The sequence below is a fragment of the Phaeobacter porticola genome (assembly GCF_001888185.1).
Classification (GTDB): domain Bacteria; phylum Pseudomonadota; class Alphaproteobacteria; order Rhodobacterales; family Rhodobacteraceae; genus Phaeobacter; species Phaeobacter porticola.
In genome coordinates, this window is record NZ_CP016364.1 from 1,694,924 (window position 1) to 1,752,594 (window position 57,671).

Consider the following 57,671-nt stretch of genomic DNA (forward strand, 5'->3'; position numbering starts at 1 on the left):
GAAACGGCTGTTGCCAGCGCCATTGTCTTGAGGGTCTTCATTTGGTCCATCTCCCTGATCTGTCTGAGCAATGAGGGCCGTTTCGAATGACGGCCCTTCGTTGCATAGTTTTTCCGATTGGACCGCGTTACGCCAGCTTTTTGCCGATCTTATCCCGGAACGACTGATAGCCTGTTGTCCGCATGTCCAGCCAGCGAGACCGATCCTCCAATTCGGAGAATGCGGCATAGACTGTATCATGAGGCAACAACGGCGCGATCACCAAGATACGCTGTGTCCAAAGGTCGTTTCATCGACCGCCTGGAACGAGCCTAGGCCGAAGTTGCCATTTATTTCAAGATTAAAATATCTAACCTTAAAATTTGTAAGCCTTGTTCGCGCGGCCTTGGCAACGCTTGGGACAAATGGATGGAATGAAAGATTGCGTCCGCGAGACGATACGTCGGGCGCAAGATGTTCGTTCCGATGGAGGACATGCAACCGGCCTCAAGACATTCCTACAGGCAAAGCGTGACAGAGCGTATGGCGTCAATTTCAGATCGCCCCAACACAACCAGTGCGCGTATTTACTTTTCTCTGGAAATCATTCTGAAAAAACTAGCGAAAGCCGCATATGGAAGCCATGTAAATAACTATTCGCGACTTAGAGCACCCACGGACCACAAGCGGATCAATGGCCGATCAGGGCATTTGATGACGCTCAGCAGGACGTAAGCTTGCGCACCCGCTGCTCGGCAACTTCGGTAGATTGATTGCCCCCGCGCTGTCGCTCCAGCCCATCTGTGTAACGTTTGACGAGTTCAATCTGAAAGCGGATCTCATGCACCCGATCCGCCAATTGCTGACTCAGCGCCCCTATTGCGCTCTCTGCGTCGACCAAGCCTGCCTCAGTTGCAGAGAGGACATTCAGCAATGGCAACGCGAGATCCGTTAGCACCTGCGCGCTCACTTCGCGCGTCATATCTTCAAGTCCTGCGCCAAAACCGACATCGGGGCGGAAAGCATGACCGATCCCACCCAGGCTCGTGCGGAACCGTATGATGATCGACTGCGTGCCATCTTCGTTAGCGGTAGCAAGGATATGTGCACCTGCCAGCACCAAACCCGGCACCTCCAGGATCAATGATGGCAGCGAAATCACCTGGGTCTCGCCAGACAACATATTAACGCAATCCTTCAGCCCATCCGCGATGGAATCGCAAAAGACCTCATGCATTGGTAAAGTGTTCACAAACGACGTTCGATTGCGGAACGTTCGGCTAACCACCTCACAAGACCGGACAAACGGTACAGCGCCTTCCTCGGCGATCAGGTTCACGATGAACCGGCGCTGCTCTTCTCCAGTCTCAGTATTGTCAGTCATGGCCACCACGTTCATTACACCCAACCCGTATCTCTGGAGATGTTTTAATATGTAGTTAGGAGTAGTTTACAAAACGTTGATAAAGCGTAGTTTGACATTGCAATCCGCGTCAAGATTTATACAACCTTTGCTTGCAATCATCTTCGCGCCCTCTTTCAACCAGATCAGATACGCAGCATCTCAGTTGCGATGCAAATGCTACATTTCCGCTATTAGCCATGGACCTCGCGGCGATCAAGGCGATAATAGATTTAAATACGCTAGACGATAGGCACCCTTATGACAACGCAAATTACTACAGACCTGACCATCGTCGGGATCGGGTCGTCCGCAGGCGGACTGGAGGCAATTCGTGAGTTGGTGGCAACGCTTCCGGTGGACGCGTTAGCGGCTTATGTTGTGGTGCAACATATGTCCCCCCACCACAAGAGCCTGATGACCGAGCTGGTTGCACGACAAACCCAGCTTAAGGTCGGCACCATCGAAGATGGCACCACCCCAGAGGCCAATGTTGTCTATATCACCCCCCCAAAGAGCGATGTGGTCTACACCGATGGGCGTCTTCGCCTGCTGCAAAATCCGGATGCCGAACCCGGCACCCCCCGACCGTCAGTTGACCGCTTTCTTGTCAGCCTGGCTGAACAGAACGGCGAGAACTCCATGGCCATTATCCTGTCGGGCACCGGCAGCGATGGGGCGTATGGTGTGCAGGCCATTCGCGAGGCGGGCGGGATCACAATTGCCCAAGACGCCGAGAGCGCGAAATACGACGGTATGCCTGTCGCTGCCGTTCAAACCGGCTGTGTCGATCTGGTGTTGCGCCCGCAGGATATTGGCACCAACCTGCAAAAAATCCTGTCGTCGCCCCGAGATTTCAGCTCGTTCCGTAACGAAAACAATCTGCGCGACTCTCCGGTCTCAGATCTGTTGCAAATCCTTTTGGCCCGCACCCGAGTGGATTTCCGCGACTATAAGCAGACCACCATCAGTCGCCGCATTGAGCGACGCATGATCGCGCTTGGGATCGAAACCCAAGAAGAATACACCCAGTTCTGTCGCAATAACCCTCATGCGGTCGATGCGCTGTTCAAGGATCTTCTGATCTCGGTCACACGGTTCTTCCGTGACAAGGAAGAATTCGAGCTTTTGAAAAATCTGCTGCCACAGCTGATCAAGGAGCGCGGCCCCGGTCCGCTGCGGATCTGGGTGGCAGGCTGTGCCACCGGCGAAGAGGCGTACTCAATCGCGATGGTAGTATCAGAGGCTCTCGGCAACCCCACCAATCAACTGAAATCAAGGGTTCAGATCTTTGCGACGGATATCGACAAGGACGCGCTGAAAACCGCCCGTCGCGGGGTTTACAGTCTGGCGGCGCTGAATGACATTCCGACGGAATTAGCCGACAAGTACCTGATCCGTCAGGCCGATGGAGTGCGAGTCGTCGACAACCTGCGCAATGCGGTGCTGTTTTCCGATCACAATGTCTGTCAGGATCCGCCGTTTCAGAAGGTCGATCTGATCTGCTGCCGTAACCTGTTGATATATTTCGGCAACCCCTTGCAGCAAAAGGTCATGTCGCGGTTCCACTATGCGATGTCGCCACACGGGCTGCTGTTTCTTGGCACCGCCGAAAGCGTAGCAGGCTCAGATGAGCTGTTCGTGCAAGACCGCGCTGCCACCCATGTTTATCGCAAGCGTTCGCTGCGCGCCAATCAATCACCGCAGCCCTATAACATGCCATCCGTGCCTATGGTGGTGCAGCGCCCGTCCATTAAACCGCCGTCCCAGCAGGGGCCATCGACGGATCGTCAGCTTTTTGAAGCACTGGCACAATCATTAGGTAAAAACTCGCTCCTCGTGACCGAAGATTTTTCCATCGCTCGGGTTTATGGAAATGTAAGCCAGTTCATTGAGGTAAGTGAAACCAGCTCACTGCGCATGCATCTCGACCTGTTGCGCAGTCCGCTGCGTGAAGAAGCCCGTAGCCTGATCACCATTGCCTTGAAAAACGGATCCCACAAAGGGGGCGTGCGCCATTTGCTGGCCGAAACTGACGACGAGGAAATCCGTCTCGACGTCTATCCGATCATCGCCAAGGACATCAGCGAACGCGCCGCGTTGGTGGTGTTCACCCCCGTGACGGTGGATCGTGCTAAATTGAGCAGAACCCCGATTGTCGGTGAAGAGGGTGACGCCGCATTTGAGCGGATCCGCAATCTGGAAAACGAGGTCGCAACAACCCGCGAGGCTTTGCAGCAGACGATTGAGGAGCTGGAGACCTCGAACGAGGAATTGCAGTCGCTCAATGAGGAATTGCAATCCACCAACGAGGAGCTGCAAGCCACCAACGAGGAGCTGGAAACCTCGAACGAGGAACTGCAGTCCACCAACGAAGAGCTGATCACCGTCAACGAAGAGCTTCAGGTCACCGCGTCCGAGCTCAGCGGTCGAACCGGTGAGCTGATCTCGGTATTGGAAAGCACGCCACTGGCCATCCTGGTGGCCGACAGCGCGTTGCAGATCACTCAGGCGACTCTGGCGGCAACCCAGATGTTCAATATTCGGCGTCCGATTTCCAGTCCGCACATCAGCCAATGCGCCCTGCCCGACGGTTTCCCGATCCTTGCACCGATTTGCAGCGAGGCCTTGCGTTTAGGACAAACCGTTACCGAGGAATTCACCTCCTACGGCACTCGGATCCGGCTCACTTGCTCGCCGTATTTCGACGTCAATGGCCAGATCCTAGGTGTCACGATGGTGGTATCAGAGTTCCCCGGTATGGCGCATGAGATGGAGATGATCCTCGACAACTCCAACCTGTTCCTGCTGAACCGCGCCCGCTCCGGCGAAATCCTGCGGATCAGCTCTGCCTATGCCGGGCTGCTTGGCCTCAGCCGAGACAAGGCCCTTAACAAGAGCGTCTTTTCACTCGGCGTTGAATGCAACGTCAGCAAAGACGTCTTCAAAGAGGATACTAAGGTTCTCGACAGCGATGAGGGTTTTGACAGCGCGCTGTTGCAGGTCGATACGCACGACGGCAAAGGCAAACGCTGGATCAGCATGGATCGCCACCGATTCCCGCATCACATTACCGAAGAACCGACTGTTTTTACCATCGGAACAGATATCACGGAAACCGTCGAGGCGCGCGAACGGGCTGAAGAGTTGCTGACGCAGGCTGAATTGGTTCAGGATATGGTCGGGATCGGCTTTTGGTCCATCGATGCCGATGGCCAGACGCCCTACTGGTCGCCCAAGGTCTATGAGATCCATGGTGTAGAGCCAGAGGAGTATAGTCCGGATATCGCCAGCGCGATTGCCTTCTTCCACCCTGATGACCGTGAGGATGTGCAGCGTCTTGTCTCCGAATCCATCGAAGCGGGAACTGGCTTCACATTCATCAAACGTTTGATCCGTCCCGATGGCGTCGAGGTCAGCGTGGAGAGCCAGGGGATGGCTATTCGCGACGATAATGGTGATGTGACGCGACTGGTCGGGATCTTCCGCGAGGCGCAGGAGTCTGACAACTGATCGCCTTCGCATCAGGCAATCACATTTCAAAAAAGGCGCAGGTGACTGCGCCTTTTTCACGTTCAACATCTGTAGTCGTTGACCTGTCTCAGAAGAGGAAAGACGTTACACCACCTTCAGCTGTCGCCCGGCCGTCAGCCCGTCAGCGGCTGCGGTGATGGCTTGCGCGTCGATGCCGAAATGGCGGTAGAGATCACCGATGGTGCCGGTCTGACCAAAATGTTCAACGCCAAGCGGAATAGACTGATGCCCCTGAACGCTCCCCAGCCAGCTCAGGGTTGCGGGGTGCCCGTCAATCACTGTGATCAGCTTGCAATGGCTGGGCAGCTGGGCCAGCAACGCCTCGATATGGCTTTGTGCCTGCGGCAGACCACGTGCCCGCGCCCGCTGCGCTGCAGTCCATCCCGCATTCAACCGGTCGGCTGAGGTGACGGCCAGCACGCCCACGTCACGGCGACCTTCGCCAATGGCGGCTGCGGCTTTAATGGCTTCCGGCGCGACGGCCCCCTGATAGGCGATCACCACATCACAGTTCGGCCCCGGTTTTTTCAGCCAGTAAGCGCCATCAATGGCCCCCTGCCGGAAATCATCGTCAACACGTTTGCCGGGCTGTTCAATCGGGTTGGTGGTCAGCCGCAGATAGATCGAGCCGCCGGTCTCATCACGCAACCATGTGCGCTCGTCCGGATCGCCCTCGCCGTCGCGCTGGAGATAATCAAACGCCCATTCCATAATCACCGCCAGCTCATCCACGAAGGCAGGTTCAAACGCGGCCAGCCCGTCCTGGCTCATCCCGATCAGTGGCGAGCCGATGGATTGATGTGCGCCCCCTTCCGGTGCCAACGTCACGCCAGACGGCGTGCCAACGATCATGAATCGGGCATCCTGATAGCAGGCATAATTGAGCGCATCTAGGCCGCGCGCGACGAAGGGATCATAGACAGTGCCAATCGGGATCAGCCGCTTGCCAAACAGCGATTGAGACAGGCCGGCAGCCCCCAGCAGCAGGAACAGGTTCATCTCCGCAATGCCCAACTCGATATGCTGGCCGTCCGGTGTAAACTCCCATTTGGCGGTCGACGGGATCTTATGCTCAATGAACGCATCCGCCTGAGCCGTGCGGGCAAACAGTTTGCGCCGGTTCACCCAAGGACCAAGGTTGGTGGTGCCAGTTACGTCCGGGGACATGGTGACAATCCGCGTTGCCAGATCGCTGTCGCCTTTGGAGAGGTCATCAAGGATCTTGCCAAATCCCATCTGTGTCGACATCTCGCGGTCGGTCTTCACCTCCACCGCCGGCACAGGCAAGCGCGCGTCCTGATAGCGCCGCGCGCCCTTGGCAAAAAACGGGGCCTGATCCAGAAACCCTTGCAGCGCAGTCGCATCTTCGATCGTTGCAAATGGCTCCCATTCCTCCCCTTCAGCGACGCCCATATAGCGCTGCCATTCCGCCATCTGGGTTTTGTTCATAAGGCCGCCGTGGTTGTCCTTGTGGCCCGCGATGGGCGTGCCCCACCCCTTCACCGTATAGGCCAGGAAACAAACCGGGCGGTCATGGTCGATGGCGGCAAAGGTATCGGCCATGGTGGCCACGCAATTGCCGCCGAGATTTTCCATCAGCGCCGCCAGCTCCGCATCCGAACGTCGCTCGATCAGCGCGGTCACATCTCCCTGATCGCCCAGATCCTCCATCAGATGCTGGCGCCAGACCGCTCCGCCCATGAAGGTCAGCGCTGAATAGGTCTGGTTGGGGCAGTCATCAATCCACTGACGCAGCTTGTCGCCGCCCGGCTCCTCAAACGCGGCGCGTTGCAGGGCGCCATATTTTACCTTCACCACATCCCAGCCAAAGGCGTCAAAGATCTTCTCGATCCGCTGAAACAGCCCTTCGCGCACGATCCCGTCAAGGGACTGGCGGTTATAATCAATGATCCACCAGGTGTTGCGCAGATCGTTCTTCCAACCCTCCTGAAGGCATTCGTACACATTGCCCTCATCCAGCTCGGCATCCCCCACCAGCGCCACCATGCGTCCCTGTGGCGCGTCCGCACCCCAGGATTTCGCGGTGATATAGTCCTGAACCATGGAGGCAAAGGAGGTGATCGCCACCCCAAGACCCACAGATCCGGTGGAGAAATCCACATCATCAATATCCTTGGTCCGGCTGGGATAGCTCTGCACCCCGCCAAAACCGCGGAAATTCTCCATCTTCTCACGGGTCTGGTTGCCCATCAGATACTGGATCGCATGAAAGATCGGCGAGGCATGGGGTTTTACCGCCACCCGGTCCTCGGGCCGCAGCGCGCTGAAATAGAGCGCGGTCATGATCGACACCATGGAGGCAGAGCTGGCCTGATGGCCGCCGATCTTGATGCCATCTTCCTTAGCGCGCAGGTGGTTGGCGTTGTGAATCATCCAATGTGACAGCCACAGCAACCGCTGCTCAATCGTCTTCAGCATTTCAGGAGAGGGTGGCGGCGCGGCGGTTGTCGGGGTCATGGTCAAACTCGTTGGCATAAATCGAAGATACCCCTCCCGCCGGGGTGCGGAGGGGGCCTTTTACATAGGGCGGCCTGAAGGGCACGGCGGTTCAATAAGGCGCCCAAAGGGACGCGCCGGGCACAGCCGAAGTCAGGCAGCGGCGTAGGCGTTATGCGAGGACAGCGCCTGCATCAGATCGTCGATGATATCGTCGACACCTTCAAGCCCTACCGACATCCGCACCAGACCTTCAGCGATACCATGTTCGGCGCGCTCTTCAGGGGTGTAGGTGGAATGGGTCATGCTGGCCGGGTGCTGGATCAGCGTTTCCGCATCACCTAGGCTGACCGCACGCTGGATCATCGCCAGCCGGTTCATCATGGCGATACCGCCCGCCTTGCCGCCGACAACCTCAAACGGGATCATGCCACCAAAGCCCGACATCTGCCGCCGTGCAAGATCGCCCTGAGCAAAATCATCAAGGCCGGGATAGTAGACCCGCTCCACTGCTGGATGAGATTGCAGTGCCTGCGCCACTTTCATCGCAGATTTGCAGTGACGCTCCATGCGCAGCTCAAGCGTTTTCAGCCCGCGCATCAACAGCATGGCACTGAAGGGCGACATCACCGCACCGGTCATATCCTTGAGGCCAACCAAGCGGATTTGTGTGATATCCTCCTTTGAGCCAACGACCAGACCTGCAATAACATCGCCATGGCCACTGATGAATTTAGTTGCGGAATGCACCACGATATCTGCGCCCAGTTCAATCGGGCGGGTCAGAACAGGGGTCGCAAAGGTATTATCGACCACCACCTTGGCACCCACCTGATGCGCAATCTCGGAAATCGCAGCGATATCAATCAGCCGGTTGTTGGGATTGGCTGGGGTTTCGAAATACACCAGCTTAGTCTTCGGGCTGATCGCCTCTGCCAGATTGGTCGGATCTGTCATATCCACCAGGCGCACATTGACACCAAACCGTGGCAACCCATGGGTCATAAAGGAAAAGGTGCAGCCATAAAGCGTCTTGTCGAGGATGATCTCGTCACCTGCTGCAAGGAATGACCACAGCGTCGAGGTGATCGCACCCATACCCGAGGCCGTTGCCAAACCGGCCTCGCCGCCCTCCAGATTGGCGATGCGCTGCTCCAGATGGTCCAGCGTCGGGTTGGAGATCCGGCTGTAGAAATGACCTTCCCGCTCACCAGTGAACATCTCTCCCCCGGCTTCGGCGGAATCAAAGGTAAAAGTTGAGGTGAGATAAATCGGCGGGTTCAACGCGCCCTGCTGCGACTGCGTGTCATAGCCGTGATGAATCGCACGTGTGGAAAAGCTGGAGCCGGATTTGGTCATGGAAATCACCCTGTTGTGTTTCCAGCATCTTAAGGTGGTCTCGGAGGAGATTAGTTGCTAATTTACCCTCAAACAATATGGAGATTGGCATATTATGCCAGAAAAACCACAACTGGATGCGACTGACCGACGCATTATCCGGGCCCTGCAACGCAATGGGCGGATGACGAATCTTGATCTTGCTGCCGAGGTCAACCTGTCGCCCTCGCCCTGCCTGCGGCGGTTGCGGATTTTGGAGACCACCAATGTAATCAGGGGCTACAGCATTGATGTGGATGCCAAGGTATATGGCCTTCCCGTCACCGTTTTTGTGCGCGTCAGCCTGGAGAACCACACTGAAGCCGTTGTAGCCAATTTTGAACGGCAGATCCGCGACACTCCCGAAGTTTTGGATTGTTTTGTGATGACTGGATTAGCCGATTATTTATTGCGCGTGGTGGTTGCGGACCTTGAGGGCTACGAAGGCTTTGTGAGAGCACGCCTGCATCCAATCGGCGGCATCAGCTCAATCGATACCAGTTTTGTCTATGGCGTGGTTAAAAAGACCGCTGTATACCCGGAGGTTGAAGGGAAAAACGGCTGATCGCGCGAAGGCACTTGCAGATGTCAGGAATGCGGCTGGACCAGCAAATTTTGCGCCCATCATTCTTTAAGTTTTGAGTGAATTGGATATACTGCCTGCCTATAGGCGGCAGGACATACTCCATGCAAGAGCCCATCCAAAAGACGTTACCCAAGATCTCGACCCGGCTCGCGGCTTTTGCCTTTGCCGATGTGGCTGACTACACGCGCCACATGGAGATCAGCACAACCGACACAGTGCGCCGCTGGGGTCATCTGCGCGACGCCGTATTGCTGGACGAAATGCTGGCATTCAACGGCGTTCGACGCTCAGACGCAGGGGATGCATTGCTATTGGAGTTCACCAGTGCCAGCGACGCTGTCCAATGGGCAATGTCAGTGCAAAACCGTCTGGGCCAGCAAGACATCGACACCAACCCGATGCAGATCCGCATAGGCGTCAATATTGACGATGTGATTGACGACGACGGGACAGTGCAATCGGATGGCGTTGTTGTCGCCTCCCGTATTCATCAACTGGCTGACCCCGGGACGGTTGTCGTAACCAAGATGGTCCGTGATATTGTACGCGGCAAATTGCCATTGCGGTTTCACGATCTTGGTGCGCCGCTGCTGAAAAATATCGATCGTCCAGTGCAAATCTTTCAGGTCAGCCAGAGCGCCGGGGAAATACTCCCCCTACGTCCTCATGCAGATTGGAAAACTCGCCCAACCCTGGCCGTTCTCCCATTCGAGGATCGTGGCGCCAAGGCAGAGGAGCGATACTTTGGCGATGGCATCACCGAAGAAATCATTTCTGGTGTGTCTCGCAGCCGGGCGATGTTTGTCATGGCGCGCACGTCTACGCTCAAATTTCGCGGCAGCCATGAAAATCCCGCTGACATCGGGCGCAGCCTTGGGGTGTCCTATATTTTGACCGGTGCCGTGGACCGGTACAGAAACCAGATCCGCATCTTTGCCGAGCTGATGGACGTATTGCGCAACCGCGCGATCTGGGCGCAGACATATCGGGGCGATTTGCAGGATCTGTTTGCCTTTCAGGACGAAATCGCCTCCGGCATTCTTGCCATGTTGGAACCCAAGGTTCTGTCCACCGAAGCGGAACATATCAGCGCCCGCAGCACCGACAGCCTGGACGCCTACAAATGCGTGCTGCGCGCCCTTGCCCAACTCTATCAGCTGGATGACGACAGCTACGGAGAGGCCATCGCCCTGCTGCAACGCGCGGTGGCTCTGGACCCCAATTATCCGCAGGCCCACGCTTATCTGGCCTGGTGCATGAACTTCTTTCTGGCTGAGGGCCATTCGCAAAACCCGCGCGACGATATTTTGAGTATGATCAACCTGTCCCGCCGCGCGGTCGAACTGGACCCGGACGATGCGCTAACGCTGTCAGTACGTGCTCATGTGCTGAGCCTGCATGAAAACAGCCCCGAAGACGCGCTGGAATTGTTCGACGACGCCCTGGCACATAATATAAACCTGCCCCTGGCATGGGGATTGAGCGCAATAACCTATGCGTATCTTGGCGACGGAGCCGAGGCGCGTGAGCGTCTGCTGAATGTCTGGCGGCTCGCGCCGTATGATCCGTTGAATTTCTTCTTTTTGACCGCGGCCGGACTGGCGGAATTTGTGGATGGTAACCTTGACGAAGCCTGTCGCTTTCTAAAGAACGCCCGCCGCAACAAACCCCGGTTCATGGCCGCGCTCAGACTATTGGCGGCGTGTAGCGCATTGCGCGGTCGCACTGGCGAAGCCCAGCAGGTAGCGCAAGAAATACTGCAATTGGATCCCGGTTTCTCGGTATCGAAATTCGCCATATGGTATCCATTGAAATCAAAAGAGGCGCTGGACCGTCTGACCGACGGGCTGATACGCGCAGGGCTGCCCGCCTAGTGCGGAGAGATAATACCACCTCGGGGCAACCCGAAAAAACCAATAAAACCAGAGGCAGTACCATCATATCCACCAGGCACCAGGCCTCATAACGGCAGTCATTTGGGATGTTTTTTAACGTGTATTAGACGGTAAAGGGGGATTTGTGATGGCATCACATGGCAATTCGCAAGGCGCGTCAAACGGGCTTGGCTTGGGGCTTGGACTAGGGCTCGGCAATGGCCTGGGGCTGGGGAGCGGTCTAGGTAACGGGCTGGGGCTTGGTAATGGCTTAGGAAATGGGCTGGGCGCCGGCCAGGGAATGGGACTGGGGCTCGGCCTCGGGTCCGGTCTTGGGTTGGGTCTGGGATCCGGCCTAGGGCTGGGCAATGGTCTGGGGCTGGGATCCGGCTTGGGGCTTGGTCTGGAGGATAACGGGTTTCTTCTGGGCAATGGCGCAGATGCCGGCATCGGGACATTGCGCAGCTATTACGCAACGCCTGCCGAACTGGGTCTATTGCCCTGGACGCTGGATTTCAGTCCCGACAACAATGGCGGCGACCCGTTTCCCCTGTCGATGATCATCAACCCCTATCAGCTGCCAACCGATGCGGCTCAGTACCCTGTCACGCTGGAATGGATCACCGAGGATTGGGACCCGGCGCTACGCTTTTGGACCCTGCCGTTTGATCCGAATCTGGGTGAGTGGCTACGGGCGGCAGACAGATCGGAACCGGCAACCCTTGCGGCACTGGAATTTGCCTCGCAGGACATTCACTGGCACCCGGCCCATGTGGGCAACCGCTGGCTGGAAAACAACGACCTGCTCTGGCGCTATGTTCAAACCGGCACCGCCGCGCAATCGCGCACCGCGGCAGAGGCGGCTTTTGACATCATCGTGGCAGAGCTGGAGATCCTCAAGATGTATATGGAGGACGACCGCCAGCAATATATGGTCGAATGCGATGTTCAGGCGGATGGCTTACCGGCCTATTTGATCCATTTTCTGGGCGCAAATAGTTTTGATCACCCATTTACACTGAAGCTGATTGATCTGGGACTTGCGGTCGGCAATGTCGCCTACATGAGCTACAAGGCGTATTTCAAACGGGTGCGTCCTTCGATCTTGCGGCCTGGATTAACCGTGCCATTTGGCCCGCCGGCGCATCCGGCTTTTCCCAGCGGTCATGCCTTCCTGGCGCATTTTTTGTCGTTGCTGCTGCTGGAAATTCCGGGCATTGCGCAGCGGTTTGGTGTGGTGAAAGGCTATAAATCCGATGGATCCGGGACCGATATCCAGATCCCGGCAGGCACATTGCTGCGCAAGCCTGGCTATGACGATCTGCTGGGGACCAGCGTCATTGCATCGCCGTTGCTTACCATGGCCAATCGGATTGCAGTAAACCGAGAGCGGATCGGTGTGCACTACCCGTCGGATTCTACCGCCGGTCGTCATATCGCCGCCGGAATCTGGTATTGCATTATGGACAATGCCCCGGCCAATCCCGACGGAGGTGGCGACCCTTGGGCCCATATCAACGTGCCGACGCTGCATCGCATCCTCGACAAGGCCAAGACAGAATGGCCAACCCCCTGGGTGTCGGCTGATCTGACCTGACATCCCAAGCCTAAATCAGAATGCGCAGGCCCAGATTGTTGTCATTGGCAACCAGATCCACAAGGGCCTGCACCTTCTGTGGGGGCGAATCCCCCGCCCCAATGGCCAGAGTCAGCCCGGCTGCCGGATCGGTATTGGCGCGATCCTCCACCTGGCTCACTTCGACCAGCACCACCAGCTGTAATCCGGGCGCAGCTGTGTTGCGTGCGGAGGTGACCAATTGCGTGATCTGCTGCTCGTCGCTATCGCTTAACTCCTGTACCTGCGTTGCGGTGATACCCGGCAAGGTCAGATCCAGCGTCTGTGCCAACCATTGCACGCTGCGGTCCATCACGCGCGCCAGTGGCTGATCCTCAAGCACCCATCCGGCCCAGAGCCGCAGGGTTGTAGCATTCGCAGTCACGGATCCCCTATTGCCAATCGTCGGCAGCAGGGTCGGCATCGTCCAGTCGGCATTCGCCGCCCAGTGTAGCGACACTGGCAAGTAGCTCCCTGCCCCGACCTGGACCGGTCCATCGCCAGTTGGAAACACCTCCGCCCGCCTGTCGCGGATATAGAGATCGACCAAGGGTGGTGCCCCGGCCTCACTGCTGACCAAGGCAGGATCGTCTGGGAACATGCCCATAATCTCAAACGCCCAACGCGCGACCTTGTGCGAAGTGGCAGGCGCCCAATCTGCTCCGCCCCGTGGCAATGGCACCAGCGCTGGCGCGCTCCAACCCGCAGCCTCCATCCCGCTCTCCAGCATTTCAGCCCGCGATGGTGATTGCGCCAGTCCGGCGAGCGCTTGCATCAGCAGATAGAGCGTCATGTCAGATGCGCGGGTGCGTTGCGCCCAGTCTGCCTCATCGCCGCTCAATGTATCGCCACCAAGGGCCCGGTACAGCAGGAATATCGACGATGACAGGATTTGTTCGGTCAGATAGGCTTTATGCTCGGTGCCCGACGGTGGTGGATCCTCTACCACCGACCGGTTCAGCAACCCGTACCAGCCCCACCCCAGCGCTGGTGTCCGATCATGGCGACGCGGCGCAAAAATAAACGGAAAGGTCCAGCCCCGCATCTTCGGGTCACCCGCATAGGTGGGGCTGGACAGATCCGACAACGGATCAAAATACACCGCCGCCAGAGCATCACCGGCGCTGTGAGCGAAGTCAAATTCCAGCTGACCAATGCGCGCGGCCAGAAGGTAGTGACCAAACTCATGCAGCATCCAACGCCCGCTACTGGCAAAGCCCAGCGGCTCCAATTGGCTCTGCGGTGTTCCCGCCCCCACCCGCGCCCAGCGGTTCAAATTGGCCAAGGCCAGATGCATATCAATGCTGGGCTTGCTCTGGATGGCCGCATTCACGGCCACTTCATATCGCACCTGCGCATTGATGGTGCGCCCATTGCGCCCTGGTCCCGGCACAATGCCCGACCGGTAGTGCACCGACAGCGGCCCGTCAGCCGTCGCCACATAGCTTTCGGGGGTGATGCCCATTCCACGCATACTGTCAAAAAACGCCTTACTGTTCCAATAGGCGCTGATCGCACTAGAAAGATTGCGGCGCGGTGGAACGTTCGTGACATCCATGGGTGGCAGCGCCTTTGGCAGATTACTATCACCATCGCCAGGTACAAACCGGGGACAATTGCGCACAACATAGGCCGGTTGCTGCATCTTCAGCCCGGTGCCAATCTCGATGGCAACGGTCTCGCGAAACAGGTCAAGAACGCTATCCTCTCGTGTTGGCCGCCGCCAGGCAAGCGGGGGGGATGGATGGTCCGGCGCAACCGCAGCACGCCAATCCGGCGGCGGCACCGGAAACACACGCACGAATGGCGCAATTGGCGGCAGCCCGCCACCGGCAACCGCATGGCTAACCAGTGGCGCGCGTTTGATCGAAACCAGCTCGACCGAATTCTGCCCTGGATCATCCATTCGGACGCGCACCGTTAGCCGGTAGCTCAGCGGGGAATGGCGCGGGGTTTCCAGCCCCCTCGCCAGTAGCGTCAAGGTCATTTCCCAGGCCCCGTCAGCCACATTGGCAGGATCCGCAGAAAATTGGATATCACGCAGCAGTAAGGAGCTAGCCTCGACCCCGCTGCGTTTGGCGATATCCTCATCAAGGAGCGACAGCATCCGGCCGACGGAGGCACGTGCCGCCGTGCTGGCCACTGGCGCATCATTTTCACCACTGGCCCCGACCGGCTGATCAGCAGTATTGAGCGGTTCGGTCGCGCTGGTCGGCATGGTATCGGCGACGCTGCCGTCGCCGGGCAAAAAGCCAACAGGCACCCCGGACAGCGATTGCGTTAACCCGGTGAGGATCCTTTGCCGTTCTGCATCACTTGACTCAGCCAAAAGCGACGACAGGGTACTGTTGTCGCCACCTGGAAATTCTGCCGTTAGCCCGCGTATGATCAGATCGTAGCCAGCCGCTGTCTTGCGGATCTCAATCGGTACGCGAAATCCAGCTGAGGGAAAACGCAGAAAAAATGCGGGCATCATCGGATTTTCCAGCCCTTCCGTCGCCACCAGAATGATCGTTGCAGGCAAGGCTCCGCCATCGTTGCGCGACAGGTTCCAGCTGGCAATCTGCCCCTGTAAACGGCTGAGCGGACCGTCAATCTGCGGCCAGATATCACACCAACGCAGCAGGCTGCGTGACGAGGCGACGTCTGCCAACATTGCCAACATCGGATCCGTCTCGCCCAGAGGTGGCTTTGCTGCGTTCACATAGGCGTTAAGCTGGGTAAGATAATGCTCTGCAGCCTTGCTCAATGCCGCAAGATCAACCTTGCCATCGCTGCCGCCCACCGTTGCCGAGGCGATGTAAGGCGTGGTTGGATGTGCAATCAGCCGCGAGGGCCGTCGCGATCCGGGATACTGTCGCTCATATCGCAGCCAGGCGCGCGGTGTCTTACTTGAGACATTTGCGACCGGAGGCCATTTACCCGGAACTGTCACTTTTGCCATCTCATCCCCCTCGCATGCGCTAGTGGCGCTGCTGTGTCTGCACGTTTCTCAATGCTCGACATCCTCAGGATGACGCCCGACATGCGCTGCGCGACCATGATCTGTCGTGGCGCTGCACGGGGCCAAATGGCTCTTCTGACCATTTTCTTGTGGGGAGGCAGATCCCCTTATGAGAGCTCCCACATCTTTAGCCTAGCACATCTGCGGGATCGGAAGTAGGTGCGCCTCAGCCAAGATTGACCGCTGTTTTGTTTGGTGTGGTTCGCGGCGAAAGGCCAGGTCGCCCGCGCTGAAAAAAATCGCAAAGCGGCGCATTTTTCCTCTGGACGCGCCAGATTTCACGCCATATATCAACCCCACATTCCGGCGTAGCTCAGCGGTAGAGCAGTTGACTGTTAATCAATTGGTCGTAGGTTCGATCCCTACCGCCGGAGCCAAAAATTTCAAGGGCTTAGCGTTTTTCGCTAAGCCCTTATTTGGTTTTAGCCAACGCACCTCAATGATCCGCCGTGCAAGGTATTCGACACTATTTGAATACCCAGCACCATCTTCCAATCTACACTCGTGGCCCGCTCAGCGCGTGCGAGCGATACCAGAGGATACATCCGAGAGACGGTGCCGCGCTCTTAGGGCAGCAGTGGCGTTGTGGTTGTTTTCAAACCCGCGACATGGCTCATCTGAGTGGCACCAAGGGGCAACAGGCAAGCTTGTAGTGAATGATAAATATCGGGTTTTCCGTTAAAAATCGTCCGCGTCACCTGCCCTTGCGGGTCGATTTCCGGGTACCACCCCCCATGATCTTTGTCGATAAAATGTGTCTCGGCAAAGTGCCATAGTCGCCTGTACCACAGCTCATCTTCAGGGCGCGCCTCCAGTTTGATCAGCGTTGCGACCGCGCCAATGGCTTCGGTCACGGGCCACCAAAAACGATTGTCCATCGCAACCTTGCCGTCAAAATCAAGCGTATAGGCAAATCCGCCATCAGGCAGCCAGGCCTCTGCCAGTGCACGTTCAATCAGCAGGCGGGCACGATCGGGCGCAGTGTCATCGCGCCGCCCCGTCAGATCCCAATGCTGCAACAGCAGGCGACCCAGCTCAAACGAATGGCCCGGCGTTGTACCGGCCGGGCGGAACATCGGATCCCCTGCATAAGCCTGATCAATCTGCCAACCCTCGGTATAATGCTCTGGCAAACGCCAGCCATGCTGCGGCGCGATGTGACCGATGAAGAAGTCCAGGATATGACCCGCACGGGTCAAAAACACCGTCTCCCCCGTTGCTTCATAGGCTGTCAACAGCGCCTCCACCCCGTGCATATTGGCATTCATACCCCGATATGTTGAAAACGGCGTCCAGTCCCGGTTCCACTCATCCGCGAACCGCCGAGCAGCTGGCTCCCAGAACCGTTTGTCCAATACCTCAGCGACGTCGCTGAGCAGTGCATCGGCGTCAGGGTGACCCGCCAGTTTCGCAGTAGATGCGGCCAGTAAGACAAAGACATGGCCATAGGCCAGCTTGCGATCATCGGCGACGTCGCGCTCCGACAGCGCCCAGAGATATCCGCCGTGGGTACTGTCCTTATGATGACTGTTCAGATAGGCGATCCCATGGTCAACAATCCGGTCCGCATCCGCATAGCCACAGATATGGGCAAGCCCATAAGAATGCACCATCCGTGTCGTGGTGTGCAGCTGCTGCTTCGTATCTGCTAGCGGTTGACCTGTAGCATCCAAGGTGTGAAACCCCGGCCCTTCGCCAAGGCTCGCCGCAAAAAAAGCCAGTTGCCGCCTGGCATCTGCACGCAGAAAATCCCGGTGATGCGGATCTTCCAACCAGAGGCCGGGCGCATCCAGCGCTCCGACTTGGGGTGACGTGGTCATAGCACTCTCCTTTGTGCTGGCGCTTACGCCGCGGGCCGGAGGGCAACGCCCTTGGCATCAAAAATATGCGCGTTCTGAGTTTGGACGCGCAGGCCAAGCCGATCCCCGTTGCGCACGGGGATATTGCCATGTTTACGAACCAAGAGTGGCCCCAAACCTTCGACATTGGCATAAATATTTGTGTCCGATCCCAAACGTTCGACCACATCGGCGACCGCTGTCAGATCGCCCTCTCCAGGGTTTACCACATCCAGATGCTCTGGCCGGATCCCCAGATCGACAGCCGAGGTGGTGTCGCGCATATGGTCCAGCGTCAGCATCATACCGTTCCTGGCCATGATACCACTGTCAGCCCCCGCTACGGGCAAGATGTTCATTGTGGGTGAGCCAATAAACTGGGCCACGAACTTGTTGGCGGGACGCTCGTATAGATCAAGTGGGGACCCCACCTGCTGAATGTCGCCGCCGTTCAGCACAACGATACGGTCGGCCAGTGTCAAGGCTTCGACCTGATCATGGGTAACATAGATCATCGTCGCCCCCAGCTGCTGGTGCAGCCGCGCGATCTCCAGCCGCATTTCAACCCGCAGGGCGGCATCCAGATTGGACAGCGGCTCATCAAACAGGAACGCGCGGGGGTCGCGAATGATCGCGCGTCCCATGGCAACGCGCTGACGTTGACCGCCAGACAGCGCCTTGGGCAACCGGTCCACCAGTTTCGACAGGCCAAGCGTCTCTGCTGCTTGGGCGACACGGGACTTGCGTTCCTCGGCGGGATCTTTGCGGATCTCCATGGAGAAACCCATGTTTCGTGCCACATCCATATGCGGATAAAGAGCATAGGATTGGAACACCATCGCAATGTCGCGATCACGGGGGCGCACATCATTCATGCGCTCGCCGTCGATCTTGAAGTCACCGGCGGTGATCGGCTCCAGCCCGGCAATCATCCGCAGCAGCGTGGACTTGCCGCAGCCAGAAGGCCCCACCAGCACGATGAACTCCCCGTCCTGAATATCAAGGTTGATGTCGCGCAGGACTTCCACCCCGCCGTAGCGTTTGACCACATCTCTCAGTTCGATACGTGCCATGATCGGGCCTCCTATCCTTTGACCGCGCCGGACGTGAGGCCCTGCACGAGGTAACGTTGAATAAAGATGAAAAACAGGCAGCTTGGCACCAGCGCCAGCACGCCGGCCGCCATCATCTGTCCCCAGTCCACCGAGAATTTTGACACGAAGGTCAGCAATCCCACGGGGAAAGTCATCGCGTCATTCTTCGAAATCAGCATCAGGGCAAACAGCAGCTCTGACCAGGCGGCGGTAAAAACAAAGCCCAGCGTCGCGCCCAGTCCCGGCAGCGTCAGCGGGAACACCACGGTGCGCAGCGCCTGGAACCGCGTACAGCCATCCATCATTGCCGCCTCTTCCAGATCCTTGGGGATCCCATCAAAAAATGACTGCATCAGGAAGGTTGCAAACGGGATATTGAAGGCGGTGTAGACGACAATCAGCGACGTGAGCGAATTCAGCAGGCCAAGGCCGGCAACGATTTTGTAGATCGGTGCAATGATCATCAACAGTGGGAACATCTGAGTGATCAGCATCACTGCGATGATGATCCGCTTGCCTGCAAAGACAAAGCGTGAAAAGGCATAGCCCGCCCCGGCGGCGATCAGCGTGGTAAACAATGCTGTGCCCAGCGACACCGTTAGTGAATTGCCGAAATAGGCCAGGAAATCCGTCTCAAACAGGACCGTGGCAAAGTTCTCAAAGGTGATCGCACTGGGCACCATTCTTGTGCCCTCTGAATAGATCAGCGTATCGGGTGTGACGGCGATCTTGGCGAGCCAGTAAAGCGGGAACAATGCAAAGCCCAGATAGAACGCAAGAGCGGCGTATTTGCCAAGCGTCATCGCCGGGTGGCGTTGTGCAATACGTGCAGCGGTTGCCATGGGTGTCTCCTCAGATCTTGACCAGCCGCTTGCGTATCCACAGCAGGATAACAGCATAGGCCAGCAGGATGATCAGCAGCGCCACCGCGACGGTCGAGGCATAGCCAAAGTCCAATTTGCGGAACGCAGTAGTGAAAATATAGGTCGACAGGATCTGCGTGGAATTGGCCGGTCCGCCCCCCGTCATCACAAAGATCAAATCGGCAAAGTTGGCGATCCAGATTGTGCGCAGCATGACGGTGATGGCGATCATCGGTGCCAGAAACGGCAGCGTGATCTTGGTGAAACTCTGCCACGGGCTGGCACCGTCGATCTCTGCGGCCTCATACAGCTCACCCGGAATGGATTGCAGTGCGGCCAGCAAAGTGATCGCGAAGAACGGCACACCAAACCAGATATTGGCAGTGATAGGGCCCCAGATGGCCAGATCGGGATCGCCGAGAATATTATAGGGCTCAGACAGCAGCCCCAAAGCGGCCAGCCAATGCGGGATAGGCCCGATCACCGGGTTGAACAGCCATGCCCAGGTCAGCGCCGACAGGAATGTTGGCACAGCCCAAGGAAGGAACACCAGGGCCTGAAACAGTTTCTTGCCAAAAAACTGCGTGTTCAACAGCATCGCCAACCCCAGCCCAAGGAAAAACTGAAAGCAGATCGACCAGAAGGTCCAGAAAAATGTGTTCTCCATGGCGATCCAGAATTTCCGGTCCGTCCAGAGCTTTTGATAGTTGTCAAATCCCACCCAGCCAGTTGCAAAGGGGTTGAGAAGTTCAATCGACTGAAAGGAATAGGAAATCCCGACAATCAATGGGATCAGCATAACAGAGCAAATCAGTAGGATCATCGGCGACAGATATAGGAAAGGCTCAACCATATACTGCCAGTAGAGCGAGCGTCGTGCCCCGGTTCCCCCGGGCACAACGTTTTTCTGGGCGCGCGCAATCACTGCTTCGCCTGCCATTTGGCATATTCAGCGGTCAAAAGATCTGCCCATTCGTCTGCCAGATCCTGCGCACTGCGCTGACCCAACAGGGCCTCCTGGCTGGTTTCCAGAACCACGGTGCTGCCGAAATAGCCCCATTTCTCCAGATAGGTCGGCATGCTGGTCGGCTCATACTGCGCGCCGTTCAGTTCCTTGAACCAGCCGGCGTACTGCTCGGTCTGGAAATAGGGATCCTGATCCGCGCCTTTGTGCACCGGGATCACGCCAACGCGCTTGGCCCAGGTGCCATTGGCCTCGGGTGCAGACAGCGCCGCCACCAGATCGAACGCCTCCTCTTCATGTTCTGTCGCGTTAAAGATAGACCAGCCAGCAAATCCAATTGTCGGGAAGGCCTTACCCGAGGGGCCGACCGGCATCGGAATCACGGCAAAATCCTCGGCTGGCATCCGTTCAGAGATCGCGATCAACGCATCCGGGTCTTGATCAAGGAAGGCGCAAGTGCCGGAATAGAACCCTGCAACGATCTCGTTAAAGCCCCAGCTGACTGAATCCTTGGGGGCATAGCCCTTTTGATACATGTCGAGCAGGAACTGGATGCCTTCGACCGAGCCGGGCTCATTCATGCGGCTTTTGCCATCTTCGGTGAAGAATTCATTGGTGCCATTCATGGCTGCGGCCATCATTACCCAACCATTGGTGCCACCGGGGCCGCCACGCAGACAGTAACCGGATTTGCCATCCAGTTCCGACACCGCAGCCGAAGCCGCCATGAACTCAGCCATTGTTTCCGGCGGCTCGACTCCGGCTTCGGCCAACAGTTTCTTGTTGTAGAACATCGCCCGCAGATAGAACCCGTATGGGATCATATAGAGATCGCCAGACTGACTGCCCATCGCCACCGTCTTGTCGGTGAGGGTCGCACCATGTTCCCAGCCTGCAACGTGATCCGTCAGACTGGCCAACTGACCAGACCCCGCATAAAGCGCCTGCCAAGTGTCTGGCATTTCGACCACATCGGGAATGTCCCCCCCGGCCACCATGGTGGCGAGCTTTTCAAACGCCTGCCCCCACGGCAGACTGATGATTTCAACAGAGACATCGGGATTGGCGGCCTCAAACCCATCTACAATCCCTTGAAGCACCTTGGTGCGTTCTGGACTGGTGATGACCTCGACCAGTTTCAGTGTTGTCTCGGCATAGGCGGCAGAGCCCATCAACATGGCTGCCGTCGTAATCCCTGTCAGAAATTTTTTCATTTTACCCTTCCCTTATGTTTACTTTGAGCACTGCTGGCTTAGCGAGCGCCCGTCGTGAGGGCAGATGTGAAATCCGCCCAAAGGTCCTCGGCCTCCTCCAGCCCGAGGTTCAACCGAACGAGGTTCGGCGAAACACCAAAACGTTGCATCGAGTTTTCCTCCCCGATCTGCGCCAGCCCAACACGCGCGGGCAGGATCAGGCTTTCAAAACCACCCCAGCTGACGCCCAGTCGAAAATGCTTCAGCGCATTGGAAAACGTCGGAATGTCGATGCTGTCGTCGAACTCAATCGACAGCAAACCGGACCGACCGGTCAGGCCGGGCACGTCATTTGGCCCCGGTGAATGCACCCTGCGCACCTGCGGCAGCGCCGACAGACGATCAATGAACAGATTAGCGGTTGCCTCATGCTGGCGCATGCGTACCGATAGTGTCCGCAACCCTCGGGTCAGCAAGAACGCTTCGAACGGGGCCAGTTTGCCCCCCAATAGCGAGAGCGTCAGGTCGCGGATCTGGTCGATGTGTTTTTGTGAGGCCACCACCACACCCGCGACGGTATCGGAGTGGCCTGAAATATATTTCGACGCTGAATGCAGAACGATATCGACACCCTGCGTCAGCGGTTTTTGAAACACCGGGCTGGCCCATGAATTGTCGATCATCGTCAGCACATCATGCCGTTTGGCATGTGCCGTGACCTTGGACAGGTTCAGGGGTTTGAACAGGATCGAGCTGGGGCTCTCAAGATAGGCAAGCTGTACGCCCTGCAACAGATCGGGGTCGTTCTCAAACTGCTCAGCGGAAAAATAGTCGACCTCGACACCAAACGGGCGCAGGATCCGCTCCATAAAGCGATAACTGTCCGGGTAGACATGTTCGACGCAGGCAATTCGGTGCCCCGGCTTCACAAAGGCCAGCAAAGTCGATGAAATCGCCGCCATCCCCGAGGCAAAGCCAACCGCCGCCTCACCCTGCTCTGCATCGGCCATCAACCCCTCAAATGCGGCAACGGTCGGGTTTTGAACACGGGTATAGATCGCCGTATTGCTGCGTCCGGCCATGCGATCTTCAAAGGCCTCATAGCTGTCAAAGGAGAACAGCGAGCTTTGCACGATTGGCGGCGTGATCGCGCCGTTTGCATTGCCCAGAACCGCTGACATCAGCGTTGCCAGATCCAGACCCTCAGTCATTGCGCGTCTCCATCATCCTTTTCATTGATTTGCGGATCTCATCCTCGACCAGGTCCAGAATTGCCGCCATAATCCGAACCGCCTCTGTCTCGTTACCGGCGACCACGGCCTCGGCCAACGGCATGTGCAGCGGGATTGAACCTTCACCGAGCTGCGTCATCCCAAAGGGGGCTTCATACACTTCGTTGAATGCGTGTTGGATCTGCTGGATCAGCTGGCCAAACAACGGATTGCCACAAGTCTCTTGCAGCGCTTCATGAAAGCGGTAATCCGCAGCGCGCCAATCCTGCCCGGCTTCAAAAATCGCCATCAGTTCGCTCACCCGCCCCAAAATGACGCGGCTGGCTTGTGGCGTGACATTGCGTGTGGCCAGCCGCACGGTTTCCAGTTCCAACGGACGCCGCACCGCGTGGGTCCGCAGCAGACTCTCCGCTTCCAGCTTGACCGTGACCGGCAGATGAATGGCGTTCGACATCACCTCGGTTGCCAGTCGCGTGCCCGCCTTTTTGTTGCGCGTCACAACGCCCATGTTCTGCCAGGCCGTTAACGCCTCGCGCACTTTGGCTCTGCCCACCCCCAGTTGACGCGCAATATCGATTTCGGTCGGCAGCTTGTCACCGACAGTCAGCCCTTCGACCTCGATCATGCGGGTCAAAGCCTCCAACACGTCGCGGCTGCTGCTGCGGGGGGGCAGCGCCGTCATGCTGCCAATCGCTCGTTTAGGGTCACTCGCCGTCATGCTTGCCTCATATCCTGCCCGGCGAATTGCCCGACATTCTGCGTCTAAAAAATCATGCCATTAATGTCCTACATTATCAACTTTATTGTCCTACATTATTATTTGTTTATATTCAGTATGATAAGATGATTGAGGTGCGAAATCAGGCGCTCCCGGTTGATCAACTTCAACCTTCATCGCGCCATTTCATCATGCCCCTCGCACATAGTTCCCATAGATTCGCGGCGGATCGAGTAGCGGGATGCGGCCAAGAATGCGATGGCTATAAGCCTCACTTGATCTTGCGCGCACAAGCGATCTGCCCCAACGTGCCGCGACTGCCCTACGCAAGTGAGATCAGCCAAGTGCGCCCAATCAATCCAGAACACGCCCCCACCGCCAGACCGTTTCGCACGCCGCGAACTGCGGTGTCAGCGATGTTCGCGTTAAACGGTGCACTCTTCGGTATCTGGGCCTCACGGATACCGGCTGTGAGCGAAATCCACGCGCTGACACCGGGCGGTCTGGGGCTGTTGCTGTTGTTAATGGCGGCCGGGGCAATTTTGTCGTTCCCACTGGCTGGGCGCGCGGCAGATCGTCTGGGTGCCGCCTTTGTCACCCGCCGTGTTGCGCTGGCCTATGTATTTGGGTTGATCCTGCTGGCGCTCGCGCCCAATCTGGCCACGCTGGCGGCGGCCTTGTTCGTCTTTGGTGCCGCCCACGGCAGTATGGATGTGGCAATGAACACATGGGCCACAGAGGTCGAAACCCGCGCAGGACGACCGATGATGTCCTCCTTTCACGCCATGTTCAGCTTTGGCGCCGGGCTTGGGGCTTTGTCCGGATATGGCGCGGCCACTGCCGGGGCGGACATCCCGTTGCATTTCTTGGTGGCCGGCGCGGTTGCAGCGGGGCTGACGCTCTATCTTGCGAATATCCCTTGGGTTGGGAACCCTCCACCTGGCAAGGACAGCGCCAATGCCAGCCTTTTTCCGCGCGGTGCCTTGCTGACAGTTGGCTTCGTTGCCTTTTGCGGAGCGGTCGGCGAAGGGGCCATGGCCGATTGGAGCGCGGTCTTTTTGGTGCTGACCACCGGTGCAAGCGAAGCGCATGCAGCCCTTGGGTTTGCTGTTTTCTCCATCGCCATGGTCGCCGTCCGGCTGATTGGGGACCTGATCGTGGCACGGATTGGGGCGGTATCGGCGGCGCGATTTGCCGGGGTCAGCGCGTGTTTGGGCGCATTGATCGCGGTTGGGTTTGGCAACTACGCGGCCGCGCTGCTTGGCTTTGCCTTGATGGGGACTGGTTATGCTCTGATCATGCCGCTGGCTTTTAGCCGCGCTGCAAACGATCCAGAACTGCCCGCCGGCACCGCAATCGCCAGTGTCGCCACATTTGGCTACGGCGGCATCCTGATCGGCCCACCCATGATTGGCTTTACGGCCGAAGTGCTGTCTCTGCCTGCAGCCTTCGTTATTCTAGCGGTCCTCTCAGGTTTTATCGTTATATTCTCAACGGTTCTAAAGCGTAGTTAAACTATGAATTTGCGCGAGAAGACTAAGTTTGAACGATCCCTTGATCAACTCAGCGCACTGAGCGGACCCAGGGTCAATTCGGAGTGGTTATCTGAACAAGTCGGTGCTCGGTAACGAAGCCTGCCTTCTCCAACGCGGCTTTCGATGCAAGATTGGTTTCTGCGCATCCACAGATCGGTCGCTTGCCCTCGCTTTCCAGCAAGTCTGCTAGCTCTCCGACAATTAAACTGGCGAATCCCTTGTTGCGCTGACTTTGTCGAGTGACAACTCCGATATCAACGACATGACCTGATCCATCAACTGGTATCATGACGCCGTTTCCGACCATTTGCCCGTCACTGAACCCGATCCACAGCCCGCCGGATTGAAAGATCTGCTCGATTTCATCCATGCTGTCATAGAAATCGCGCCCAATGTCCCAAGCCTCGAGTAGATCGGTTGACCGGGCCCTAACCAATTGGAAGTCATCAAAATTGTCCAAAAAAACTTGGTTTCTCTTGCGAAAGAGGAAACCGGTTTCAACCAACGTCCAACCGAGTTTCTTAGCGGCATCAAGCAGCACATGATCAAATGACTTGCAAAGAGCCTTCCTGAAAGGTCGCTGCTGGATAAGGTTGGATAGACGAAGCCACGCGTCGTCACTGCCCATCGTGTAAAATTCTACGAGAGCACCGCCTCCAAAGACGGCATATCCCTCGCCTGGACATTCCCAGACTTCACCTGATCTTACCATCTCTTCAAGAAACCATTCCTGCGGTTCTGACAGGGATTGGAGATAGCGGTTCCGCAGTGTCTGAGGCAGATCCTGAACTTGCACATATGCACTCATACGCAATCGTTACGCTGATCAGGTACCGGGAGCAACACGTCTGTTAGCGGCTCAAAGCGGATCACCAAGGCCTGGCTTACCGTCAAAAAGAAAAAGGGAGGCGCTGTGGCCTCCCCCTCTAGGTGCACGGATCAGGTGGTTCTTGTTACCGCCCGAGGTCTTTGCCTGTGTCCCGATCCGTGTCGGGATGAGCGCACCCACCCCGTGTCCCTGACCTGCGTGCTCTTGCAGTTACGCCGGTCATATTCCTTTACCTAGCAGGGCCTTAGCTACAGCCAGAGGTGCCGCCGCAGGTGTTGCACTTCATACAGGTGCCATTGCGCACCAGCGTATAATTGCCACAATCGCCGCAGGCCTCTCCCTCGTAGCCCTGCATCTTGGCCTTGGCGCGCGCATCCATACCGCCAGCCACAGCCGGAGCCGCAGACGTCTCAGGCACCAGGGATTGCAGCGCCGACACCGGGTCACTGCCGCCCGCCAACATCTCGGCCTGGCCGCCCTGTAGAACCACCAGCTCCTGTGGCAGACGTTTGCGCAGGTACCCGGTCGAAGAGATCTGTTTCAGCACCTCCAGCGAACGGGTTGCGGCGGTTTCGCTCAGTTCGGAGACGTTAGAGACGCCCTCTTCCTCACCCCGGCCCAGATCGTCAAAGCTGGCCCCCTCCGGTTTGACATGCGCCAGATCGGTGCGATCCAGATAGCTGACAGCCAGTTCGCGGAACACGTAATCCAGAATCGAAGTCGCGTTCTTGATGCTGTCATTGCCCTGTACCATGCCGGCGGGTTCAAACTTGGTGAAGGTAAAAGCGTCCACGAATTCCTCCAGTGGTACGCCATATTGCAGGCCAACTGACACCGCGATGGCAAAGTTGTTCATCATCGCCCGGAAACCAGCACCTTCCTTGTGCATGTCGATGAAAATCTCGCCAAGATTGCCGTCTTCATATTCACCGGTCCGCAGATAGACCTTGTGACCGCCGACAACCGCCTTTTGGGTATACCCCTTGCGGCGCTGGGGCATCTTGGTGCGATGCGATTTGATGATTTCCTTGATGACGACCTTTTCGACAATTTTCTCGGCGAGAGTCACGGCTTTTTCCTGCTGTGATCCGCTTTCCAGAACCTCGGCGGCCTCATCATCATCCTCAACCAGCGCAGCTGCCAAGGGCTGGCTCAGCTTGGACCCATCGCGGTACAGCGCATTGGCCTTTACGCCCAAGGACCAGCTGAGTTCATAAGCCTTCTGACAATCCTCGATGGTGGCGTCGTTCGGCATATTGATGGTCTTGGAAATAGCACCCGAGATAAAGCTCTGCGCGGCGGCCATCATCAGGATGTGGCTATCAACTCCCAGATAACGCTTACCTTTTTTCCCGCACGGGTTGGCGCAATCAAAAATGTGGTAATGCTCTTCCTTCAGATGCGGCGCACCTTCCAGCGTCATTGACCCACAGACGTGATCATTGGCCGCCTCGATCTCTGTTTTGGTAAAGCCGAGATGGCGCAGCAGGTCGAAGGTGGGGTCATTCAGCTTGGGAGTTGGGATGCCCAGCACGCCGGTGCAGAAATCCTCTCCCAAGGTCCATTGGTTGAACACAAAGCGGATGTCAAAGGCCGATTCCAGCGCACCGTCCACCTTGGCCAGCTCGTTCGGGCCAAACCCGTGCCCTGCAAGTGATGTGTGATTGATGGCCGGCGCATTGCCGATGGATCCGTGACCCACAGCATAAGAAACGATTTCCTCAATCTGGGCAGAACTATAACCCAAGCCTTCCAGCGCCGCAGGCACCGAGCGATTGATGATCTTGAAATAGCCGCCACCAGCCAGCTTTTTGAACTTCACCAGTGCGAAATCAGGTTCGATCCCGGTGGTGTCGCAATCCATCACCAGACCAATGGTGCCAGTCGGCGCCACGACAGTGGCCTGGGCATTGCGGTAGCCATGACGTTCGCCCAGCTCCAGCGCCTCGTCCCAGCTGCTCATCGCCAGTTCCGCAAGTCGCGGATCGGGGCAATTGGCGCTGTCCAGCGGCACAGGCTTTACGGCCAGTCCTTCGTAGCCATCAATGGCGCCATGGGCCGCAGCCCGGTGATTGCGGATCACCCGCAGCATGTGGCTGGCGTTGTCCGCGTAACGTGCAAATGGGCCCAGCTCCGAGGCCATTTCAGCCGAGGTCGCATAAGACACACCTGTCATAATCGCAGTCAACGCACCGCAAAGCGCACGGCCCTCGGCGCTGTCATAGCCATACCCCATGTTCATCAACAGGCCGCCGATATTGGCATAGCCAAGACCCAAGGTGCGGAAGTCATAAGACCGCTGCGCAATTTCCTTTGACGGGAACTGTGCCATCATCACCGAGATTTCCAGTGTCACGGTCCACAGACGGCAGGCATGCATATAATCCCCTGCCTGGAACTCTCCCCCCTTAAGGAAGGTCAGCAGGTTCAGCGACGCCAGGTTGCAAGCGGTGTCGTCCAGAAACATATATTCCGAACAGGGGTTTGAGCCACGAATATCGCCGTCCGCCGGACAGGTATGCCATTCGTTCACAGTGTCGTGGAACTGGATGCCGGGATCGGCACAGGCCCAGGCCGCATGGCCCACCTTTTCCCACAGATCCCGCGCCTTCACGGTTTTGGCAATCTTGCCATCAACCCGGTTGATCAATGGCCAGTCGGCGTCTTTCTTGACCGCGTACAGGAATGCGTTGGTCACCCGGATGGAGTTGTTGGAGTTCTGACCCGAGACAGAGCTATAAGCGTCGCTGTCCCAATCTGTGTCATAGGTCGGGAATTCGATCGAGGTGTGACCCTGCTTGGCATAGTCCAGTACGCGCTTCACATACGTTTCTGGAATTGCAACTTTTTTCGCCTCGCGGATCGCTTGCTTCAGACCGTCGTTCACCGCCGGATCATACGCGTCGGCCTCGGCCCCATCCCAGCTGCGGATCGCTTCAAACAACCCGTTCAGCATTTTTTCATGCATCTTAGAGCCGGCAACGATAGAAGCGACCTTCTGCTCTTCGATCACTTTCCACTCGATGAACTGCTCAATATCCGGATGATCCGCATCCACAATCACCATCTTGGCAGCGCGACGGGTCGTGCCACCGGATTTGATCGCACCCGCAGCCCGGTCGCCGATCTTGAGGAACCCCATCAGGCCAGAGGATTTGCCGCCACCAGACAGGGATTCACCCTCACCGCGCAGATGGCTGAAGTTGGTACCGGTGCCGGAGCCATATTTGAACAGGCGCGCCTCGCGAACCCACAGATCCATAATGCCGCCATCATTGACCAGATCATCGCTGACCGATTGGATAAAACAGGCGTGCGGTTGCGGATGTTCGTAGGCGCTATCGGATTTCGTCAGCTTGCCGGTTTTATAGTCGACATAGTGATGCCCCTGGGCCGGACCGTCGATGCCATAGGCCCAGTGCAGCCCCGTGTTGAACCACTGCGGGCTGTTGGGCGCGGCGCGCTGGGTCGCCAGCATGAAGCGCATCTCGTCAAAATAAGCGCGCGCATCCTCTTCGGTGGAGAAATAGCCCCCTTTCCAGCCCCAGTAGCACCAGGCACCGGCAAGACGATCAAACACCTGTTTGGAGGACGTTTCACCGCCAAACTCCACATCATCCCCTGCCGGAACTGACCGCCACAAGAACTCAGGCACACCCTTTTCACGAAGCTTTTTCAGCTTCTGAGGCACCCCTGCTTTACGGAAATATTTCTGTGCGATGACATCACTTGCGACCTGGCTCCAGCCTGACGGTACTTCAACGCCCTCCAGACGGAACACAATGGTGCCGTCGGGATTGCGGATCTCCGACGTTGCCGGAACAAAGTCCAGATCGGCATATGCGTCCTGGCCAGATTTTGTGAATTTCCGTTCAATCTTCATGCCATCTGCCTCTTTTTTGCAGTCATACTGTCACAAATCACGCCTTTTCTGACGCAGCCCTCGGTGTCGATCTCGGCAAAGAGCCATCCTGCGCATCCAAAAATAGATACGAGCAGAGCCAAAGCTCCAAAGATTGCCAGCAATTTTTTGCTTTGCTTTTTCCTGGTAGAGCGCGGGGGGTAAGCCACCATATCTTGTGTTGCGCCAACCGACGTACACAATTTGACGTATTCGGGCCTACTGGGTCAACAGCGTTTTTAGACTTTGATAACCATCTTTTCCGTTGACGATAGCCTAATGCTATGAGGGTGGCGTGGAACAAGCGATTCAATCAAAAAGACCAGCCGGAAAATTTATGCGCACCCCATCCGCATTGAAGGCGAGAATTCTCCATGACAAGAGGGGTTTGCACCACCTGTTCCCCGCTAAGTACTGCCGTCAGGATTTGGATCATTTGCATTTACTCAACCCTTCCGAGGGTTGAGGATTCACAATACTCGCTCATGCTTCCGTGTCGTAAGACCGCAGATTTTCTCCATGCTGATACGAAGCCCAAAATCAAATCGACGCCAAAGCGCAGCAACTGGTTAACGGTCCCTTAACGTGTCAGGGTAAATCCTGGTTTTGGTCACCCCTTGGAAACCAAATCCGAATCTCTAAGCCACGCGTGTCGGGGCTGAGACCCGCCTATGTCAGTCGCTGACATACCCCTAGGAACGCGAAACGCCGACAGCCTCAAGAGAGGACATGTCGGCGTCTACGTAACATCCATCAGGATGAAATGGTCGGGGCGGCGAGATTCGAACTCACGACCCCCTGTACCCAAAACAGGTGCGCTACCAGACTGCGCCACGCCCCGGACCGTGCGCCTTCCTAGCGCTGCCAATCTGATTTGAAAAGCCCTAACAGGGCCAAATTGCGCCTGTTTCTGAAAAAACTTCATGGCGCAGCTCACTGCCGACGGAAATCCCATAAAGTGCGGCCAATCCACCGTTGATTTCCAGCACTGCGAACACATTGTCGCCCCCCGGAATCGGCGTCAGGTCGCCAGGAATCGCACGGTGGTGAATCTGGCGAACGGTGCCAGTGGTATCGACAAACAACATGTCCAGTGGAATTAAGGTGTTTTTCATCCAGAAGCTGGCGCGTTGAGGTGCCTCATAGACGAACAACATACCATGGCCGCGTGCCATATAGGGACGGTGCATCAGCCCCTGCGCGCGTTCTTCGACGGTATCTGCGATTTCAACGGCAAACTGCGCCTGCCCCCAGGGGCCACGCAGGCTTACTTGATCACGGTGGCAGGCAGTATCGGCCCGCCCCGCATCCGCTGCGACAATCGCCGCACCAGATATCATACAAAGCGCGGCGGCTCTGGCTCCTGTCGTCAAACTGTATGACAATCGGGTCCAGAGGCTGCGCATCATGTAACTTAGTCCCGCTGTTCCAGAAGGGCTGCTTCCCAGGCCAGCACCTCAACCGCCATGCGGCCGCGCTTGCCATCAATCACTCGCATTCCCAGCGCCTCGCCCGGTTGCAGTTCCGACAGCCCCGATTGCCGCAGCACTTCAACATGCAAGAAAACGTCCTCATCCCGGCCAAATACATTGGCAAACCCAAACCCTTTACCTTTGTCGAACCATTTGACGCGCGCAGGCACCAAGGGTTCGGAATAAAGCGCATCGGAATCCAGTTCGGCAAAATCGCTGAGAACAGGGCTGTCGTCGCGTACGGGCGGTGTAATGGAAAGCACCTCAACCGCCTGCACACCACGGTCGGTCTGGTGGGTCACCAGCTCTACCTCTGCCCCATCCGCGACGGAGCTTTGTCCGAAGTTACGCAACACATTTACGTGCAGCAAGATATCCGGCCCGCCATCGTCAGAAACGACAAAGCCGAATCCTTTGGTCGGGTCGAACCATTTCACCAGCCCGCGTATCTGATGCAAACTGCTCAAGTCTTCTGCCACTGCCGTAGTCCACCGTATTCTTCAGTTTTAGTCTTTAGGTGATGCTCTATTCTCGGATCCGAGTTCAACCCAAAAACAGACGCCAATATCACAATTCTGCTATTTCACGAAAGTGACCTAGGGGCACAAACGATCAACCGTCCAAAGCGCTTCGAGGGTTTCACGCCGCCACACAAAGCGATCATGCAGCCGAAATGCCCCATCGGCCCAGAACTCGATTTCCACCGGTGCCAGGCGAAATCCGCCCCAAAATGGCGGACGATCTGGGTTTGAGCCCTTGGTCGCCGTTACCTTGGCCACCTCGGCCATCAGGGCGCCGCGGCTGGACAATGGGCGTGACTGCGCCGAGGCCCAGGCCCCCAGCCGGCTCTTGAGAGACCTGGACTTATAGTATTCATCCGCTTGCGGGCCGTTCTCACGGGTGATGATCCCACGGGCGCGCACCTGACGACGCAGCGATTTCCAATGCATGACAAAGGCGGCCTTGCCCGTGCTGTCCAGTTCCTGCGCTTTGGCGCTTTCGTAGTTGGTATAAAACACAAAAGCGGCCGCCTCGATCTCCTTCAGCAGGACCATCCGGCAATTGGGCAGGCCATCGGCATCCACCGTTGACAGCGCAATAGCGTTGGGATCATTGATCTCGCTCTCTACAGCCTCGTTCAGCCAGCTGCGGGCGATGGCAAATGGATCGTCTCCGGCAAAGATCCCGCTGCGATCGGACATGGCGCACCTCTTGGTCTATTTTTATCTGAGTTGGCTGGGCGTTTTACGCTTGGCTGATGGTACCCTAGGTCGACAACCCACCGACGACAAGAGACAGCACCCTTGAAGCGCCCCGCGGGACAGACTAAACGTCGTCTAAATAGAAGATCACAGGCGGAGAACCTGCATGTCTAGTCAACTGATGGCCGGCAAACGTGGCCTCATCATGGGCCTTGCCAATGACAAATCCATCGCGTGGGGCATTGCCAAAGCCTGCGCCGACGCTGGCGCTGAGCTTGCGTTTTCCTACCAGGGCGAGGCCCTGAAGAAACGCGTCGACCCGCTGGCGGCGCAATTGGGCAGCGATATCGTCCTGCCCTGCGATGTGGCCGATGAGGGCTCTGTCGATGCGCTCTTTGCCGCTTTGGAAGAAAAATGGGGCAAGCTGGATTTTCTGGTGCACGCCATCGGCTTTTCCGACAAGAACGAACTGCGCGGTCGCTATGTCGATACCACGCGCGGCAATTTCCAGATGACAATGGATATCTCGGTTTACTCCTTCACCTCGGTGATGCAGCGCGCCGAAAAGATGATGTCCGAAGGCGGCAGCGCCGTGACTCTGACCTACTACGGCGCCGAACAGGTGATGCCACATTATAATGTCATGGGTGTGGCCAAGGCGGCGCTGGAAGCATCGGTCAAATACCTGGCTGAAGATCTGGGTAAGGACGGCATTCGTGTCAATGCGATCTCTGCCGGTCCTATCAAGACGCTGGCCGCATCTGGTATTGGCGATTTCCGCTACATCATGAAATGGAACGAGTTCAACTCGCCCCTGCGCCGCAATGTGACCATCGACGATGTTGGCAAATCAGCCCTTTATCTGTTGTCCGATCTCTCGTCCGGGGTGACTGGCGAGAACCTGCATGTCGACGCCGGATATCATGTCGTCGGGATGAAAGCCGTCGATGCCCCTGACATTGATGCCGCAACCGGTCGCAAATAGCCGTCTGAGACGACGCGACCGGACTGGACGCTTTGTGATCCAGTAGGCGCGCGGCAACGCGCGCCTCTTGAACGACAGGATCCCGCATGACATTCGCCGCATTCATAGCCTCTGTGCTGCTTTGCTTGATGGCAGCCATCAGCCCAGGACCCGCTGTCCTTATGGCCGCACGAGTCGGCCTGGCCCGTGGCTGGCGCAGTGGCCTGGCGCTTGCCATCGGCATCGGAACTGGGGCCGTAGTCTGGGCATCAGCTGCGTTATTTGGCCTGAACCTTCTTTTTGACTACGCCCCCTTCCTATTGACCCTGCTAAAGGTGGGTGGCGCCCTGTTCCTGATCTACATGGCCTGGCACATGTGGCGTCATGCCAGCGAGCCGATGTCCGAAGACGGCAACAACCAATTGCCGCAAACGGCTTTTGCGGCCTTTCGTCTTGGCATTGTCACGCAGCTGGCAAATCCAAAACCCGCCGCTTTCTTCGGTGCGGTTTTCGTCGGCACGGTGCCTGAAGGCAGCAGCGCAATGGCGCTGGCAGCGCTGCTAATGTGCATTTTCCTGGGCGAAGTCACCTGGAACACCCTCGTGGCCCGTATCTTCTCCTTTGAGAAAACGCGGCGCGGGTATATCAATCTGAAACATGTGATCGACCGGATTTTTGGTGGCCTGCTGGCTGCACTCGGCGTCAAGATCGCCGCAATATAACGACAATAGTTCTATCCTAGGCTGCCAGATCCAAGCAGGAGCATCAAGCAATGACAGACCGTTTGCCTCATGAAAAAGGCTTTCATATTTCCTGGGACCAACTCCACCGTGACAGTCGCGCACTGGCCTGGCGTCTGGATGGTCAGGGACCTGACAATGGTGCATGGCGCGCCGTTGTCGCCATCACGCGGGGTGGCATGGCCCCCGCGATGATCGTCAGCCGAGAGCTGGATATCCGCGTGGTCGACACCATCGGAGTCAAATCCTACCATCATCAGGATCAGGGCCGCGCCGAAGTGTTGAAAGCCCCCGACGCCGAGCTAATGGGCGACGGCGAAGGTGTGCTGATCATCGACGATCTGGTCGACAGTGGCAAAACTCTGGAGCTGGTGCGTGACATGTACCCCAAGGCGCATTTTGCCACGGTCTACGCCAAACCCAAAGGCCGTCCCATGGTTGATACCTTCATCACCGAAGTCAGCCAGGACACTTGGATTTTCTTTCCTTGGGACATGGCTCTGCAATATGTAGAACCCTATCGCGGCACCGATTGATCTCTGCGGATCGCAAGGGCGGTCCTCCCTCTCGTCACCGCTGATCAAGACGCTCGTTCGAGGGCGTCTTTTTCTTTTGCGCGCAAATGTGGGGTGTCCATTCGCCTGACAGCTTACCCGACGGCGGCCAAAGCCTCTTGCAAAACCTGTGAACTTGCGGCGGAGTGGCCCGAGCAGGCGCCGACGCAAAACAGGACCACCCATGTCACAGGCTTCATTTCCAAACGCTCGCACCCGCGACACCTTTGTCTCGCCGATTGTCGAATCCCGGCGCTGGCTTCAGGGCCTGAACTTGCCGCCCGAGATGCCGTTGCTTAACCTCAGTCAGGCCGCACCGGCTGATCCCCCTCCGGAGGGCCTGCGCCGCGCGATTGCAGAGGCGGCCCTGACTGACGATAGCAGCCATCTTTATGGCGCCGTGCTGGGTCGGGATGAGCTGCGCGCCGCTCTCGCAAACAAGATGAACCGTCACTACGCGGCCGATCTTTGTGCAGCGGAGGTGGCCATCACCTCTGGCTGCAATCAGGCGTTTGCTGCCACCATCGCCGCCCTTTGTGGTGAGGGTGATGAGGTGATCCTGCCCACACCTTGGTATTTCAATCATAAAATGTGGCTCGATATGCAGGGCGTTGTCACCACACCTTTGCCGGTCGGCGGCGCAATGCTGCCCTGCCCCAAGGCTGCCGCAGAGTTGATCACCCCCCGCACCCGCGCCATTGTGCTGGTGACCCCCAATAATCCCTGTGGCGTCGAATACCCAGACGGGCTGGTCCGCCGGTTCTACGATCTGGCCCGTGCGCATGGCATCGCGCTGATTCTTGATGAAACCTACCGCGACTTTGACAGCCGTGACGGCCCGCCCCATACGCTGTTTCAGGATCCGAACTGGTCGGATACGCTGATCCACCTTTATTCCTTCTCCAAGGCCTATCGGCTGACCGGACACCGTCTTGGCGCGATTGCCGCGCATCCGGACCACCTGTTTGAAATGGAGAAGTTCCTCGACACTGTCGCAATCTGCCCGGCTCAACTGGGGCAGACGGGCGCGCTTTGGGGCTTGCAGAACCTTGACGCCTGGCTGGCAGGTGAGCGGCAGGAACTTCTGAACCGCCGCGCGGCAATTGAGGCAGGCTTCGCGCCCTTGGCGACCCGCGGTTGGCAACTGTTGGGATGTGGCGCTTATTTTGCCTATGTTGCTCATCCGTTCGACATCCCTGCCGAAGATCTGGCAAAACGCCTGGTCCATGAGGCCGGACTATTGATGCTGCCCGGCACTATGTTTACGCCCGAAGGGGATCCAGCTGGCACGCGCCAGTTCCGCATTGCGTTTGCCAATGTGGACACCGGTGGGATCAAAACCCTCTTCGACAGGCTGTCCAACTGGACCCCCTGAGTGCGGTAAACTCCCGCTCTTACCACCTCTAACCCCCTCTGAACGCTGGCACGGACCAGTCGTCCCTTGCCCCTGATGGGGTGGCAGCGTATTCAGAGCCACAACATTTTAGCATTCCCGGCTGCCACTGCGCAGTTCGGCGACCGGCAATACGAGGACATCATGGCCGCAGGCATGAAAAAACTATCAAAAACCTTCGTCTGGATCCTGATGGGGATGCTGATTATCGGCCTTGCAGGCTTTGGTGCGGTAAACTTCACCGGCTCTGTCACGTCAGTGGCTCTGGTGGGCGACCAAGAGGTCTCGGTTGATGACTACGCCCGCGAATTGCAGCGTGAACAGCGTGCGCTTGAGGCGCAGACCGGCCAGCGGATGCCCATCGCGCAGATGACCGCCCTTGGTCTGGACCGTGTGGTGTTGGGTCGCTTGATCGCAATCGCAGCTCTGGATCAGGAAAGCGCCGATCTTGGCCTGTCCATCGGAGATGAAAACCTGCTTGACGAAATCAGCCGCATCCCGGCGTTTCAGGATGGCACCGGCAGCTTCAACCGCGACAGCTATCAATATGCGCTCGACAATATCGGCCTGAACGAAGCAGAATTCGAAGCAGACCTTCGCCGTGAATCCGCCCGCACGCTGGTGCAGGGCGCGATCATGGCCGGGACAGAAATGCCCGACACTTTGCGCGACACACTGACCACATATGTTGGAGCACGCCGCAGCTTTGACTGGCTGACCGTCAGCGCCGACAACCTGGCCCTTACAGCGGTTGAGCCAACCGAGGAAGAGCTGCGCGCCTTTTATGACGCCAACATCGCTCAGTTCACCCTGCCCCGCACCAAAGTAATCACCTATGCCGCCCTGCGCCCAGAGGCTCTGGTGGACGAAATTGACGTGGACGAAGCCGCACTGGAACAGCTGTTCAATGACCGCAGCGACCAGTATCAGGTGCCGGAACGCCGTCTGGTTGAACGTCTGGTCTTTGCGGATACCGACGCCGCTGCCAGCGCCAAAGCGCAGCTGGACATCAATGGCACCACATTCGAAGCGCTTGTTGCGGATCGCGGCCTAAGCCTCCAGGACGTGGATCTTGGCGATGTAACCATGGGCGATCTGGACGCCGCCGGTCAGAATGTCTTTGCCGCCGAAGTGGGTAGTGTTGTTGGCCCGCTCGACAGCGATCTTGGCCCGGCGTTGTTCCGTGTCAATGGGCGGCTTGAGGCCCGCATCACCATATTGGATGACGTCAAAGACGAGCTGCGCGCCGAATTGGCCACAGACCGAGCCCGCCGCCTGATTGAAACCCGCGCCGAGGATATCAACGATCTTTTGGCTAGTGGCGCCACATTGGAAGAGCTGATCGACGAGAGCGGCATGGAGCTGGGCACAATCAATTGGCATCAGGGCAGCACCGATGGCATTGCTGCCTATGATGGTTTCCGCGCCGTCGCCTCCACCGTCAGCGCCGAGGACTTCCCCGAGGTGGCCTTCCTCGAGGATGGAAGCCTCTTTGCCATCCGTCTTGATGAAGAGCTTGAGCCGCGCCCCGAACCCTTTGCCGACGCTCAGGCCAAGCTGCGCGCCGCATGGCAGGAGCAGCGCGTGAAAACCGCCCTCAACGCCGAGGCGGAACGTCTGGCAACTATTATGCGCAATGGCGAGAGCCTGCCCGAGGGTCTGAGCCTCACGTCGGAAACCGGGCTGACACGCACCGCGTATATCGACACTGCGCCACAGCAACTGATGGCCCGTGTCTTTGACCTCTCGGTTGGGGATGTTGCCGTGGTTGCAGATGATACGGCCACCACCGTAGTGCGTCTGACAGAAACCCTGCCTGTTGCGGAAACGCCCGAAATGGCCGCCCTGTCCGAAGCAATGGGCACCCAACTGGATCAGGCCCTGGCGCAGGCATTGTTTGAGGCCTTTGTACAAGACGCACAGACCCGCGCCGCGCCGCGTATCGACCCGCAGGCGCTGAACGCCGTGCAGGCGAACTTTCAGTAACCAAGGCAGACACCGATGGCCCTGACCCCCGATTTCGACACCTTCGCCAAGGCCTATGAGGCTGGTGAAAATCAGGTTGTCTATACCCGCCTTGCAGCGGATTTGGATACGCCCGTCTCCTTGATGCTGAAACTGACCGGCACTCAAAAGGACGCCTTCATGCTGGAATCCGTGACCGGCGGGGAGGTGCGTGGGCGTTATTCCATCATCGGCATGAAACCGGATCTGGTCTGGCGCTGTCATGGGGAGCAATCCAGCCTGAATCGCTCAGCGCGGTTTGATGCCGATGGGTTCGCCCCACAGGACGGAAACCCGATGGACAACCTGCGGGCCCTAATTGCAGAAAGCAGGATCGACCTGCCTGATGATCTGCCGCAGGCTGCGGCCGGCCTGTTCGGCTATCTCGGCTATGACATGATCCGCCTGGTGGAACATCTGCCCGATGTGAACCCTGACCCGCTTGGTCTGCCCGACGCGCTGATGCTGCGGCCCTCGGTGATTGCGGTGCTAGATGGCGTCAAGGGCGAGGTCACGGTGGTCTCCCCCGCCTGGGTCAGCGATGGCCAGACCGCGCGGGCCGCCTATGCCCAGGCTGCTGAGCGGGTGATGGATGCTGTGCGGGATCTGGAACGCGCCATGCCTGCTGAAACCCGTGATCTGGGAGAACCACGCGAAATCGCGCCACCGGTCAGTAACTTCACCAAGAGCGGCTATATGGAAGCGGTGGAAAAGGCCAAGGACTATATCCGGGCCGGCGATATCTTTCAGGTGGTGCCGGCACAGCGCTGGACACAGGATTTTCCCCTGCCACCTTTCGCGCTCTATCGATCCCTACGTCGCACCAACCCTTCGCCGTTCATGTTCTACTTCAATTTCGGCGGCTTCCAAGTGGTGGGCGCAAGCCCGGAGATCCTCGTCCGTGTATTCGGGGATGAGGTCACGATTCGACCCATCGCAGGCACTCGCCCGCGTGGCGCCACGCCCGAGGAAGACAAGGCGCTGGAACTGGACCTGCTGGCTGATAAGAAAGAACTGGCCGAGCACCTGATGCTATTGGATCTGGGGCGCAACGATACTGGCCGCGTTGCCAAGATCGGTACCGTGCGTCCGACCGAAAAATTCATTATCGAGCGCTACAGCCATGTAATGCACATCGTCTCTAACGTTGTTGGAGAGCTGGCCGAGGACAAGGACGCGCTGGACGCGTTTTTTGCCGGAATGCCCGCAGGCACCGTCTCCGGCGCGCCCAAAGTGCGCGCAATGGAGATCATCGACGAGCTGGAGCCGGAAAAACGCGGCATCTACGGCGGCGGCGTCGGCTATTTCTCCGCAGGCGGCGACATGGACATGTGCATCGCGCTGCGCACCGCCATCGTTAAGGATCAGACCCTATATATTCAGGCCGGGGGTGGCGTAGTCTATGATAGCAACCCGGAGGCGGAATATATGGAGACTGTCCACAAATCCAACGCCATCCGCCGCGCCGCTGCTGACGCTGCGCGCTTTACCGGCAACGGCAACAGCTAGGATCAATCACTTTCGGGTGCTCAGGGCTTGGATTTGCCACTGGGCTGACATCTATTCGACAGCACGCCACTAAAGTCAAAAAGGCGCCCCTCCATCAGAGGGGCGCCTTTTTCATAACTTTGATTGATTGCTCAGTTCATTCTTGTTCCAACTTCGCGCGCAAACTGGCCGAAACAGGCGCCAGAGCGACCCGGTTTGCGCGGTCCTGCAAGCCCCAGATCAGCAGCGCCGAAATTGTATCCGGCTGCACGCGCCCCAACATGATCACAGCGCCCTCCTGACCGGCACGAAAGGCCGCCTGATCCAGAAAGCGCCTGATCGCGCGCGGATCCTGTCCCGCACCGTCAAAATCCCGGAACACCACACCTGCCGGCATGCCATTGCGCAGTGCCAGTTTCTGCACTGTGTTCAGCCCGGCATCCTGTGTCACCATCCCGTACCCCATGGCCCCAAGCGCTTCGGCAACCTGATCGGCCAGCGGGCGATTGCCTTGGAAACCGGTTTCGACCCCTTCCAGCACCGCCACCGCTTCTGGCACCGACGTCAGCCAAACCTGCAGCGCTGTTTCGGCATCCTGCGGGCCTGCATCGCGGGGCAGATCAGCCAGCAGCAACACCTCAAACCCGGCTTTGCGATGCGCGGCCATTTTCTCCGCGACACGCGGATCTTCCGGATCCAGTGCAAAGCTCAGTGGATAGGGGAAATCCTGTAACGCCTCAGCGCCGATCCCATCTGCGTCATCAATCAAAACGATGGACATCAGCGCTCGATCGTCCACAGAGGCAAACCGTTCAGCATTTTCCACAAACGGCACGTCATTCGGACCAGCGGTTGCCTGCGCCCCTGGCGTGGGCCGGTCTGCGCCGTCCCGTTCTGTCAACGGAACCACAGGGGTGCCAATACGCGGAGAGGCGAGGTTTCCAGGGTCGGCAGCGCTATCATTCGCGGTTGGCAGATCCGCGGTGCGCCCTGTTGACGGCGTGGTCGCCACATCCGTTTCTGTCTCGTTGGCCTTTTGCTGATCCGTGTTGTTGTCCGGTTGCGTTCCGACCCGCACCGGGGCTGCGCGACCCAAACCGGGCACAGCTGGGGTTGCCGTCACATCCGGTGCAGCCCCCAGTGTTGGTCCCTCGGTACCGCCAACATCCAGCCCGGCCAAAGCCGGACCGCCACTGGCCACCTCCGGTACAGGTAGACGGGTGTCTGCCCCCGTTTCGTTTGTTTCGGTTTCATTAGCCGGGTCCGGGTTTTGGTCACCGCTGAGCCGATCGGTCGGCTGCTCTTCGGGTGAAGCAGGTCGTGCATCCCCCCCGATCGCAGGCCGCGTGCCGCTTACGACGGGCTGTGGTGGCTGTGCCGGTTCGGAAGCAACCACCAGCTGCTGTTCCTGACTGGGTGCATTTGGCGCTGGCAACGCTTCGACCGGAGTGACCGGCGCATCACGGGCGACATCAATCGCAGGCGCACCCAGACCACCGGGGGCATCACGATCCCCGCTGTCCAGTTCCGTCCCGACGTCGGGGCGACTGGCCGGATTGATATCAGCATCGGCGAGTGCGGCCAAATCGTCCCCCACCACCTGCGGATCCAGTGCTGCTGGTGGGGTTTCAACCAGATCAGGATCCGCGCCAGACCGTTCAACCGGCGTTTCGTCCAATGGCGCCAGCACGTCAGCACGTTCCGGTTCTGCCACGCTTACCTCGACCGATTGCGGCAATGGAACCGACAGCGACCACACCAAGGCGCCACCTGCGGCCACCAAGGCCCCGAAACTCACGCCTCCAAGAAACCCTCGCATCTATCTCCTGCCTCTCGTTGCCTTCTGGAACCGGTTGCTTTCTGTTGGTCAGGCCAACACCGTGAGACATACGCGGGGCCCTAAGCCCCCAGCTGCCGGTGATGTGCTCTTGACGCTGCCGCGCAACCCTGAACAAGTATGTTGCAACCACTATACTGCGGCGTGGCCCCGGCCCGCCAGCCCTTAAACGAGCCTGCGAACATGCTGCTGCTGATCGACAACTACGATTCCTTTACTTACAATCTGGTCCACTACCTGGGCGAGCTTGGCGCCGATGTCGCCGTGCATCGCAATGATGCGCTCAATGTGCAGGATGCAATGGCGATGAAGCCTGCGGGCATCTTGCTGTCCCCGGGCCCCTGTGACCCCGATCAGGCGGGCATTTGCCTGGCACTGACCGAGGCCGCGGCCGAAACCCGCACCCCTTTGCTGGGGGTCTGCCTCGGGCATCAGACCATTGGTCAGGTCTTTGGCGGCAATGTGGTGCGTTGCAAGGACATCGTTCACGGCAAGATGGGCACCATGCACCACATCAACAAGGGTCTCTTTGCGGGTCTGCCCTCTCCGTTTGAAGCCACCCGCTATCACTCTCTGGTGGTCGAGCGCGACACCCTGCCCGACTGTCTTGAAATCACGGCCGAACTGGATGATGGCGTCATCATGGGGCTGCAACACAAGGAACTGCCAATCCACGGCGTGCAGTTCCATCCGGAATCCATTGCCTCGGAACACGGTCACGCGCTGCTGAAGAATTTTCTTAATGAGATGAAGGTTCCAGCATGAGCAACGCAATGAAGCCGTTGATCGACGCCGCCGCCGACCGCGCCCTGACACGCGCAGAGGCTGAGGACGCCTTTACCCATCTGTTCGAAGGCAACGCAACGCCCAGCCAGATGGGCGGCTTGCTCATGGCGCTGCGCACACGCGGCGAAACGGTGGACGAGTATGCCGCCGCCGCTGCTGTGATGCGGGCGAAATGTAACCCCGTGGTGGCTCCGGCTGGCGCAATGGACATCGTCGGAACCGGTGGTGACGGCAAGGGCACGCTTAATATATCAACGGCGACGGCTTTTGTGGTCGCAGGCGCCGGTACAATTGTGGCCAAACATGGCAACCGCAACCTGTCATCGAAATCCGGCGCGGCAGATGCGCTTGGCCAGATGGGCATCAATGTGATGGTGGGTCCGAAGGTGGCAGAACAGGCGCTGCAAGAGGCGGGAATCTGCTTTATGATGGCCCCCATGCACCACCCTGCGATTGCCCATGTGATGCCAACGCGGCAGGAACTGGGGACGCGCACGATCTTTAATATCCTTGGCCCGTTGACGAACCCCGCAGGCGTCAAACGCCAGCTGACTGGTGCGTTTTCGCGCGACCTGATCCGGCCAATGGCCGAGACTCTGGGACAGCTCGGCGCGGAACAGGCCTGGTTGGTTCATGGTTCTGACGGCACGGATGAGCTGACCATAACCGGCGTCAGTTGGGTTGCCGCACTTACCACCGCGGGCACAATCGCAGAAATGGAGCTGCATCCCGAGGATGCCGGTCTGCCCGTCCACCCATTTGAGGCTATCGTTGGTGGTTCGCCTGAAGAAAATGCCAAAGCTTTCAATGCACTGCTGTCCGGCGCGCCGTCAGCCTATCGTGACGCTGTTTTGCTGAACTCCGCCGCAGCACTGGTTGTTGCAGGGGCGGTAAGCAATCTGAAAGAGGGCGTTGAACGCGCCAGGACCAGTATCGACAGTGGCGCCGCCCGCGCCAAGATCGAGGCTGTCGCCCGCATCACCACAGCTGCGGGTAACGCATGACCGCAGAATTGGCGGATCTCGGCGGCTGGGCAGACCTTGATTTCTTTCACAGCACATACCCGGCCATCGCCAGGGCGGTGACCGCTGATCCACGGCAGATCCTGCCAACAACCAACCAGCGATTTCAGGCCCTGCGCCTGACCCAGCCCGAAACAACCCGCGTCGTCATTCTGGGCCAGGATCCCTATCCGACGCCCGGCCATGCCCATGGGCTGTCTTTCTCGGTGGAGCCTGACGTGCACCCCCTGCCCCGATCGTTGCAAAATATTTTCAACGAATTGCACGCCGATATTAATGTCGAACGACCCAATGGCGATTTGCGCGGCTGGGCCCGTCAGGGCGTTCTATTGCTGAACACGGTGCTCAGCGTGCCCGCGGGAGAGGCCAACGGCCACAAGGATCTTGGCTGGCAATTGCTGGCACATCAGATCCTTACCGCGACCAGTCAGCGCCCGACAGCCTACATATTATGGGGCAAACAGGCGCAAGGGCTTGAAAAATATATTCAACCGGGCGATCACCTCATTCTGAGGACAGCCCACCCCTCACCGCTTTCGGCGCGGCGCGGCTTTTTTGGCTCGCGGCCCTTTTCGACGGTGAACAGCTGGCTAACCATGCGGGGGCAGCCGCAAATTGACTGGAACGCGTGACCGGAGGCGTCAAGATGACAGAAACTGTGCTGGACAAGATCAAGGCCTATAAGCTCGAAGAGATCGCCGCCGACAAGGCTGCCAAACCAATGGAAGCAGTCGAAGCAGAGGCCCGAGATGCCGATCCCGTGCGTGGTTTTGCCAAGGCCTTGATGACCGCCGGACGCCAGGGATATGGGCTGATTGCCGAGATCAAGAAAGCCAGCCCTTCCAAAGGGTTGATCCGCGAAGACTTTGATCCTGCGGCACTCGCCAAAGCCTATGAGGCAGGTGGTGCCACTTGTCTCTCGGTGCTGACTGACACGCCCAGTTTCAAAGGAGCAAAACCATTTCTGTCGGCCGCGCGCGCCGCCTGTAACCTACCGGTCCTGCGCAAAGATTTCATGTACGACCCATATCAGGTCGCCGAGGCCCGCGCTCTTGGCGCTGATTGCATTTTGATCATCCTCGCCTCTGTCTCTGATGCGCAGGCGGCAGAGCTGGAGGCCGCTGCGACCGATTGGGACATGGATGTGCTCCTTGAAGTCCACGACGAGGAAGAGTTGCACCGTGCCTGCAATCTGAAATCACCGCTTCTTGGCATAAACAACCGGAATCTCAAGACATTTGACACCACGCTCGATACCACCCGCACCCTGTCGCGGCTGGTCCCGGCAGAGCGGACCATTGTCTGCGAAAGCGGCCTCTCGACCCCACAGGACCTGTCCGACATGGCGCGCTATGGGGCACGCAGCTTCCTCATTGGTGAGAGCCTGATGCGTCAGGACGATGTCGCTGCCGCAACCCGCGCGATCCTATCCGCCCCCCTGATGCCCGGAGCAATGTGATGTCACTCACGCATTTCGACGGCAAGGGCGATGCCCATATGGTTGATGTCTCGGACAAGGCTGTAACATCCCGTATTGCCACGGCAACAGGTCACATCACCATGGCCCGTGAAACCTTTGATATCATTTCACAAGGTCGCGCAAAAAAAGGCGATGTCTTAAGTGTCGCACGCCTGGCCGGCATCATGGGGGCCAAGAAAACACCCGATCTGATCCCGCTCTGCCATCCTCTGCCAGTTACCAAGGTCGCAGTTGACCTGACACTTGATCCCGACCTGCCCGGCGTACGGGTCGAGGCCACTGTGAAAACCACAGGCCAAACCGGGGTCGAGATGGAGGCGCTGACGGCAGTGTCAACCGCCGCGCTTACCGTCTATGACATGGCCAAGGCCGTGGATAAGGCGATGGAGATAGGCGGCATTCATGTCACGCTAAAAGATGGCGGCAAATCAGGCCGGTACGAGGCTTAGATGATCTCTGTTTCCGACGCGCTGGACGCGCTTCTTGCCCTCGTGTCCCCCACAGCAGTTGAGACTGTGCCGCTGCGTGCCGCGGCTGGCCGTGTGCTGGCAGCGCCTGTTACTGCCCGGCGCGATCAGCCACCCTTCGCGGCCTCGGCCATGGACGGCTACGCGGTGAAGGCTGCCGAAGTTGAGCGCGACGCCATGTTCAAGATCATCGGAGAAAGTGCCGCAGGCCACGGATTTGCCGGGCAAGTTGGTGCTGGCCAGGCCGTTCGTATCTTTACCGGCGCACCGGTGCCAAAGGGCGCTGATTTTGTTGTTATTCAAGAAGATATAAGTCGAACCGGATCCTTGATCACCATTTCGGATCATCCGGGCCCTGGTCGTAATATCCGCGCCCTCGGCAGTGATTTTTGCGTGGGCTCCAGCGTCAGCGCACCCCGTATTCTATCGCCCGCCGATATCGCACTGCTCGCCGCGATGAACATCGCCGATGTGCCTGTACGCACCAAGCCCACGGTCGCGCTGATCTCTACGGGCGACGAATTGGCGCTGCCCGGCGATATGCCCGGACCTGATCAGATCATCGCGTCGAACACTTTTGGTTTGGACGCGATGATCACCGCTGTCGGTGCCACGGCGCGCATTCTGCCGATTGCGCGCGACACGATCGGTAGCCTGAGCATGGCATTGGAGTTGGCGAACAAGGCCGATCTGATTGTCACCATCGGCGGCGCGTCGGTCGGAGATCACGATCTGGTTGAGCAGGTGACCGAAGATGTCGGCATGTCGCGGTCATTTTACAAGGTCGCAATGCGTCCTGGCAAACCACTGATGGCTGGGAAAATAGGTCCGTCAGCCATGGTAGGCTTGCCGGGAAATCCTGTCTCTGCAATGGTTTGTGGACATATCTTCTTGTTGCCGATGCTGCGAGTCATGCTGGGACTTTCGCCCGAGACGCAGACGCCACCGCTCGCGCCTCTGGCCAATGACCTGCCGCCCAACGGGCCCCGCACCCATTACATGCGCGCGCGCCTGGACAACCATGGTCTGCACGTCTTTGATGATCAGGACAGCGCCCGTCTCGCCCTATTTGCTGAGGCAAACGCTCTTGTGATCCGCCCGCCCCATGACACCGCCCGACAAAAGAGTGAGCACCTCGCCTATATCGCGATTTGATTTCACCTGCCAGGATTTCAGTTTATCGACAAATCACCGTCAATTTCACGCCAATTGGCGTGTTTTGCGGAACCGACGGTTGACACAAAACGAGAACATGCGTAGAACAAAGGGAAACATCGAGCGGTCGAAAGGGATGTCATGCTGACGAAAAAGCAGTTGGATTTGCTGGATTTTATCCACACGCGCCTGCAAAAGGATGGTGTCCCCCCAAGTTTTGATGAAATGAAGGTCGCGCTGGACCTGCGATCAAAATCCGGTATCCACAGACTGATCACGGCATTGGAAGAACGCGGATTTATCCGCCGTCTTGCCCACCGCGCCCGCGCTATCGAGATCATTCGGTTGCCGGACAGTCTGGGGAGAATGGCTGCACCTGCCCCCAAAGATCTAGGTGCGGTCCCGGCGCCCGCGAACCAGACAATGGCGCCGGTGATGGCCGCTGCGGTTGAACTGCCCGTAATGGGCCGTATCGCTGCCGGTGTGCCGATCGAAGCCATCAATCAGGTTTCCCATCAGGTCGCCGTACCGGCTTCGATGCTCTCGGCGCAGGGTCAGCATTTCGCATTGGAGGTCCGCGGTGACTCCATGATAAATGCAGGGATCAATGATGGTGATATTGTGGTCATCCGCGAAACCGCTGTTGCCGATGATGGCGATGTTGTGGTTGCCCTGGTCGAAGGTCAGGAAGCGACATTGAAGCGGATCTATCGAAATGGCGGCACGATCGAGCTTGAGGCGGCCAATCCCGCGTATGAAACGCGCCAGTACCCGCATGACAAGGTCAAGGTGCAGGGCCGTCTTGTCGGATTGATCCGCTCGTATTGATCCGCTACCTGATCAACCACATCTGCGGTCGTGACCGCCGGAAAAGTCATGTCGGACAAGTCACGTGGGCGGATCATATCACCCAAGACGTTGATGGATATGTCAAACGTCATGGCGCACAACCTGCGATGACATGTGGCCAACTGACAGGTTTTGCGACTGAACGAGTCTCTACTATTGAAAAACACTACAGAGCATTTTGACGGCCTTGTTGCAGCTTATCGCAACCTTTGCGCGCCACCTGACACCCTGTGTATGAACTAGATATTGCCGGTCGCCTGTTGCACCGGCAATCCTGCGATGCCGACTATACCTGTGGGAAGGCAATTCAGAGTTTATTTATGGCCCCGAGCGGCTCCATAGCCGATCCCCGATCACATCTTGCGCCGACACCCAGCGGCCATCGGATTGCATCTGGACGCTGCCCAGATGGCGCAGTGCGTCAGCGTCAAACACCAGACAATCCCCTTTTGGGCTCAACGGTTTGGCGCTGACAATCACGTCCTCAGCCGCGCACCGGATCAGGGCTTCGGCCGCTGTCTTGTTGATCACATGGATCAGTGTTCGTGCGGGTGAACCAACCTGTAACGACATCGTTTTTCCTGGCAGGCTCGCCAGAGTTGGGGACCCCCGTTGCAGATATGGCCAAAGTGCTGCCGCTTCTGCCTGTGAGCGTAGGCTGCCATCGTTTTCGGCCCATCTTTCAGCAGCATAGCCGTGACCTTTGGCGCGTGACAGGGTACGACCATCCTCTGTCATCACACCAACGATTCCGCCGTTTGGTGCAATCAGCACCGGTGGTCGCTGCGCGCCCTGCCACAGCAGACCAGCCACAAACAGCACTGGCAGCCCATACCAGCGCAGCCTGCCGCGCCAGAGGATCAGAAATAACCCGCCAATGGCAATCAGGGGCAGCACTCCGGCAGACGGCATGTGAACCGCCCCCTGCGCCCCATCCAGCGAGGCCACCCAATTGGCGATAAACAAGATCCAGCGAATGCCTAGATCCATCACCCACAGCCCCGGCGCCGCGGCTCCAATTGGCGCAAGACAGAGCGCAAGCACCGCCGCAGGCACCACCACCAGCCCCATCACCGGGACCGCAAGCACATTGGCAAGCAAGCCGTAGTGCGATAGCAGATTGAAATGTGCCGCCGCAAAGGGTGCCGTTGCGGCCCCCGCCACAAGCGATGACAACAAGACCCCCACAGCAATTTGCATCCACCGGGGCCCACGTGCCGCGACACCTCCCTGAATGCCACCAAAGACCGCAATCAAAGCCGTTGTCGCGGCAAAGCTCATCTGAAAACCCGGACCAAGCAGGCTCTCGGGTCGCAGTGTCAGGATGATCATCGCGGCCATCGCCACGGCCCGCAATGACAGCGCTCGTCGATCCAGCAACACCGCGCCCAGCATCATGGCCACCATGACATAGGCACGGGTGCTGGCCACCTGTGCGCCGGACAATGCCAGATAGGCGCTGGCGGCCAGAAGCGCCCCAACGGCAGCAATTTTCTTGGCCTCACATCGTAGGGCTAGCGGGGGTGCCAGCGCCAATAGCAGCCGCAACCCGCCAAATACGAAGCTCGCCAACAGCCCCATATGCAGGCCAGAGATCGCCAGTAGATGGGCCAGATTGCTGGCGCGCAATGCCTCCAGCGCAGATTGCGGAATGCCCGACCTGTCACCTGTGGTGATCGCCGCTGCAAATCCACCGGTGGCGCGGGGCATCCGCGAACGGATCGCTCCAGACAGGCGCTGACGCAACTGATCCACGGCAAGACCACGACTGGTTGGACGAATGGTCAGCACTGGCACACGGGTATAGCCAACCGCCCCAAGCTTCTGAAACCAGGCGTGGCGACGAAAGTCAAAGCCATGCGGTTCCACCGGACCCTGCGGCGGCATCAGATGTGCTGTTGTCATCACGCGAACGCCAATTTCCGGCACCTTAGCGCCCTCTGGCAGCGACAGCCGAACACGTTCTGGTGTCTTGCCCGGTGCGATCTGCCCAAGGCGCAGCTGGTCCAGCGTTATCCGTAACCGGTCGCGGGAAGAGCGATCTATCGCAATGACACGACCTTCGACCGGACCATAGCTGCGGAAACTCAGCACTGGGGCAGCAACAGACTGCGCCCGCAGCCCGGCCACCGTGAACCCTGTGACAACCACCAGCACGGCCCAGCCTAGAAACACCGCGCCATCTTGCCTGTCGCCGCGCCGCAGCAACATCCAGCCGCCCATCCCGATAGCGGCACCCGTGGCATAATGGGCGACGCCCGGCTCAAACCGCAGAGAAAAGAAAATGCCGATACCTGTGCCAAACAGCACTGGCACCCAGGGAAAGAGATCCCCCCGCTGGAATTGCAACAGCTGGTCAAGAACGCCCAAGGCGCGCATGCTTGCTCCTTGCCTTCTGGCTCGGTAGACAGGCTGCAAAACTAGCCCTTCCATGGTTTCCAAAAGGTAAATCACCCTCATGTCCAAACCGGTCGTCACCCGTTTCGCTCCTTCGCCCACCGGCTATCTGCATATCGGCGGCGCCCGCACCGCGCTGTTCAACTGGCTTTATGCCCGTGGTCGCGGTGGCAAGTTCCTATTGCGGATCGAAGACACCGATCGCGAACGATCCAACCCGGAGGCGACCGCGGCCATTCTGCAGGGGATGGCCTGGCTCGGCCTTGATCATGATGGCGAGGTGGTCAGCCAGTTTGAGGGTGCCGACCGTCACGCCGCCGTTGCCCGCGAACTGCTGGAAACCGGAAAGGCCTACAAATGTTTTGCCAGTCAGGACGAAATCGCAGCCTTCCGGGATCAAGCAAAAGCGAGTGGTAAATCAACGTTTTACCGCTCTCCTTGGCGGGACGCTGATGCGGCCGATCACCCGGATGCGCCCTACGTGATCCGCATCAAGGCACCGCAGGATGGCACGACCGTGATCCGGGATGAAGTACAGGGAGATGTCACCATCCGCAACGATCAGCTTGATGACATGATCCTGCTGCGTTCGGATGGCACCCCAGTCTACATGCTGGCCGTTGTGGTGGATGATCATGATATGGGTGTCACCCATGTGATCCGCGGCGATGACCATCTCAACAATGCCGCCCGGCAGATGATGATCTATGAGGCGATGGGCTGGGATGTGCCGGTCTGGGCCCATATCCCGCTGATCCACGGGGCGGACGGCAAGAAACTCTCCAAACGCCATGGTGCGCTTGGTGCGCAAGAATATCAGGCAATGGGCTATCCGGCGGCCGGCATGCGCAACTATCTGGCCCGTCTGGGCTGGAGCCACGGTGACGACGAGTTCTTTACCGACGCGCAGGCGCGCGACTGGTTTAATCTGGATGGGATCGGCAAAAGCCCAGCCCGGTTCGATACCAAAAAGCTGGAAAACCTCTGCGGTCAGCATATTGCCATCAGCGATGATGCTGCGCTGCGGAATGAATTGCAGGGCTATCTGGCGGCAGCTGACAAACCACAGTTAAATGACGTTCAGTCAAACGATCTTGAACGTGCGATGTATTGCCTCAAGGACCGGGCCAAGACTTTTCCTGAATTGCTTGAAAAGGCGCATTTTATTCTAGTTTCACGCCCGATTGAGCCGGATCAGAAGGCGGCAAAAGCCCTGGCATCTGTATCCGACGGTATACTGAGTGAATTGACGCCGCAGCTGCAAAATGCTAGCTGGTCACGAGACGATCTGGAGGCGCTTCTGAATGAATTTGCAGAAGCACAGGATACCAAGTTCGGCAAACTGGCAGGCCCGTTGCGGGCTGCACTGGCAGGCCGCGCGGTAACACCTTCAGTTTTCGATATGATGCTGATTCTGGGCCGGGACGAAACACTGGCCCGTCTCACCGACGTTGCAGGCTGATCCCGCCGTTAACCGTAGGGTAAGCCGTTACCGCTATGACCTCACTTGCGCGATTGCCGTGCAAGTGGTGCCTGCCCGGGGCGGGGTTTATCCTCGCTTCGTGCCTGTATCAGGAAGGGACATCTATGACCGATACAAAGAAAACCGCCCAGCTTAGCCTGAATGGCGAAACTTACGAGCTTCCCATTTTTTCGCCAACGACCGGGCCCGATGTTCTGGATATCCGCAAGCTCTACGGCCAGGCCGGTGTGTTCACCTATGACCCGGGATTTACCTCCACGGCAAGTTGCGACAGCACCATCACCTACATCGACGGTGGCAAGGGCGAATTGCTGCACCGGGGCTACCCGATTGACCAGCTTGCGTCGAAATCGCACCACCTGGAAGTCAGCTATCTGCTGCTTTATGGTGAGTTGCCGACGGCGACCCAGCTAGAAGATTTCGAGACCCGCGTGACCCGTCACACCATGGTGCATGAACAGATGCACAACTTCTTCCGTGGTTTCCGCCGCGACGCGCACCCGATGGCGACACTTGTTGGTGTTGTCGGCGCGATGTCGGCCTTCTACCATGACTCCACCGATATCAACGACCCCTGGCAGCGCGAAGTGGCTGCGATCCGTCTGATCGCAAAACTGCCCACCATCGCTGCGATGGCCTATAAGTATTCGATCGGCCAGCCCTTCGTGTATCCGCGCAACGATCTGGATTACGCCGCGAACTTCCTGCACATGTGTTTCTCTGTTCCGGCAGAAGAATACCATGTCGACCCGATCCTGGCGCGTGCCATGGACCGGATCTTTATCCTGCACGCGGATCACGAACAGAACGCCTCCACCTCGACCGTGCGTCTGGCGTCCTCTTCCGGTGCGAACCCGTTCGCCTGTATCGCCGCGGGCATTGCCTGTCTTTGGGGTCCAGCACATGGCGGCGCCAATCAGGCCTGCTTGGAAATGCTCAAGGAAATCGGCTCGGTCGACCGCATCCCTGAGTTTATCGAACGCGCCAAGGACAAAAACGATCCGTTCCGTCTGATGGGCTTTGGCCACCGGGTCTACAAAAACACCGATCCGCGCGCCAAGGTGCTAAAGCAATCCGCAGATGAAGTTCTGGAGCTGTTGGGCGTTGAGAACAACCCGCTGTTGCAGGTTGCCAAGGAACTCGAGCGGACTGCGCTGAACGATGAATATTTCATCGAGAAAAAGCTGTTCCCGAACGTCGATTTTTACTCCGGCATCATCCTCGAAGCGATGGGCTTCCCGACGTCGATGTTCACGCCGATCTTTGCGCTGTCGCGCACCGTTGGCTGGATCTCGCAGTGGAAAGAAATGATTGCAGACCCACAGAACAAAATCGGTCGCCCGCGTCAGCTGTACCTCGGCGAAACTGCGCGCGACTACATTGATATCGAAAGTCGCTAATCACAGGCGGCGCCACCACAACATCGGTGGCAGAAATCAGCAAACCCTGCCTTTTCGGAGGCAGGGTTTTTTCATGTCTTCCTTCCGCATGACGTGGGCGGGACGGAGCTAACGCGCAGATCTTAAGAAATACATCTTTTGATTGCAGGCTTACGTCTTTCGGCCAGTGCGACAATCAATAGGATAGCTCGTTGATGTTTCCGATCCGGAAACTTGGTTAACCTATTTCCTCGCATTTTACTCAATTACGGCGGGTTTCGATTGACGAAATTCGACCTCCTGCATAGGCATGTCATTAATTGCTAATTAAACCTTAACGGGAGACGCACCGTGCTTATGCTTATGACATTGCTTGGGGTCGGCCTGCTGGCCGGCGTGATCATCAATGACTCCGATGATTCAGACAGCGCCGATTCTGGTGCTAATGAGGGCGGTAACGAAGACAACAACGAAACCGTCGTCGAGGGCACCGAAGGCGCGGATCTGCTCTTTGGCACAACCGGCAGTGAGAGCCTGCTTGGTGGCGCCGGTGACGACAATATCGACGCCCGTGGCGGTCAGGACACCATCGAGGGCGGCGCCGGCGACGACACGCTGGATGGCGGCTCGGCCGATGACAATATCTTCGGTGGCGACGGCGAAGACACGCTAGTGGGCGGCAACGGCGACGACTTTATGCGGGGCAACGCTGGCGATGACACGCTGATCGATACCCGCGGCGCGGATCATCTGGTTGGCGGTCAGGGCGATGACCTGATCATCGCAACCGGTATTTTGGATGAAGGTGCCTATGAGGACATCGTTCAGGGTCGCGAAACGCCTACCACCGCAGCCGAGGTCAACGCCTTACTGAACTTTGACTACACTAACGATCAGGACGGTGAAGGCGACACCATCAATGCCGGCGCAGGCGATGACGGGATTCTCTTTGGCCTCAACGACACCGTGACCGGTGGCAGTGGCAATGACAGCTTTGAAACCGGCGCATGGCTAAACGAGGACGAGCAGGCCACGATCACCGACTTCACTGCCGATGATGACCGGGTGGTTTATTACTACGATGAGACCGAGAACGAGCCAGAGCTGGATGTTGTCACTCGCGAGAACGAAGACGGCAGCACCGATGCCTTCCTTGTGGCTGATGGCGAAGAAGTTCTGCGCCTGATCAACGCCGGAACCAGCTTCAATTTGGCGGATCACGTGGCCCTTGTTGCCCGCTGAATCTGGTGTGATTTCCTGCTCGACGGGTTCAATTGATCTGGCCCGATCCAACAGCCATTGACCATTCTACCAGACTTGAAAAAACCGCCTCCCTGTGTCTCAGAGAGGCGGTTTTTCCATATCGTATTAGGCCGATTTGCCGCGGAGGGCTCAGATGGCTTAGCGGCCTTCAAACTTGGCGGGGCGCTTTTCCATAAAGGCGGTGACGCCTTCCATAAAGTCGCGGGTCTTGCCGCACTGGCCTTGCAGATGTGCCTCTTCGGACAGCTGCTCCGGCAGGCTGTTGCCATAGCCATCGCGGATTGCCGTCTTGATTGCACCAAAGGCACGAGTCGGACCGGCGGCCAGATAGGCCGCGCGTGCGCGCCAATGGCCGTCGAACTCGGCGTCGGGAATGGCCTCCCAGATCATGCCCCAGTCGCTCGCCTGTTTGGCAGAGATCTTATCGGCGAACAGCGCGGCACCCATTGCCTTTGCCATGCCCATCTGACGTGGCATGAACCAGGTGCCACCCGCGTCCGGCATCAGGCCGATACGGGCAAAGGCCTGCATAAAATAGGCGCTCTCGGTGGCAATCACCACATCCGCCGCCAGCGCCAGATTGGCGCCCGCGCCCGCAGCCGGGCCGTTTACAGCGGCAATGGTCGGAACCGGGCAATTGTAGATCGCCTCCAGCATCGGGGTGTATTCGTCCCGCAGCGTGCGCTCCAAATCCAGCTTGCCCTGACTTGCTGCATCCGACAAATCCTGACCGGAGCAAAAGGATTTGCCTTCGCCAGTCAGCACCACCGCACGGGCCTCTTTGCCGGCGCGCTGCATCGCATGGGTGATCTCTGCACGCGTCAGACCAGTCAGCGCATTCATCTTGGTCGGCCGGTTCAGCGTGACAACGGCCAAGCCGTCCTCCAGCGAAAACAAAATTTCCTTGTATTCCATCAAAGGGCCTCGTGGTTAAAGGTTTTCCGCAGACTTGCCTATGCAAGCCTGTAGGAAAAGGCAAACGCCGCGTAACCTCTAGCTGCAAACCACCCAAACGGTGCCGGCCGACGCCGCTATGCCGGTGAAGTTGTATTCCGGCAGGTCACCCGCGGTAACAATCAGTCTTTCAGGATACGATCCAGTTGCGCCCGTTCCTGTGCGCTGAGCACCACAGCACCGGGATCCTCCTCGCTTGGCGTACGGCTGCGGTTGCGGATGTAGCCACCCGCCAGAACCAGCGCCAGCACCAGCATCAGAGGACCCGCCGCATAAAGCAGCCAGTTGGCGCCGGTCGCACGGGGGCTGAGCAGCACATATTCGCCATAGCGCTCGACGATGAAGTCCATCGCCGCATCATCGCTGTCGCCTGCCACCAGACGTTCGCGCAACAGCAGGCGCAGATCGCGGGCCAGATCGGCATTGCTTTCGTCGATATTCTCGTTGCGGCACACCAGACAGCGCAGGTCCTTGGACAGTTCACGGGCCCGGCTTTCCAACGCCGGGTCCGCCAGAATTTCATCGGGCTCAACAGCCAGCACCGGGGTGCCCGCTACAACGAGGGGTGCAAGCAACGTCAACGACAGCAGCAGCCGGGCAAGGATCAGGCGGGTCATTCGGCAGGCACTCCTTCACGTGGGGTACGGCGCGCCCCGGCTGCAACGCGGAACCGCCGATCCGTCAGGCTTAACAAACCGCCAAGCGCCATCAGCAGGCAACCGCCCCAGATCCAATTGGCCAGCGGCTTGATGTAGGTCCGCACCGTCCACCCGCCATTGGCCTGCTGATCCCCAATCACCACATAGAGGTCGCGCAGGATCCGGTAATCAATCGCCGCCTCTGTGGTGGGCATGCGCGAGACGGGATAGTCGCGTTTTTCAGGGTTCAACAGAGCCACAAAACGCCCAGCTCTGGTGACCTCAACATCTGCCATGGTGCTGCGGTAATTTGGCCCCTGCACCCGTCGCACGTTTTGCAATTCCAGCGTATAGGCCCCGACCACAAAGGGTTTGTTCAGCTCCGCAACACGAATGTCCTCATCCTGCCAGGCGGTCAGACCCGCGATTGCAAAGATCGTCACGCCAAGGCCGGCATGCGCCAGCGTTTTACCCCAATCGGCACGGGGCAGCCGCAACATACGCCGAAAGCGTCCTGTCGCGCCCCCGCGCAACCAAAGATCAGCAAACGCACCAACCACCATCCAGACCCCAAGGAACAGCCCGATAGGCCCCAGACCAGAGCGGCCGGTCTGCATTGCCCAGGCCAGCACGCCAAGAGCAACAGCCAAGGCAAAGACAAAGCGCAGCCGCCAAGCTGTACGCCCCACAAGGCCGCGTTTCCATGGCAACATCGCGCCCACGGGCAGAATGATCCCCAGCAGCACCATGAAGGGGCTGAAGGCCGCGTTAAAGAACGGCGGGCCGACGCTCAGCTTGCGGTCAAACGCCATTTCGGCAACCACTGGCCACAGCGTGCCAAAGAAAACCACGAAACAGCTGACGGCCAGCAGGACGTTATTCGCCACCAGCGCGGTTTCCCGACTGACCAGACCAAAGACGCCTTTGGCCTGCATCGCTTGCGCACGCAGCGCAAACAACAGCAGCGCGCCACCAGTAAAAAACGCCAGGATATAGAGGATGAACACCCCGCGTTCCGGGTCACTGGCAAAGGCATGAACCGAGGTTAACAGCCCGGAGCGTACGATAAATGTGCCGATCAGGGAGAAACCAAAGGCAAGGATCGCCAGCAGGATGGTCCAGCTTTTCAGGCTTTCGCGTTTTTCCACCACAATGGCGGAATGCAGCAGCGCCGCCGCCAGCAACCAAGGCATGAAGGAGGCGTTCTCGACCGGATCCCAGAACCAGAACCCGCCCCAGCCCAACTCGTAATAGGCCCACCAGGACCCCAGCGCGATACCGATGGTGAGGAAGATCCAAGCCGCCAGCGTCCAGGGCCGCACCCAGCGCCCCCAGGCGGCATCGACACGGCCCTCGATCAGCGCAGCAACGGCAAAGGAAAACGCCATGCTCAACCCGACATATCCGAGGTAGAGAAACGGCGGATGAAACGCGAGGCCCGGATCCTGCAACAGCGGGTTCAGCCCCTGCCCGTCAAACGGCGGCACTGCGAGGCGCAGAAACGGGTTGGACGTAAACAGGATGAAGGCAAAAAACGCCACCCCGATAGAAGCCTGCACCGCCAGCACCCGTGCCTTTAGCGTCGGTGGCAGTCCGCCCCCAAAAACCGAGGCCACAGCCCCAAACAGGCTGACAATCAGCACCCACAAGAGCATCGAGCCTTCGTGATTGCCCCAAGTGCCTGAGATTTTGTAGAGCATCGGCTTGGCAGAATGACTGTTGAGTGCCACCAGCCGCAGCGAGAAGTCAGAGGTGATGAACGCCCACATCAGCGCCATGAAGGCAAAGCCGGTAAAGAAGAACTGCGCCTGTGCCGCAGGTTCCGCAACCGACATCCAGCCGGGCCATCGGAAATGGGCGCCAACCAGCGGCACCACCATCTGTACGATGGCAATCACAAAAGCGAGGATAAGGGCGAAGTGACCGAGTTCTGTAATCATAGCCTATCTATAGGCCGATCCGGCAAGGCCGCCAATCGCAATCGGCGCGTCCTCACGCCGCAGTGTCCCCGCCCACGCGCGCCTAAAAGCGGCCAGTGCAAACCGTTCACTTGCCCACCTTGGATAGTTTCAGCCATTCTGCCAGCGCTGGGTTTTCCCTTTTTTTATTTATGGTTATACCCTGTGCATGATCCCCTTCGGAAGGATCA

General features: G+C 58.2%; 44 protein-coding genes and 2 tRNA genes (2 of these 46 running past the window's edge). 22 read left to right on the forward strand and 24 right to left on the reverse strand.

Annotation, left to right across the window (positions count from 1 at the left end):
- Both PhaeoP97_RS08230 and PhaeoP97_RS08235 read right to left on the reverse strand, forming a co-directional pair.
- Positions 1-41, reverse strand: partial view of an ABC transporter substrate-binding protein gene (locus PhaeoP97_RS08230; protein WP_072504666.1) — the beginning only. Its footprint begins 1,096 nt before the window's first position; only the first 41 of its 1,137 coding nucleotides appear in the window; its start codon is at positions 39-41; the stop codon falls past the left edge of the window.
- A gap of 659 nt (positions 42-700) precedes the next feature.
- On the reverse strand, positions 701-1,363 hold the full coding sequence (locus PhaeoP97_RS08235; RefSeq protein ID WP_237029000.1) for a hypothetical protein: 663 nt from the start codon (positions 1,361-1,363) through the stop codon (positions 701-703).
- Between the two features lie 279 nt (positions 1,364-1,642).
- Between PhaeoP97_RS08235 and PhaeoP97_RS08240 the strand changes: the two genes are divergently transcribed.
- The gene (locus PhaeoP97_RS08240) at positions 1,643-4,894 is read left to right on the forward strand and encodes a CheR family methyltransferase (protein ID WP_072504668.1); all 3,252 of its coding nucleotides are present in this window, start codon (positions 1,643-1,645) and stop codon (positions 4,892-4,894) included.
- A 105-nt stretch (positions 4,895-4,999) separates the two neighbouring features.
- Here the strand turns inward: PhaeoP97_RS08240 and PhaeoP97_RS08245 are convergent, their stop codons facing one another.
- Entirely contained in the window at positions 5,000-7,411 is a 2,412-nt protein-coding gene (locus tag PhaeoP97_RS08245) for a transketolase-like TK C-terminal-containing protein (protein ID WP_072504669.1), read from the reverse strand.
- Between the two features lie 114 nt (positions 7,412-7,525).
- Positions 7,526-8,731: a methionine gamma-lyase gene (locus tag PhaeoP97_RS08250; RefSeq protein ID WP_072504670.1), complete on the reverse strand. Its 1,206-nt coding sequence runs from the start codon at positions 8,729-8,731 to the stop codon at positions 7,526-7,528.
- A 94-nt stretch (positions 8,732-8,825) separates the two neighbouring features.
- On the opposite strand from PhaeoP97_RS08250, the gene PhaeoP97_RS08255 reads away from it, so the two are divergent.
- From PhaeoP97_RS08255 to PhaeoP97_RS08265, 3 genes are all read left to right on the forward strand, one after another.
- Positions 8,826-9,314 (forward strand): Lrp/AsnC family transcriptional regulator, encoded by a 489-nt coding sequence (locus PhaeoP97_RS08255; RefSeq protein WP_072504671.1) that lies wholly within the window; start codon positions 8,826-8,828, stop codon positions 9,312-9,314.
- A 122-nt stretch (positions 9,315-9,436) separates the two neighbouring features.
- Entirely contained in the window at positions 9,437-11,209 is a 1,773-nt protein-coding gene (locus tag PhaeoP97_RS08260; RefSeq protein WP_072504672.1) for a tetratricopeptide repeat protein, read from the forward strand.
- Between the two features lie 148 nt (positions 11,210-11,357).
- Positions 11,358-12,806, forward strand: a complete 1,449-nt coding sequence (locus tag PhaeoP97_RS08265; protein ID WP_237029001.1) for a phosphatase PAP2 family protein — start codon at positions 11,358-11,360, stop codon at positions 12,804-12,806.
- Positions 12,807-12,816: 10 nt separating this feature from the next.
- Here the strand turns inward: PhaeoP97_RS08265 and PhaeoP97_RS08270 are convergent, their stop codons facing one another.
- Positions 12,817-15,768 carry a hypothetical protein gene (locus tag PhaeoP97_RS08270; protein ID WP_072504674.1) on the reverse strand — a complete coding sequence of 984 codons (2,952 nt, stop codon included), beginning with the start codon at positions 15,766-15,768 and terminating at the stop codon, positions 12,817-12,819.
- Positions 15,769-16,130: 362 nt separating this feature from the next.
- On the opposite strand from PhaeoP97_RS08270, the gene PhaeoP97_RS08275 reads away from it, so the two are divergent.
- Positions 16,131-16,205 (forward strand) — tRNA-Asn (locus PhaeoP97_RS08275).
- Between the two features lie 189 nt (positions 16,206-16,394).
- On the opposite strand, the gene PhaeoP97_RS08280 is transcribed toward PhaeoP97_RS08275, so the two are convergent.
- Genes PhaeoP97_RS08280 through PhaeoP97_RS08310 form a run of 7 tightly spaced genes read right to left on the reverse strand, consistent with a single transcriptional unit; the run spans position 16,395 to position 23,730 of the window.
- Positions 16,395-17,648, reverse strand: coding sequence for an AGE family epimerase/isomerase (locus tag PhaeoP97_RS08280; protein ID WP_072504675.1), 1,254 nt, complete (start codon positions 17,646-17,648; stop codon positions 16,395-16,397).
- 23 nt (positions 17,649-17,671) lie between these two features.
- A complete protein-coding gene (locus PhaeoP97_RS08285; RefSeq protein ID WP_072504676.1) occupies positions 17,672-18,739 on the reverse strand; it encodes an ABC transporter ATP-binding protein in 1,068 nt (355 codons plus the stop codon).
- 11 nt (positions 18,740-18,750) lie between these two features.
- Entirely contained in the window at positions 18,751-19,602 is an 852-nt protein-coding gene (locus tag PhaeoP97_RS08290; RefSeq protein ID WP_072504677.1) for a carbohydrate ABC transporter permease, read from the reverse strand.
- A gap of 10 nt (positions 19,603-19,612) precedes the next feature.
- Positions 19,613-20,563 (reverse strand): carbohydrate ABC transporter permease, encoded by a 951-nt coding sequence (locus PhaeoP97_RS08295; RefSeq protein WP_072504678.1) that lies wholly within the window; start codon positions 20,561-20,563, stop codon positions 19,613-19,615.
- Positions 20,545-21,801: an ABC transporter substrate-binding protein gene (locus PhaeoP97_RS08300; RefSeq protein WP_072504679.1), complete on the reverse strand. Its 1,257-nt coding sequence runs from the start codon at positions 21,799-21,801 to the stop codon at positions 20,545-20,547. The genes PhaeoP97_RS08295 and PhaeoP97_RS08300 overlap by 19 nt, the downstream gene beginning before the upstream one ends.
- Positions 21,802-21,839: 38 nt before the next feature.
- Positions 21,840-22,991: an aminotransferase class I/II-fold pyridoxal phosphate-dependent enzyme gene (locus PhaeoP97_RS08305; protein ID WP_072504680.1), complete on the reverse strand. Its 1,152-nt coding sequence runs from the start codon at positions 22,989-22,991 to the stop codon at positions 21,840-21,842.
- Entirely contained in the window at positions 22,984-23,730 is a 747-nt protein-coding gene (locus tag PhaeoP97_RS08310) for a FadR/GntR family transcriptional regulator (protein ID WP_072504681.1), read from the reverse strand. Before PhaeoP97_RS08310 ends, PhaeoP97_RS08305 begins: the two co-directional genes overlap by 8 nt.
- Positions 23,731-24,146: 416 nt before the next feature.
- Between PhaeoP97_RS08310 and PhaeoP97_RS08315 the strand changes: the two genes are divergently transcribed.
- Positions 24,147-25,244 (forward strand): MFS transporter, encoded by a 1,098-nt coding sequence (locus PhaeoP97_RS08315; RefSeq protein WP_072506370.1) that lies wholly within the window; start codon positions 24,147-24,149, stop codon positions 25,242-25,244.
- Between the two features lie 73 nt (positions 25,245-25,317).
- On the opposite strand, the gene PhaeoP97_RS08320 is transcribed toward PhaeoP97_RS08315, so the two are convergent.
- From PhaeoP97_RS08320 to pdxH, 6 genes are all read right to left on the reverse strand, one after another.
- The gene (locus tag PhaeoP97_RS08320; protein ID WP_072504682.1) at positions 25,318-26,073 is read right to left on the reverse strand and encodes a GNAT family N-acetyltransferase; all 756 of its coding nucleotides are present in this window, start codon (positions 26,071-26,073) and stop codon (positions 25,318-25,320) included.
- A 265-nt stretch (positions 26,074-26,338) separates the two neighbouring features.
- A complete protein-coding gene (locus PhaeoP97_RS08325; protein WP_072504683.1) occupies positions 26,339-29,977 on the reverse strand; it encodes a vitamin B12-dependent ribonucleotide reductase in 3,639 nt (1,212 codons plus the stop codon).
- 782 nt (positions 29,978-30,759) lie between these two features.
- Positions 30,760-30,836: transfer RNA gene (locus tag PhaeoP97_RS08335), tRNA-Pro, on the reverse strand.
- A 43-nt stretch (positions 30,837-30,879) separates the two neighbouring features.
- On the reverse strand, positions 30,880-31,401 hold the full coding sequence (locus tag PhaeoP97_RS08340) for a DUF192 domain-containing protein (protein WP_072506371.1): 522 nt from the start codon (positions 31,399-31,401) through the stop codon (positions 30,880-30,882).
- A gap of 8 nt (positions 31,402-31,409) precedes the next feature.
- Positions 31,410-31,946: a cold-shock protein gene (locus PhaeoP97_RS08345; RefSeq protein WP_072504685.1), complete on the reverse strand. Its 537-nt coding sequence runs from the start codon at positions 31,944-31,946 to the stop codon at positions 31,410-31,412.
- Positions 31,947-32,063: 117 nt separating this feature from the next.
- Positions 32,064-32,669 carry a pyridoxamine 5'-phosphate oxidase gene (gene pdxH / locus PhaeoP97_RS08350; RefSeq protein ID WP_072504686.1) on the reverse strand — a complete coding sequence of 202 codons (606 nt, stop codon included), beginning with the start codon at positions 32,667-32,669 and terminating at the stop codon, positions 32,064-32,066.
- A 166-nt stretch (positions 32,670-32,835) separates the two neighbouring features.
- On the opposite strand from pdxH, the gene fabI reads away from it, so the two are divergent.
- From fabI to trpE, 6 genes are all read left to right on the forward strand, one after another.
- Entirely contained in the window at positions 32,836-33,654 is an 819-nt protein-coding gene (gene fabI, locus PhaeoP97_RS08355; RefSeq protein WP_072504687.1) for an enoyl-ACP reductase FabI, read from the forward strand.
- 86 nt (positions 33,655-33,740) lie between these two features.
- Positions 33,741-34,355 (forward strand): LysE family translocator, encoded by a 615-nt coding sequence (locus tag PhaeoP97_RS08360; RefSeq protein ID WP_072504688.1) that lies wholly within the window; start codon positions 33,741-33,743, stop codon positions 34,353-34,355.
- Positions 34,356-34,405: 50 nt separating this feature from the next.
- Complete coding sequence (gpt, locus tag PhaeoP97_RS08365; protein ID WP_072504689.1) at positions 34,406-34,909, forward strand: xanthine phosphoribosyltransferase; 504 nt, start codon at positions 34,406-34,408, stop codon at positions 34,907-34,909.
- A 202-nt stretch (positions 34,910-35,111) separates the two neighbouring features.
- Positions 35,112-36,302: an aminotransferase gene (locus PhaeoP97_RS08370; protein ID WP_072504690.1), complete on the forward strand. Its 1,191-nt coding sequence runs from the start codon at positions 35,112-35,114 to the stop codon at positions 36,300-36,302.
- Between the two features lie 162 nt (positions 36,303-36,464).
- On the forward strand, positions 36,465-38,306 hold the full coding sequence (locus PhaeoP97_RS08375) for a peptidylprolyl isomerase (RefSeq protein ID WP_072506372.1): 1,842 nt from the start codon (positions 36,465-36,467) through the stop codon (positions 38,304-38,306).
- A gap of 15 nt (positions 38,307-38,321) precedes the next feature.
- The gene (gene trpE / locus PhaeoP97_RS08380; protein ID WP_072504691.1) at positions 38,322-39,833 is read left to right on the forward strand and encodes an anthranilate synthase component I; all 1,512 of its coding nucleotides are present in this window, start codon (positions 38,322-38,324) and stop codon (positions 39,831-39,833) included.
- Between the two features lie 136 nt (positions 39,834-39,969).
- On the opposite strand, the gene PhaeoP97_RS08385 is transcribed toward trpE, so the two are convergent.
- Complete coding sequence (locus tag PhaeoP97_RS08385) at positions 39,970-41,631, reverse strand: divergent polysaccharide deacetylase family protein (protein WP_072504692.1); 1,662 nt, start codon at positions 41,629-41,631, stop codon at positions 39,970-39,972.
- 201 nt (positions 41,632-41,832) lie between these two features.
- Here PhaeoP97_RS08385 and PhaeoP97_RS08390 point away from each other — a divergent pair, with 201 nt between their 5' ends.
- The 7 genes from PhaeoP97_RS08390 to lexA all read left to right on the forward strand — a co-directional run bounded on the left by PhaeoP97_RS08390 (position 41,833) and on the right by lexA (position 47,387).
- The gene (locus tag PhaeoP97_RS08390; protein ID WP_072504693.1) at positions 41,833-42,414 is read left to right on the forward strand and encodes an anthranilate synthase component II; all 582 of its coding nucleotides are present in this window, start codon (positions 41,833-41,835) and stop codon (positions 42,412-42,414) included.
- Positions 42,411-43,439, forward strand: coding sequence for an anthranilate phosphoribosyltransferase (trpD, locus tag PhaeoP97_RS08395; protein WP_072504694.1), 1,029 nt, complete (start codon positions 42,411-42,413; stop codon positions 43,437-43,439). Before PhaeoP97_RS08390 ends, trpD begins: the two co-directional genes overlap by 4 nt.
- Entirely contained in the window at positions 43,436-44,089 is a 654-nt protein-coding gene (locus PhaeoP97_RS08400) for a uracil-DNA glycosylase (RefSeq protein WP_072504695.1), read from the forward strand. Before trpD ends, PhaeoP97_RS08400 begins: the two co-directional genes overlap by 4 nt.
- 14 nt (positions 44,090-44,103) lie before the next feature.
- Complete coding sequence (trpC, locus tag PhaeoP97_RS08405; protein ID WP_072506373.1) at positions 44,104-44,916, forward strand: indole-3-glycerol phosphate synthase TrpC; 813 nt, start codon at positions 44,104-44,106, stop codon at positions 44,914-44,916.
- Positions 44,916-45,386 (forward strand): cyclic pyranopterin monophosphate synthase MoaC, encoded by a 471-nt coding sequence (gene moaC / locus PhaeoP97_RS08410; protein WP_072504696.1) that lies wholly within the window; start codon positions 44,916-44,918, stop codon positions 45,384-45,386. Before trpC ends, moaC begins: the two co-directional genes overlap by 1 nt.
- On the forward strand, positions 45,387-46,559 hold the full coding sequence (locus PhaeoP97_RS08415) for a molybdopterin molybdotransferase MoeA (RefSeq protein ID WP_072504697.1): 1,173 nt from the start codon (positions 45,387-45,389) through the stop codon (positions 46,557-46,559).
- A gap of 141 nt (positions 46,560-46,700) precedes the next feature.
- A complete protein-coding gene (gene lexA, locus PhaeoP97_RS08420; RefSeq protein ID WP_072504698.1) occupies positions 46,701-47,387 on the forward strand; it encodes a transcriptional repressor LexA in 687 nt (228 codons plus the stop codon).
- 339 nt (positions 47,388-47,726) lie between these two features.
- Here lexA and PhaeoP97_RS08425 read toward each other — a convergent pair whose 3' ends face one another.
- The gene (locus tag PhaeoP97_RS08425; RefSeq protein ID WP_072504699.1) at positions 47,727-49,787 is read right to left on the reverse strand and encodes a ComEC/Rec2 family competence protein; all 2,061 of its coding nucleotides are present in this window, start codon (positions 49,785-49,787) and stop codon (positions 47,727-47,729) included.
- 79 nt (positions 49,788-49,866) lie between these two features.
- On the opposite strand from PhaeoP97_RS08425, the gene gltX reads away from it, so the two are divergent.
- The 3 genes from gltX to PhaeoP97_RS08440 all read left to right on the forward strand — a co-directional run bounded on the left by gltX (position 49,867) and on the right by PhaeoP97_RS08440 (position 53,909).
- Positions 49,867-51,267 (forward strand): glutamate--tRNA ligase, encoded by a 1,401-nt coding sequence (gene gltX, locus PhaeoP97_RS08430; protein WP_072504700.1) that lies wholly within the window; start codon positions 49,867-49,869, stop codon positions 51,265-51,267.
- A gap of 125 nt (positions 51,268-51,392) precedes the next feature.
- A complete protein-coding gene (locus PhaeoP97_RS08435; protein WP_072504701.1) occupies positions 51,393-52,688 on the forward strand; it encodes a citrate synthase in 1,296 nt (431 codons plus the stop codon).
- A 336-nt stretch (positions 52,689-53,024) separates the two neighbouring features.
- Positions 53,025-53,909, forward strand: coding sequence for a calcium-binding protein (locus PhaeoP97_RS08440; protein WP_237029019.1), 885 nt, complete (start codon positions 53,025-53,027; stop codon positions 53,907-53,909).
- Positions 53,910-54,068: 159 nt separating this feature from the next.
- On the opposite strand, the gene PhaeoP97_RS08445 is transcribed toward PhaeoP97_RS08440, so the two are convergent.
- The 4 genes from PhaeoP97_RS08445 to PhaeoP97_RS08460 form a co-directional block, all read right to left on the reverse strand.
- Positions 54,069-54,845 carry an enoyl-CoA hydratase-related protein gene (locus PhaeoP97_RS08445; RefSeq protein WP_072504703.1) on the reverse strand — a complete coding sequence of 259 codons (777 nt, stop codon included), beginning with the start codon at positions 54,843-54,845 and terminating at the stop codon, positions 54,069-54,071.
- Between the two features lie 161 nt (positions 54,846-55,006).
- Positions 55,007-55,501 (reverse strand): cytochrome c-type biogenesis protein, encoded by a 495-nt coding sequence (locus tag PhaeoP97_RS08450; RefSeq protein WP_072504704.1) that lies wholly within the window; start codon positions 55,499-55,501, stop codon positions 55,007-55,009.
- Complete coding sequence (locus tag PhaeoP97_RS08455) at positions 55,498-57,462, reverse strand: heme lyase CcmF/NrfE family subunit (RefSeq protein ID WP_072504705.1); 1,965 nt, start codon at positions 57,460-57,462, stop codon at positions 55,498-55,500. Before PhaeoP97_RS08455 ends, PhaeoP97_RS08450 begins: the two co-directional genes overlap by 4 nt.
- A 106-nt stretch (positions 57,463-57,568) precedes the next feature.
- Positions 57,569-57,671: the final stretch of a holin family protein gene (locus tag PhaeoP97_RS08460; RefSeq protein ID WP_072504706.1), read on the reverse strand. Its footprint extends 509 nt past the window's final position; the window shows 103 of its 612 coding nt (coding positions 510-612); its start codon lies beyond the right edge, outside the window — the gene reads right to left on this strand; it ends in the stop codon at positions 57,569-57,571.

Bases quoted from the DNA above. Each gene is read 5' to 3' on its own strand.
- PhaeoP97_RS08385 (WP_072504692.1), bottom strand. From the start codon at position 41,631: ATGCGAGGGTTTCTTGGAGGCGTGAGTTTCGGGGCCTTGGTGGCCGCA.
- lexA (WP_072504698.1), top strand. From the start codon at position 46,701: ATGCTGACGAAAAAGCAGTTGGATTTGCTGGATTTTATCCACACGCGC.
- PhaeoP97_RS08375 (WP_072506372.1), top strand. From the start codon at position 36,465: ATGGCCGCAGGCATGAAAAAACTATCAAAAACCTTCGTCTGGATCCTG.
- PhaeoP97_RS08285 (WP_072504676.1), bottom strand. From the start codon at position 18,739: ATGGCACGTATCGAACTGAGAGATGTGGTCAAACGCTACGGCGGGGTG.
- PhaeoP97_RS08295 (WP_072504678.1), bottom strand. From the start codon at position 20,563: ATGGCAGGCGAAGCAGTGATTGCGCGCGCCCAGAAAAACGTTGTGCCC.
- pdxH (WP_072504686.1), bottom strand. From the start codon at position 32,669: ATGTCCGATCGCAGCGGGATCTTTGCCGGAGACGATCCATTTGCCATC.
- PhaeoP97_RS08265 (WP_237029001.1), top strand. From the start codon at position 11,358: ATGGCATCACATGGCAATTCGCAAGGCGCGTCAAACGGGCTTGGCTTG.
- PhaeoP97_RS08300 (WP_072504679.1), bottom strand. From the start codon at position 21,801: ATGAAAAAATTTCTGACAGGGATTACGACGGCAGCCATGTTGATGGGC.
- PhaeoP97_RS08415 (WP_072504697.1), top strand. From the start codon at position 45,387: ATGATCTCTGTTTCCGACGCGCTGGACGCGCTTCTTGCCCTCGTGTCC.
- trpC (WP_072506373.1), top strand. From the start codon at position 44,104: ATGACAGAAACTGTGCTGGACAAGATCAAGGCCTATAAGCTCGAAGAG.
- PhaeoP97_RS08260 (WP_072504672.1), top strand. From the start codon at position 9,437: ATGCAAGAGCCCATCCAAAAGACGTTACCCAAGATCTCGACCCGGCTC.
- PhaeoP97_RS08455 (WP_072504705.1), bottom strand. From the start codon at position 57,462: ATGATTACAGAACTCGGTCACTTCGCCCTTATCCTCGCTTTTGTGATT.
- gltX (WP_072504700.1), top strand. From the start codon at position 49,867: ATGTCCAAACCGGTCGTCACCCGTTTCGCTCCTTCGCCCACCGGCTAT.
- PhaeoP97_RS08290 (WP_072504677.1), bottom strand. From the start codon at position 19,602: ATGGCAACCGCTGCACGTATTGCACAACGCCACCCGGCGATGACGCTT.
- PhaeoP97_RS08270 (WP_072504674.1), bottom strand. From the start codon at position 15,768: ATGGCAAAAGTGACAGTTCCGGGTAAATGGCCTCCGGTCGCAAATGTC.
- PhaeoP97_RS08450 (WP_072504704.1), bottom strand. From the start codon at position 55,501: ATGACCCGCCTGATCCTTGCCCGGCTGCTGCTGTCGTTGACGTTGCTT.
- trpD (WP_072504694.1), top strand. From the start codon at position 42,411: ATGAGCAACGCAATGAAGCCGTTGATCGACGCCGCCGCCGACCGCGCC.
- PhaeoP97_RS08435 (WP_072504701.1), top strand. From the start codon at position 51,393: ATGACCGATACAAAGAAAACCGCCCAGCTTAGCCTGAATGGCGAAACT.
- PhaeoP97_RS08280 (WP_072504675.1), bottom strand. From the start codon at position 17,648: ATGACCACGTCACCCCAAGTCGGAGCGCTGGATGCGCCCGGCCTCTGG.
- PhaeoP97_RS08240 (WP_072504668.1), top strand. From the start codon at position 1,643: ATGACAACGCAAATTACTACAGACCTGACCATCGTCGGGATCGGGTCG.
- PhaeoP97_RS08425 (WP_072504699.1), bottom strand. From the start codon at position 49,787: ATGCGCGCCTTGGGCGTTCTTGACCAGCTGTTGCAATTCCAGCGGGGG.
- trpE (WP_072504691.1), top strand. From the start codon at position 38,322: ATGGCCCTGACCCCCGATTTCGACACCTTCGCCAAGGCCTATGAGGCT.
- PhaeoP97_RS08255 (WP_072504671.1), top strand. From the start codon at position 8,826: ATGCCAGAAAAACCACAACTGGATGCGACTGACCGACGCATTATCCGG.
- PhaeoP97_RS08250 (WP_072504670.1), bottom strand. From the start codon at position 8,731: ATGACCAAATCCGGCTCCAGCTTTTCCACACGTGCGATTCATCACGGC.
- gpt (WP_072504689.1), top strand. From the start codon at position 34,406: ATGACAGACCGTTTGCCTCATGAAAAAGGCTTTCATATTTCCTGGGAC.
- PhaeoP97_RS08325 (WP_072504683.1), bottom strand. From the start codon at position 29,977: ATGAAGATTGAACGGAAATTCACAAAATCTGGCCAGGACGCATATGCC.
- PhaeoP97_RS08390 (WP_072504693.1), top strand. From the start codon at position 41,833: ATGCTGCTGCTGATCGACAACTACGATTCCTTTACTTACAATCTGGTC.
- PhaeoP97_RS08445 (WP_072504703.1), bottom strand. From the start codon at position 54,845: ATGGAATACAAGGAAATTTTGTTTTCGCTGGAGGACGGCTTGGCCGTT.
- PhaeoP97_RS08360 (WP_072504688.1), top strand. From the start codon at position 33,741: ATGACATTCGCCGCATTCATAGCCTCTGTGCTGCTTTGCTTGATGGCA.
- fabI (WP_072504687.1), top strand. From the start codon at position 32,836: ATGTCTAGTCAACTGATGGCCGGCAAACGTGGCCTCATCATGGGCCTT.
- PhaeoP97_RS08245 (WP_072504669.1), bottom strand. From the start codon at position 7,411: ATGCCAACGAGTTTGACCATGACCCCGACAACCGCCGCGCCGCCACCC.
- PhaeoP97_RS08235 (WP_237029000.1), bottom strand. From the start codon at position 1,363: ATGACTGACAATACTGAGACTGGAGAAGAGCAGCGCCGGTTCATCGTG.
- PhaeoP97_RS08315 (WP_072506370.1), top strand. From the start codon at position 24,147: ATGTTCGCGTTAAACGGTGCACTCTTCGGTATCTGGGCCTCACGGATA.
- PhaeoP97_RS08400 (WP_072504695.1), top strand. From the start codon at position 43,436: ATGACCGCAGAATTGGCGGATCTCGGCGGCTGGGCAGACCTTGATTTC.
- PhaeoP97_RS08340 (WP_072506371.1), bottom strand. From the start codon at position 31,401: ATGCGCAGCCTCTGGACCCGATTGTCATACAGTTTGACGACAGGAGCC.
- PhaeoP97_RS08370 (WP_072504690.1), top strand. From the start codon at position 35,112: ATGTCACAGGCTTCATTTCCAAACGCTCGCACCCGCGACACCTTTGTC.
- PhaeoP97_RS08305 (WP_072504680.1), bottom strand. From the start codon at position 22,991: ATGACTGAGGGTCTGGATCTGGCAACGCTGATGTCAGCGGTTCTGGGC.
- moaC (WP_072504696.1), top strand. From the start codon at position 44,916: ATGTCACTCACGCATTTCGACGGCAAGGGCGATGCCCATATGGTTGAT.
- PhaeoP97_RS08310 (WP_072504681.1), bottom strand. From the start codon at position 23,730: ATGACGGCGAGTGACCCTAAACGAGCGATTGGCAGCATGACGGCGCTG.
- PhaeoP97_RS08320 (WP_072504682.1), bottom strand. From the start codon at position 26,073: ATGAGTGCATATGTGCAAGTTCAGGATCTGCCTCAGACACTGCGGAAC.
- PhaeoP97_RS08440 (WP_237029019.1), top strand. From the start codon at position 53,025: ATGCTTATGACATTGCTTGGGGTCGGCCTGCTGGCCGGCGTGATCATC.